44 protein-coding genes and 1 pseudogene (1 of these 45 running past the window's edge) are annotated in these 57671 nt (G+C 71.2%); 31 read left to right on the top strand and 14 right to left on the bottom strand.

Annotation, left to right across the window (positions count from 1 at the left end; all coding sequences use genetic code 11):
- Positions 1-358: the 3' end of a maleylpyruvate isomerase N-terminal domain-containing protein gene (locus ACIOWN_RS27295; RefSeq protein ID WP_401983602.1), read on the top strand. The gene continues 437 nt to the left of window position 1, outside the view; 358 of the gene's 795 nt are visible here — the last part of the coding sequence; its start codon lies beyond the left edge, outside the window; the stop codon is at positions 356-358.
- A 57-nt stretch (positions 359-415) separates the two neighbouring features.
- Here ACIOWN_RS27295 and ACIOWN_RS27290 read toward each other — a convergent pair whose 3' ends face one another.
- The 6 genes from ACIOWN_RS27290 to ACIOWN_RS27265 all read right to left on the bottom strand — a co-directional run bounded on the left by ACIOWN_RS27290 (position 416) and on the right by ACIOWN_RS27265 (position 6482).
- Complete coding sequence (locus tag ACIOWN_RS27290) at positions 416-1162, bottom strand: LAETG motif-containing sortase-dependent surface protein (RefSeq protein WP_401983601.1); 747 nt, start codon at positions 1160-1162, stop codon at positions 416-418.
- 258 nt (positions 1163-1420) lie between these two features.
- Positions 1421-1828, bottom strand: a complete 408-nt coding sequence (locus ACIOWN_RS27285) for a VOC family protein (RefSeq protein WP_362353432.1) — start codon at positions 1826-1828, stop codon at positions 1421-1423.
- A 131-nt stretch (positions 1829-1959) separates the two neighbouring features.
- A complete protein-coding gene (locus ACIOWN_RS27280) occupies positions 1960-3627 on the bottom strand; it encodes a hypothetical protein (RefSeq protein ID WP_401983600.1) in 1668 nt (555 codons plus the stop codon).
- A complete protein-coding gene (locus ACIOWN_RS27275; RefSeq protein ID WP_401983599.1) occupies positions 3609-4352 on the bottom strand; it encodes an ABC transporter ATP-binding protein in 744 nt (247 codons plus the stop codon). Before ACIOWN_RS27275 ends, ACIOWN_RS27280 begins: the two co-directional genes overlap by 19 nt.
- A gap of 256 nt (positions 4353-4608) precedes the next feature.
- On the bottom strand, positions 4609-5988 hold the full coding sequence (locus tag ACIOWN_RS27270; RefSeq protein ID WP_401983597.1) for an aspartate aminotransferase family protein: 1380 nt from the start codon (positions 5986-5988) through the stop codon (positions 4609-4611).
- Positions 5973-6482, bottom strand: coding sequence for an Lrp/AsnC family transcriptional regulator (locus ACIOWN_RS27265; RefSeq protein WP_362353571.1), 510 nt, complete (start codon positions 6480-6482; stop codon positions 5973-5975). The genes ACIOWN_RS27270 and ACIOWN_RS27265 overlap by 16 nt, the downstream gene beginning before the upstream one ends.
- Positions 6483-6663: 181 nt before the next feature.
- Between ACIOWN_RS27265 and ACIOWN_RS27260 the strand changes: the two genes are divergently transcribed.
- Both ACIOWN_RS27260 and ACIOWN_RS27255 read left to right on the top strand, forming a co-directional pair.
- Positions 6664-8112 (top strand): gamma-aminobutyraldehyde dehydrogenase, encoded by a 1449-nt coding sequence (locus ACIOWN_RS27260; RefSeq protein WP_362353425.1) that lies wholly within the window; start codon positions 6664-6666, stop codon positions 8110-8112.
- A gap of 188 nt (positions 8113-8300) precedes the next feature.
- Positions 8301-9491, top strand: coding sequence for an extracellular solute-binding protein (locus tag ACIOWN_RS27255; protein WP_362353423.1), 1191 nt, complete (start codon positions 8301-8303; stop codon positions 9489-9491).
- 146 nt (positions 9492-9637) lie between these two features.
- On the opposite strand, the gene ACIOWN_RS27250 is transcribed toward ACIOWN_RS27255, so the two are convergent.
- Both ACIOWN_RS27250 and ACIOWN_RS27245 read right to left on the bottom strand, forming a co-directional pair.
- Positions 9638-10336 carry a glycerophosphodiester phosphodiesterase gene (locus tag ACIOWN_RS27250; protein ID WP_401983595.1) on the bottom strand — a complete coding sequence of 233 codons (699 nt, stop codon included), beginning with the start codon at positions 10334-10336 and terminating at the stop codon, positions 9638-9640.
- Between the two features lie 29 nt (positions 10337-10365).
- On the bottom strand, positions 10366-11415 hold the full coding sequence (locus tag ACIOWN_RS27245; protein WP_362353569.1) for an adenosine deaminase: 1050 nt from the start codon (positions 11413-11415) through the stop codon (positions 10366-10368).
- 247 nt (positions 11416-11662) lie between these two features.
- Here ACIOWN_RS27245 and ACIOWN_RS27240 point away from each other — a divergent pair, with 247 nt between their 5' ends.
- Positions 11663-12346 (top strand): DUF4190 domain-containing protein, encoded by a 684-nt coding sequence (locus tag ACIOWN_RS27240; RefSeq protein WP_362353419.1) that lies wholly within the window; start codon positions 11663-11665, stop codon positions 12344-12346.
- Positions 12347-12379: 33 nt separating this feature from the next.
- Here ACIOWN_RS27240 and ACIOWN_RS27235 read toward each other — a convergent pair whose 3' ends face one another.
- Positions 12380-12955, bottom strand: a complete 576-nt coding sequence (locus tag ACIOWN_RS27235) for an NADAR family protein (protein ID WP_401983593.1) — start codon at positions 12953-12955, stop codon at positions 12380-12382.
- A 211-nt stretch (positions 12956-13166) separates the two neighbouring features.
- On the opposite strand from ACIOWN_RS27235, the gene ACIOWN_RS27230 reads away from it, so the two are divergent.
- From ACIOWN_RS27230 to ACIOWN_RS27195, 8 genes are all read left to right on the top strand, one after another.
- A complete protein-coding gene (locus tag ACIOWN_RS27230; RefSeq protein WP_401983591.1) occupies positions 13167-14702 on the top strand; it encodes a gamma-aminobutyraldehyde dehydrogenase in 1536 nt (511 codons plus the stop codon).
- Positions 14703-14752: 50 nt separating this feature from the next.
- On the top strand, positions 14753-16000 hold the full coding sequence (locus ACIOWN_RS27225) for a spermidine/putrescine ABC transporter substrate-binding protein (RefSeq protein WP_362353413.1): 1248 nt from the start codon (positions 14753-14755) through the stop codon (positions 15998-16000).
- Positions 16001-16005: 5 nt separating this feature from the next.
- Positions 16006-17160, top strand: a complete 1155-nt coding sequence (locus tag ACIOWN_RS27220; RefSeq protein WP_362353411.1) for an ABC transporter ATP-binding protein — start codon at positions 16006-16008, stop codon at positions 17158-17160.
- The gene (locus tag ACIOWN_RS27215; RefSeq protein ID WP_362353409.1) at positions 17160-18083 is read left to right on the top strand and encodes an ABC transporter permease; all 924 of its coding nucleotides are present in this window, start codon (positions 17160-17162) and stop codon (positions 18081-18083) included. The genes ACIOWN_RS27220 and ACIOWN_RS27215 overlap by 1 nt, the downstream gene beginning before the upstream one ends.
- A complete protein-coding gene (locus ACIOWN_RS27210) occupies positions 18084-18884 on the top strand; it encodes an ABC transporter permease (protein ID WP_362353407.1) in 801 nt (266 codons plus the stop codon). It begins immediately after the preceding gene.
- A gap of 48 nt (positions 18885-18932) precedes the next feature.
- Positions 18933-20360, top strand: a complete 1428-nt coding sequence (locus ACIOWN_RS27205; RefSeq protein WP_362353405.1) for an FAD-dependent oxidoreductase — start codon at positions 18933-18935, stop codon at positions 20358-20360.
- A gap of 210 nt (positions 20361-20570) precedes the next feature.
- Complete coding sequence (locus tag ACIOWN_RS27200) at positions 20571-22430, top strand: glycoside hydrolase family 18 protein (RefSeq protein ID WP_362353403.1); 1860 nt, start codon at positions 20571-20573, stop codon at positions 22428-22430.
- A gap of 118 nt (positions 22431-22548) precedes the next feature.
- Complete coding sequence (locus ACIOWN_RS27195; RefSeq protein ID WP_362353401.1) at positions 22549-23004, top strand: hypothetical protein; 456 nt, start codon at positions 22549-22551, stop codon at positions 23002-23004.
- Here the strand turns inward: ACIOWN_RS27195 and ACIOWN_RS27190 are convergent.
- Together ACIOWN_RS27190 and gabT are read right to left on the bottom strand one after the other, a co-directional pair.
- The gene (locus tag ACIOWN_RS27190) at positions 22928-23593 is read right to left on the bottom strand and encodes a phosphatase PAP2 family protein (protein ID WP_362353399.1); all 666 of its coding nucleotides are present in this window, start codon (positions 23591-23593) and stop codon (positions 22928-22930) included. The two genes, ACIOWN_RS27195 and ACIOWN_RS27190, sit on opposite strands and share 77 nt — an antisense overlap.
- A gap of 438 nt (positions 23594-24031) precedes the next feature.
- The gene (gabT, locus tag ACIOWN_RS27185; protein ID WP_362353397.1) at positions 24032-25366 is read right to left on the bottom strand and encodes a 4-aminobutyrate--2-oxoglutarate transaminase; all 1335 of its coding nucleotides are present in this window, start codon (positions 25364-25366) and stop codon (positions 24032-24034) included.
- A gap of 280 nt (positions 25367-25646) precedes the next feature.
- Between gabT and ACIOWN_RS27180 the strand changes: the two genes are divergently transcribed.
- The 6 genes from ACIOWN_RS27180 (at position 25647) to ACIOWN_RS27155 (ending at position 34894) form a co-directional block, all read left to right on the top strand.
- Positions 25647-28067 (top strand): ATP/GTP-binding protein, encoded by a 2421-nt coding sequence (locus tag ACIOWN_RS27180; protein WP_362353395.1) that lies wholly within the window; start codon positions 25647-25649, stop codon positions 28065-28067.
- A 208-nt stretch (positions 28068-28275) separates the two neighbouring features.
- Positions 28276-29946, top strand: coding sequence for a PucR family transcriptional regulator (locus tag ACIOWN_RS27175; RefSeq protein WP_362353393.1), 1671 nt, complete (start codon positions 28276-28278; stop codon positions 29944-29946).
- Positions 29947-30096: 150 nt separating this feature from the next.
- Positions 30097-31542 carry an aldehyde dehydrogenase family protein gene (locus ACIOWN_RS27170; RefSeq protein WP_362353391.1) on the top strand — a complete coding sequence of 482 codons (1446 nt, stop codon included), beginning with the start codon at positions 30097-30099 and terminating at the stop codon, positions 31540-31542.
- Between the two features lie 182 nt (positions 31543-31724).
- Complete coding sequence (locus ACIOWN_RS27165; protein WP_362353389.1) at positions 31725-32681, top strand: helix-turn-helix domain-containing protein; 957 nt, start codon at positions 31725-31727, stop codon at positions 32679-32681.
- 107 nt (positions 32682-32788) lie between these two features.
- Positions 32789-33787 carry a type I glyceraldehyde-3-phosphate dehydrogenase gene (gap, locus tag ACIOWN_RS27160; protein WP_362353387.1) on the top strand — a complete coding sequence of 333 codons (999 nt, stop codon included), beginning with the start codon at positions 32789-32791 and terminating at the stop codon, positions 33785-33787.
- A 96-nt stretch (positions 33788-33883) separates the two neighbouring features.
- Complete coding sequence (locus ACIOWN_RS27155; RefSeq protein WP_362353567.1) at positions 33884-34894, top strand: NAD(P)H-dependent glycerol-3-phosphate dehydrogenase; 1011 nt, start codon at positions 33884-33886, stop codon at positions 34892-34894.
- Positions 34895-34969: 75 nt separating this feature from the next.
- On the opposite strand, the gene ACIOWN_RS27150 is transcribed toward ACIOWN_RS27155, so the two are convergent.
- Positions 34970-37837, bottom strand: coding sequence for a glycoside hydrolase family 3 C-terminal domain-containing protein (locus ACIOWN_RS27150; protein ID WP_401983588.1), 2868 nt, complete (start codon positions 37835-37837; stop codon positions 34970-34972).
- Between the two features lie 341 nt (positions 37838-38178).
- On the opposite strand from ACIOWN_RS27150, the gene ACIOWN_RS27145 reads away from it, so the two are divergent.
- The 6 genes from ACIOWN_RS27145 to ACIOWN_RS27120 are packed head-to-tail and all read left to right on the top strand — an operon-like array spanning position 38179 to position 46785.
- Positions 38179-39873 (top strand): extracellular solute-binding protein, encoded by a 1695-nt coding sequence (locus ACIOWN_RS27145; protein WP_401983586.1) that lies wholly within the window; start codon positions 38179-38181, stop codon positions 39871-39873.
- A gap of 28 nt (positions 39874-39901) precedes the next feature.
- The gene (locus ACIOWN_RS27140) at positions 39902-40933 is read left to right on the top strand and encodes an ABC transporter permease (protein ID WP_401983585.1); all 1032 of its coding nucleotides are present in this window, start codon (positions 39902-39904) and stop codon (positions 40931-40933) included.
- Entirely contained in the window at positions 40930-41865 is a 936-nt protein-coding gene (locus ACIOWN_RS27135; RefSeq protein ID WP_362353379.1) for a carbohydrate ABC transporter permease, read from the top strand. Before ACIOWN_RS27140 ends, ACIOWN_RS27135 begins: the two co-directional genes overlap by 4 nt.
- 10 nt (positions 41866-41875) lie before the next feature.
- Complete coding sequence (locus ACIOWN_RS27130; protein ID WP_401983583.1) at positions 41876-43837, top strand: beta-galactosidase; 1962 nt, start codon at positions 41876-41878, stop codon at positions 43835-43837.
- The gene (locus ACIOWN_RS27125; protein WP_401983582.1) at positions 43834-46032 is read left to right on the top strand and encodes a glycosyl hydrolase family 95 catalytic domain-containing protein; all 2199 of its coding nucleotides are present in this window, start codon (positions 43834-43836) and stop codon (positions 46030-46032) included. The genes ACIOWN_RS27130 and ACIOWN_RS27125 overlap by 4 nt, the downstream gene beginning before the upstream one ends.
- Before the next feature lie 39 nt (positions 46033-46071).
- Positions 46072-46785 carry a GH12 family glycosyl hydrolase domain-containing protein gene (locus tag ACIOWN_RS27120; protein WP_362353373.1) on the top strand — a complete coding sequence of 238 codons (714 nt, stop codon included), beginning with the start codon at positions 46072-46074 and terminating at the stop codon, positions 46783-46785.
- Positions 46786-46864: 79 nt separating this feature from the next.
- Here the strand turns inward: ACIOWN_RS27120 and ACIOWN_RS27115 are convergent, their stop codons facing one another.
- On the bottom strand, positions 46865-48916 hold the full coding sequence (locus ACIOWN_RS27115; protein ID WP_401983581.1) for a TIM-barrel domain-containing protein: 2052 nt from the start codon (positions 48914-48916) through the stop codon (positions 46865-46867).
- Between the two features lie 103 nt (positions 48917-49019).
- The gene (locus ACIOWN_RS27110; protein ID WP_401983580.1) at positions 49020-50033 is read right to left on the bottom strand and encodes a LacI family DNA-binding transcriptional regulator; all 1014 of its coding nucleotides are present in this window, start codon (positions 50031-50033) and stop codon (positions 49020-49022) included.
- Between the two features lie 348 nt (positions 50034-50381).
- Here ACIOWN_RS27110 and ACIOWN_RS27105 point away from each other — a divergent pair, with 348 nt between their 5' ends.
- The 7 genes and pseudogenes from ACIOWN_RS27105 to ACIOWN_RS27075 all read left to right on the top strand — a co-directional run.
- Complete coding sequence (locus ACIOWN_RS27105) at positions 50382-52322, top strand: acyl-CoA dehydrogenase family protein (RefSeq protein ID WP_401983579.1); 1941 nt, start codon at positions 50382-50384, stop codon at positions 52320-52322.
- A gap of 207 nt (positions 52323-52529) precedes the next feature.
- Complete coding sequence (gene dxr, locus ACIOWN_RS27100) at positions 52530-53792, top strand: 1-deoxy-D-xylulose-5-phosphate reductoisomerase (RefSeq protein WP_401983577.1); 1263 nt, start codon at positions 52530-52532, stop codon at positions 53790-53792.
- 8 nt (positions 53793-53800) lie between these two features.
- Positions 53801-55093, top strand: coding sequence for a site-2 protease family protein (locus ACIOWN_RS27095; protein ID WP_362353565.1), 1293 nt, complete (start codon positions 53801-53803; stop codon positions 55091-55093).
- 185 nt (positions 55094-55278) lie between these two features.
- Positions 55279-56187 (top strand): recombinase family protein, encoded by a 909-nt coding sequence (locus ACIOWN_RS27090; protein ID WP_362353364.1) that lies wholly within the window; start codon positions 55279-55281, stop codon positions 56185-56187.
- Positions 56136-56375: pseudogene (locus ACIOWN_RS27085) on the top strand (recombinase zinc beta ribbon domain-containing protein); the annotation flags it as partial. The gene ACIOWN_RS27090 and the pseudogene ACIOWN_RS27085, both read left to right, overlap by 52 nt.
- Positions 56376-57188, top strand: a complete 813-nt coding sequence (locus ACIOWN_RS27080) for a transposase (protein WP_362353363.1) — start codon at positions 56376-56378, stop codon at positions 57186-57188.
- Positions 57189-57399: 211 nt separating this feature from the next.
- On the top strand, positions 57400-57671 hold a 272-nt coding region (locus ACIOWN_RS27075), incomplete at its 3' end, for a flavodoxin-dependent (E)-4-hydroxy-3-methylbut-2-enyl-diphosphate synthase (RefSeq protein WP_401740193.1).

Below are 57671 nucleotides of genomic sequence, written 5' to 3'. Positions count from 1 at the left end.
CTACGAGGTCGACGCGGACGTGGCCGCCGACGCCGTCGACGAGTGGCTGCAGATCATGCAGTTCATCCAGCGGAGCAAGGCGCGCCCGGGCATCCAGGAGCTGCGCGGTCCGGGCCGCAGCATCCATCTGCACGCCACCGACGCCGATCCCGAGCTGAAGGCCGAGTGGGTCGTCGAGCTCGCCGAGGACGGCGTCGTCTGGCGCCGCGGTCATGAGAAGGCGAACGTCGCCCTGCGCGGGCCGCTCACCTCCGTGCTGCTCGCGTTCTGCCGCCGGCTTCCCCTGGACAGCCCCGGCTTGGAGGTGCTCGGCGAGCGGGAGGTGCTGGAGTTCTGGCTGGAGCGGGCGGCCTTGTGAACGACCGTGGCCCGCCCCCGAACTCGGGGGCGGGCCACGGATGGCGTGCGCGGGGCGTCAGCGGTTGCTGTTCGCTCCACGGCGGCGCATGCCGAAGAACACGGCGCCACCGCCGACGACGACCAGGGCGGCCGCGATGCCGGCGATCATGCCGGTGTTGGAGTCGGCACCGGTCTCGGCGAGGTTGGAGTCACCGACCGCGGGCGACGGAGCGTTGGCCTCGGTGCCCGCGGGAGCGGTGGTGCTCTCCGAGGCGGACGGCGCCGAGGACGCCTCCTGCGACGGGGACTCCTCCGACTCCGGGGCGGACTCCGACGGGGCCGGCGTCGCCGTCTCCGGCTGAGACGGCGTGGTGGAGTCGGTCGGCTCCTCGGACGGCGTCTCGGTCGGCTTCTCGGACTTGCACGCGGTCGCCGGAGCGATCAGGTTCGGCTTGATGTCCTCGTTGACCAGCTTTCCGTCCTTGCCGGCCTTGACGTGGACGCGGTAGGTGGCGTTCGGCTCCCAGTCCTCGGCGAAGGTGATCGTGGTGCCCTCACGGGACCCCTTCACCGTGAGTTCACCGACCTTGTGGTCGTCGGCGCCGTTGTTCTGGAGGAACACGGAGACGACGGCCTCGGTGCGGGAGGGGTCCTTGTCGGTGACGAGGATGACGCTCTTCTCGCCGTCACACTTGGCTTCGGCGGAGAAGTCCTTGATGTCACAGGCGAGTGCGTTACCCGCAGCGCCGAGAGCGAGAGCGGCGGACGCGGAGGCGACACCGATGATGCGCACGGTGCGTGCGGTACGGCGGGATATGGACAAGATAGCCACTTTGCCCTTCACGGGATGCCCAATTGCGGGGGGTTTGCGGGGCGTTGGGGCGACGACGAGGCCGAACCCACAGAAACCCCAGGAGGCTCAGATTTATAAGCGCTCCAGCGGGAGTGTCAATCCGAAAGCCTCCCACCGGCGTTGACTTTACCGCAATATTAACCAGGCAAATGTTTCAACGTGTTGGCAGACGTCGGGGCGGGTGCCGACGCACCCGCCCCGACCTGGTGAGCCTCCGCCCCCGCGGGCTCAGCCCTGCACCGCCGCCGGGTCCATCCACATGACCTCCCAGGTGTGGCCGTCGAGGTCGTCGAAGGCGCGGCCGTACATGAAGCCGTGGTCCTGCGCCTCGCCGCTCACGGTGGCACCGGCCGCGACCGCCTTGTCCACCAGCTCGTCGACCTTCTCGCGGCTCTCGGCGCTCAGACAGATCAGCACCTCGCTGGACCTGGTCGAGTCCGCGATCTCCTTCTTGGTGAAGTTGGCGTAGTGCTGCTTGCTGAGCAGCATCGCGACAATGGTGTCGCTGATGACGACGCAGGCGCAGTCGTCGGTGGAGAACTGGGGGTTGATGGTGTAGCCGAGGTCGGTGAAGAACTTCCTGGACGCGGCCACGTCGTTCGTCGCCAGGTTCACGAAGATCATCTGCTGGTACATGGCGGGTCTCTCCCATCGCGGTTCTGTGCCGTTCGCAGGGGTAGACCCGGGGCCGGCGCGGAACTCATCGGGGCCCCGGGACTTTTTGTGCGTCTTCTCCGGGCCCGGCGGCGAGCCGGTGGGCCGGTGGCTCAGGGGAGCAGCGGCAGTGCGGCGAGGTCGGCGACCACCAGGGTCAGCGGGAGGAACAGGGCCAGCAGGGCGCCGCAGCGCAGGAGGACGGCCGAGCGGAGCATCGTGGCCGGCGCGCCGAGCCGCCGCAGTGCCGCGGTGGTGTCGGCACGGGACTGCCTCGCCTCGACGGCGGCGATCAGGAGGGTGGCCAGGGCGCAGCCGGTGACGAGCACCGTGCCCAGTGCCGTCAGCGGGCCGAACGGCCGGGCGGTGCCGTCGTAGGCCGCGATCATGGCGTACGTCCCCGACGCCACCGCGCAGACCACGCCCAGCGGGCGGCCGACGCGGCCCGCCTCCGCCATCAGGACGCGTCCGGCAAGGAGCCGCAGGGCTCCCGGGCGCGCGGCCTGGAGCACACGGCCGCACAGGTGGGTGAGGCCGGGGCCGGCCAGGGCGAGGCCGAGGGCGGTCATCAGCCAGCCGACGAGCACCGTGGCGGAGTCGGCCGCAAGCCCGCCGGGCAGGGCCGGTCCCGGGGTGGCCGCGGAGTCGGCGGACTGTCCGGCGTACGCCTCCACGGTCAGGCCGGCGGCGAGCACGGCGATGCCCCAGGGGAGCCCGGCGGGCGCCTGTCGCGGGGCCGGTGGCCGGTGGGGACCGGAGCCGTCACGCACACTTTCGCCCCCGCCGCCCCCGAGCGCGCCGGACGCCCCGGCCAGCTCCGCCGCGGCCAGGTCGGCCTCGGTCCGGTCTGTCTCGGCGAGGTGGGTCCCGGTCACGTCCGCGCCGGCCAGGCCGGGCCCGCTCGGGTCGGTCAGGGCGGGTTCGGTTCCGGTCAGGCGGGTCCGGGCCCGGTCGGTCCCCGTCGGATCGGTCCCCGTCGGATCGGCCCCGGTCGGGTCGGGGCCGGTCAGGGCACTGCGGGGCAGGTCACCGACCAGGTCCGTACCCGTCAGGTCCGCCCCGGTCACGTCTTCCCCGGCCGGGGCGTCCCCGGTTCGCACCGTGCTGACGGCCGTGTCCCGGGGCCGGGTCGCGCAGGCCGTCGCCGAGCCGCCCCGGCGCGTGGCGGTGCCGTCGCCGAGCCGGGCGCCGAACCGGCCGTACGCGCCGAACGTCTCCGGCGTGCCGGTGCGGCGGTACGCCCCGAAGCGGCCGTACCGCCGGCCCGAAGGCCCGGGCGCCGAGGGCCGCGCCTCGCGGGGGCGCAGCACCAGCGCGACCGCCACGGAGGCGAGGACGGGGACGACGGCCAGCAGGGTCAGCACCGCCGGCACCGGCAGCGGCTCCCCGGCCGCGAGGAACGCCTGCGCCGCGCCGTCGCCGCGCAGGTACACGAAGACCAGCAGCGCGAGCAGCGAGCCGAGCCCGCAGGCCAGGGCGGTGGTGGCCGCCGAGACGGCCATCAGCCGGCCCTGGCCGAGACCGAGCGCCGAGAGACCGACCCGGGGACGGGTCCCCGGGTCGGTACGGGCCACCGCGACCGCGAGGTACAGCGTCGCGGCCAAAGGCAGCACGCACCAGGACAGCCGCAGTGCGGCCGCGGCCGCGTGCTCCGGGTGGCCGAGCGCGTAGCCGAGGCTGGACAGCAGCAGGAAGCCCGTGCCCGCCGACGCCGCGGCGACCGCCAGGCGGCGCAGCTGGACGCCCGGGCGGGCGACGCGGATCAGACGGAGAGCGAGCACGCGGCCCGGCCTTCCGCGGTGTCGCCGACCGGGGGCAGGTGCACGGTCCTCACGCACCGTCCGTCGAGCACCGCCACCTTCCGGTCGGCGAGGGCCGCGGTCGCGGGGTCGTGCGTGGCGAGCACGACCGTGATGCCGTGCGAGCGCGCCGCGGTGGTGAGCGTGCGCAGCACATGGGCGCGGTCGGCGCGGTGCAGCGGGGCCGTCGGCTCGTCCGCGAACAGCACCGTGGGGAAGGGGGCGAGCGCGCGGGCGATGCAGACGCGCTGGCGTTCGGCCTGGCGCAGCCGGTGCGGGCGCATCCGCGCCAGGTCGCCGACGTCGAGGCGCTCCAGCCACTCCAGGGCGGCCGCCTTGGCCCGCCGCCGGCTGGTGCCGCGCAGCATCAGGGGCAGGGCCGTGTTCTCCCAGACGTTCAGCTCCGGTACGAGCACGGGCGCGGGGTCGACCCAGCCGAACCGGTCCCTGCGCAGCCGTTCACGGGCCAGCGGGCCGAGGCTGTGCAGGGGAACGCTGTTGAACCAGACCTCGCCGCGCCGCACCCGCGTCATGCCGGACAGGCACCGCAGCAGGGTGGTCTTGCCGCTGCCGCTCGGCCCGCTCACGGCGAGGATCTCGCCCTGCGCCACACCGAGGGAGACGCCGCCGAGAGCGGGCGAGCCGTCGTCGTGGGTGTAGTGCAGGGCCCGCGCCCAGAGCACCTCGTTCTCCGGTGGGACGTCCATGGGCGTACACCTCGGTTCTCATCGGGAATGCCGTGCCGTGTCCCCCGTACGGGCGAACGAGTTCGAAGACCTCGGGTCACGGAGCCGGTCCGACGCAGAGTGACGCGTCAACAGCACGCTAGGCAGCCCCTGTCAGGAGCCCGGACAGCACACGGCCCCGGGCCGCCGTTTCTCACTCGAACGGTCGACACCGGGGCCGGTGATGATCAGCTGATCGCAGGTGTGCGGCTTTCGCGTGGCCGTCGGGCCGCCGCGGTCACAGCTTGGTCCACGCCTCCGTCAGGGTCGCGCGCAGGATCTGCTCGATCTCGTCGAAGGTCTCCTGGTTGGAGATCAGCGGCGGGGCGAGCTGGATGACCGGGTCGCCGCGGTCGTCGGCACGGCAGTACAGACCGTTGTCGAACAGCGCCTTGGAGAGGAAGCCGTACAGGACCCGCTCGGTCTCCTCCTCGTTGAAGGACTCCTTGGTGTGCTTGTCCTTCACCAGCTCGATGCCGTAGAAGAAGCCGTTGCCGCGGACGTCGCCGACGATCGGCAGGTCGTGCAGCTTCTGCAGGGTGGAGAGGAAGGCGCCCTCGTTGTCCAGCACGTGCTGGTTGAGGCCCTCGCGCTCGAACAGGTCGAGGTTGGCCAGGCCCACCGCGGCGGAGACCGGGTGGCCGCCGAAGGTGTAGCCGTGCAGGAAGGTGTTGTCGCCCTTGTAGAACGGCTCGGCCAGGCGGTCGGAGACGATGCACGCGCCGATCGGGGAGTAGCCCGAGGTCATGCCCTTGGCACAGGTGATCATGTCCGGGACGTAGCCGAACTTGTCACAGGCGAAGGTGGTGCCCAGGCGGCCGAAGGCGCAGATGACCTCGTCGGAGACGAGCAGCACGTCGTACTGGTCGCAGATCTCGCGCACGCGCTGGAAGTATCCGGGCGGCGGCGGGAAGCAGCCGCCGGCGTTCTGCACCGGCTCCAGGAAGACCGCGGCGACCGTGTCGGGGCCCTCGAAGAGGATCTGCTGCTCGATCTGGTCGGCGGCCCAGCGGCCGAAGGCCTCCGGGTCGTCACCGAAGATCGGGGCGCGGTAGATGTTGGTGTTCGGCACCTTGTGCGCGCCCGGAACCAGCGGCTCGAACGGCGCCTTCAGGCCCGGCAGGCCGGTGATGGACAGGGCGCCCTGCGGTGTGCCGTGGTAGGCGACCGCGCGGGATATGACCTTGTACTTGGTGGGCTTGCCGACCAGCTTGAAGTACTGCTTGGCGAGCTTCCAGGCGGTCTCGACCGCCTCGCCGCCGCCGGTGGTGAAGAAGACCTTGTTCAGGTCGCCCGGGGCGTGGTGCGCCAGACGCTCGGCCAGCTCGACGGCCTTGGGGTGGGCGTAGGACCAGACGGGGAAGAACGCCAGCTCCTGCGCCTGCTTGGACGCGGTCTCGGCCAGCTCCGTGCGGCCGTGACCGGCCTGGACCACGAACAGACCCGCGAGACCGTCGAGGTAGCGCCTGCCCTTGTCGTCGTAGATGTAGGTGCCCTCGCCGCGCACGATCGTCGGCACGGGGGCGTTCTCGTACGAGGACATGCGGGTGAAGTGCATCCACAGGTGATCGTACGCGGTACGGCTGAGGTCCTTGCTCACGGTTATCGGGTTCCCCACATGTAGGTCTGCTTCTTGAGCTTGAGGTAGACGAAGCTCTCGGTGGAGCGCACGCCGGGCAGCGCCCGGATGCGTTTGTTGATGACGTCCAGCAGCTGGTCGTCGTCCTCGCAGACGATCTCGGCGAGGATGTCGAACGAGCCCGCGGTCATCACCACGTACTCGACTTCCGACATGCCGGTCAGAGCGTCGGCCACGGACTCCGCGTCGCCCTCGACGTTGATCCCGACCATCGCCTGCCGGCGGAAGCCCACGGTGAGCGGGTCGGTCACGGCGACGATCTGCATCACGCCCTGGTCGAGCAGCTTCTGGACGCGCTGGCGCACGGCGGCCTCGGACAGGCCGACGGCCTTGCCGATGGCGGCGTACGGACGGCGGCCGTCCTCCTGCAACTGCTCGATGATGGCGAGGGAGACGGCGTCCAGGTTCGGGCTGCTGCCGTTCCTGGACTCGCGGGGATCCCTCTGCTCTGCGCTTCGACTGGGCACGACCATACTCTGCACGACGTATCGACCGTTCCGCAAGGTCGGGGCGATGAAATTCGTTGTTTGCGACACCAAGACGTGCGGATTTCGCAGAACTCGCGCTGGCAGGGGTGTTGAAAACGTGGCACCGCGGACTAGGGTGGGTGCCTCAGCGATGGGACATCTTGAACAGGACCAGGAGGGCCGGGCAGTGAGCACCGAGCTGGGACGGCTGCGCAAGCTCCGTAACTACATCGACGGCGAGTTCCGCGACGCCGCCGACGGACGGACCACCGAGGTGGTCAACCCCGCGACCGGCGACGCGTACGCGACCGCGCCGCTCTCCGGGCAGGCGGACGTCGACGCCGCCATGGCCGCCGCCGCCGCGGCCTTCCCGGGCTGGCGCGACACCACCCCGGCCGAGCGCCAGAAGGCTCTGCTGAAGATCGCGGACGCCTTCGAGGAGCGCGCCGAGGAACTGATCGCGGCCGAGGTGGAGAACACGGGCAAGCCCATCGGGCTGACCCGCTCCGAGGAGATCCCGCCGATGGTCGACCAGATCCGCTTCTTCGCGGGTGCGGCGCGGATGCTCGAGGGCCGCTCGGCCGGCGAGTACATGGAGGGGCTGACCTCGATCGTCCGCCGCGAGCCGATCGGCGTCTGCGCGCAGGTCGCGCCGTGGAACTACCCGATGATGATGGCCGTGTGGAAGTTCGCCCCGGCGCTCGCCGCGGGCAACACGGTGGTCCTGAAGCCGTCGGACACCACCCCGGCCTCCACGGTCCTGATCGCCGACATCATCGGCTCGGTCCTGCCCAAGGGCGTCTTCAACGTCATCTGCGGCGACCGCGACACCGGCCGTCTGATGGTGGAGCACCCGACCCCGGCGATGGCCTCCATCACCGGTTCCGTGCGCGCCGGCATGTCGGTCGCCGAGTCGGCCTCCAAGGACCTCAAGCGCGTCCACCTGGAGCTGGGCGGCAAGGCCCCGGTCGTGGTGTTCGAGGACACCGACATCGACAAGGCCGTCGAGGACATCTCGGTCGCCGGCTTCTTCAACGCCGGCCAGGACTGCACGGCCGCCACCCGCGTCCTCGTGCACGAGTCCATCCACGACGCGTTCGTCTCCGCGCTCGCCAAGGCCGCGGCCGAGACGAAGACCGGGCAGCCGGACGACGAGGACGTCCTGTTCGGCCCGCTCAACAACCCCAACCAGCTCAAGCAGGTGGCGGGCTTCATCGAGCGGCTGCCCGCCCACGCCAAGGTCGAGGCCGGCGGCCACCAGGTCGGCGACAAGGGCTACTTCTACGCCCCGACCGTCGTCTCGGGCCTGAAGCAGGACGACGAGATCATCCAGAGGGAGGTCTTCGGCCCGGTCATCACCGTGCAGTCCTTCTCGGACGAGGACCAGGCCGTGGAGTGGGCCAACGGCGTCGAGTACGCGCTGGCCTCGTCGGTGTGGACCAAGGACCACTCCCGCGCCATGCGGATGTCCAAGAGGCTCGACTTCGGCTGCGTGTGGATCAACACCCACATCCCGCTGGTCGCCGAGATGCCGCACGGCGGCTTCAAGAAGTCCGGCTACGGCAAGGACCTGTCGGCGTACGGCTTCGAGGACTACACGCGCATCAAGCACGTCATGACGTCGCTCGACGCGTGACACGCCGGCCGGGCGGTTCGCCCGCTCGCGGCCCCGGACGGAGGACGGACCGTCCGGGGCCGCGGTGCGTCCGCGGCGGGAAGCCCGAGGTGCGGCCGGGCGTTGATCGACAAGGTGTCGGGTCCCTCCCGGCGTGCTCGACGCTGCGTCGATTGTCCGGCCGCGGACAGGGACGGCATCCTTGGCCGGTGCCCAAGACTCCGAAGACGCCCCCGCTCTCCCGCCGGTCCCTGCTGCGCGCCCTGGGCGGCACGGCCGCGCTCGGTGCGCTCGCCGGCTGCGGGGTGCCCGCCGCCTACGTCCAGCCCGGTGACCGCGCCATCCCGGACGCCTCCGCCAACGACCACCGGCTGATCTGGGCGAACTGGCCGCTCTACATCGACACCGACGACAAGCACCCGAACAGGCGGCCCACCCTTGAGGCCTTCGAGAAGCGCTCGGGCATCGCCGTCGACTACGTCGAGGAGATCAACGACAACGACGAGTTCTTCGGCAAGATCAGCCCGTCGCTGATGAACCATCAGGACCCCGGCCGCGATCTCGTCGTGATCAGCGACTGGCTGTGCGCGCGGTTCGTCCGGCTGGGCTGGGTGCAGGAGATGGACCGTGCCCGTCAGCCGCAGGTGGCCAAGTACCTCGACCCGCTGCTGCGCGACCCCGCCTTCGACCCGGGACGCAAGTTCACGATGCCGTACCAGTCGGGCATCACCGGCATCGCCTACAACCGCCGCAAGCTCGGCCGCGAGATCCGCCAGGTCTCCGACCTGTGGGCGAGCGACCTCAAGGGCCGCGTCACCCTGCTGTCCGGCCTGGACGAGGCGTTCGCCCTGCTGATGCAGGCCAACGGCGTGGACATCACCAAGTGGAGGACCCGCGACTTCGACAAGGTCTGCGACCAGGTGGAGCGGCAGGTCCACAAGGGCCAGATCCGCCGCTTCACCGGCAACGACTACACCAAGGACCTGGTCACCGGGGACGTCCTGGCCTGCCAGGCCTACTCGGGCGACGTGATCCAGCTCCAGGCCGACAACCCCGACATCCGCTTCGTCGTGCCCGAGGAGGGCGCCGAACTGTGGTCGGACTCCTGGATGATCCCCAACCGGGCCGGGCACAAGGCCAACGCGGAACGCCTGATCGACTACTACTACGACCCCGAGGTGGCCGCGGAACTCGCCACCTGGGTCAACTACGTCTGCCCCGTCCCGGCGGCGCAGGGCGTGCTCGCCGACTCCAAGGACAAGGACACCGCCGAACTCGCCGAGAACCCGCTGATCTTCCCCGACGCGACCATGCGCAAGCGCCTCGCCATCGCCCGCGACATGTCCTCCGAGGAACGCGTGGACTTCGCCAAGCGCTGGAACGCCATCGTCGGCCTTTGACTTGCACCTCGGGCTGAAGCCCGGGGCTTCTGCACTGATCCGGAGCGTGCGGCGCCCGGCGGATCGTCGCCGGGGAGGGCAGCCGTCCCCGACGCGACCCGGACCAAGTGACGGACCGCACCGGGGTGCTGTTCGGGGCCGCCCCCCTACGGTGCCGCGGTTCGACCGGTGCGCAGGGTGTGCAGCAGGTCGACGCGGTTGGTCGTGATCGAGTCGACGCCCAGGTCGAGCAGACGGCGCAGGGAGCGGCGGGTGTCGGGGGTCCAGACGGACAGCAGGTGGCCGCCGCGGTGGACGCGGGCGGCGAGGTCCCGGTCCACCAGCGTGAAGCGGTAGTTCAGCCACCGGGGCCGCACCGCGTCCAGCAGCCCGGCCCGCGGCGGCGCGAGGGTCGTCCAGGTCAGCGCGATCTCGGCGGCCGGGTCGGCGGCGCGCACGGCGAGCATGGCCTCGGCGCCCGCGCAGTAGTACACGCGGTCCCGGGCCCCGCACGCGTCGACCACGTCGACGATCCGCCGCACCGCCCGCGGGCGGGCCGGGCCCGGCAGGTCGATCATCACCCGGCCGTCGCCCGTCGCGGTGAGCGCGTCCTCCAGCGTGGGCACCAGACCGTCCGTCACATCGCGCACCTCCGCCGCGGACAGCGCGTGCAGCGGCCGGTCGTGGGCCCACAGCCGCTTCAGCGACTCGTCGTGGAGCAGCACCGGGACACCGTCCCGGGTCAGCCGTACGTCGATCTCGACCGCGTCCGCGCCCTGGTCGAACGCGGAGCGCAGCGAGCCGACGGTGTTCTCACGGAAACGGTAGGGGTCGCCGCGGTGTGCCACGGCGGTCACGGTCTGCATGTGCCCCATTGTGTCCCGCCGGGTCCCGCTCAGGGCGCGAGCCACCGTGCGGTGTAGGCGTCGATCTCGCCAGCGACGCGTGCCTTGCCGGCCGGGTCCATGAAGGAGGCGTGCACCGCGTTCTTGGCCAGCTCGGCCAGACCCCGCTCGTCGAGGTCGAGCAGCCGGCCGGCCACGGCGTACTCGTTGTTGAGGTCCGTGCCGAACATCGGCGGGTCGTCGGAGTTGACGGTGACGAGGACCCCGGCGCGGGCGAACTCCTTGATGGGGTGCTCCTCGATGGTGCGCACCGCCCGGGTGGCGATGTTGGAGGTCGGGCAGACCTCCAGCGGGATGCGGTGCTCGGCGAGGTGGGCGAGCAGCTTCGGGTCCTGGGCGGAGCTGGTGCCGTGGCCGATGCGCTCGGCACGCAGTTCGGTCAGCGCGTCCCACACCGTCTGGGGCCCGGTGGTCTCGCCGGCGTGCGGGACGGAGCGCAGCCCGGCGGCGATCGCCCGGTCGAAGTAGGGCTTGAACTTGGGCCGCGGTACTCCGATCTCGGGCCCGCCGAGCCCGAACGAGACCAGGCCCTCCGGGCGCAGCCGGTCGTCGGTGGCGAGCCGGGCGGTCTCCTCGGCCGACTCCAGTCCGGCCTCGCCGGGGATGTCGAAGCACCAGCGCAGTACGGTCCCGAACTCGGACTCCGCCGCCTTGCGGGCGTCCTCGATCGCGTCCATGAAGGCGCGCTCGTCGATGCCCCGCCGAGTGGAGGAGAACGGCGTGATGGTGAGCTCCGCGTAGCGGACCTGCTGCCGGGCCAGGTCGCGGGCCACCTCGTAGGTCAGCAGCCGGACGTCCTCCGGGGTGCGGATCAGGTCCACGACGGACAGGTACACCTCGATGAAGTGGGCGAAGTCCGTGAAGGTGAAGTAGTCGGTCAGGGCCTCGGGGTCGGTGGGCACCTTGGAGTCGGGGTGGCGGGCGGCCAGCTCGGAGACGATCCGGGGGGAGGCGGAGCCGACGTGGTGCACGTGCAGTTCGGCCTTGGGCAGTCCGGCGATGAAGGCCTGCCGGTCACGTGGCGCCTGCGGGTCGAGCAGCGTGTGCGGGCCACGGGGTGCGTACTGGTCGGTCAAGGGTTCCCTCCCCGGGAAGGGCGCCGCGGGCCCTCGGGCGCGGCGCGGGTGATCGGCTGATCGGTGAGCACCGTCATCGTAGGCGCATGCCTCGCCGTGGCCACCGGCCCGCCTCCCTGAGCGGCGGCGGAGCCGCCCGGTGCCCGGCGGTCCGCCCGCGCCGGCCAGGCCTTAGCATGGCGGGGCGATCGATCGAGGGGGAGACGAGGACATGACGGACGGAACGCAGGCCGGCGGTGGAGCGGGAGCCGAGGATCCATGGGCGCCGCCCGGTAGCAGACCCTCTCTGGAGAAGAACCCGTCGGCCCCGGCGCAGCCTTCCGGGCCGGAGCAGCCGTCCGGCTTCCCCCCGCCCTCCGTGCACGACCAGGAGACGATGATCTCGATGCCGGGGGCCGGTTTTCCGTCACCCGGCTACGGCGCTCCCACCGCGGGCTCCGTACCGCCGCCGCCCGTCGCGCCCACCGGTCCGGGCATGACCACCGGCCCGGTCCCCGGCGGGTACGGCTACCCCGCCTATCCGGCAGCGGGCCAGGGCTGGCCCGGCATGCCGATGCCCCCGCAGAACGGGATGGGCACCGCCGCCATGGTGCTCGGCATCCTGTCCTGCGTGATGTTCTGCGTCTACGGCATCTTCAGCGTGGTGCTCGGGGTCCTCGCCGTGGTCTTCGGCGTCAAGGGCCGCCGTAAGGCCGATCGGGGCGAGGCCAACAACCGCGGCCAGGCCCAGGCCGGCCTGATCACGGGAATCATCGGTATCGTCCTCGGCGTCGTCACGCTCGCCCTGGTGATCCTCGGCGTCGTCTATGTCAACACCGTCGAGGTCTCGGACAGCTCCCCGGACGAGGGTGCCCGCGCCCCCCTGCCGGCCGTGACCGTCCTGACCGACCGCTGACACCGGGGCCGGCCCGCACTCCGCGCGGGCCGGTCAGCTCGCCCGCGTACCGGTACCGGCCCGCAGCCGCTCGCGTGCCTCCATCAGGGCGAAGCCCAGCAGGTTCGGCCCGCGCCAGCGCTCCGGATCGGCCGCCGCCTCGTCGCCCGCGGCCAGTCCGATGCCCCATATCCGGTCCACCGGACTGGCCTCCACCAGCACTCGCTCGCCCGTGGCCAGCAGGAACTCGCGCAGCGCGGGGTGGGCGGCGAACTTGTGGACGCTGCCGTCCACCACGATCCGGAACCGCTCGCGCTCCCATACGCGCTCGTCGAAGCCGCGCACGAGCCGCCCCTCCTTCTTGGCCTCGGCCGGATGCCGCGCGGCCAGCACCCGCCGCTCCGCCTCGGCGTCCCCGAACAGCCGCGCCTTGCCGGCCATCATCCAGTGCTCCGCGGTCGCGTACGGCACCGCGTCCACCGTGAACGGCGACGGCCACCACTGACTCAGACAGCTCGGTCCGACCCGGCCGTCCGGGTGCGGCCGATGTCCCCAGAAGTGCAGGTAGCGCACGCGCCTTCCCGCGCTGACTTCCCTGGTCAGAGCCTGCCAGGAGTCGATGTTCCCCATGCACGCGAGTGTGGCACGCACCACTGACACACCGTCCTGCCTTTTCCGTGCCGACTCGACACCTGGTCGACAGATTCCGTCGCGTAACCAAAAGGCAACAACGGAATCACTTGTTGCGGCCCCTGTCCTCTGCCAGGATCGGCACTCAAATCGAGCTGGAGCTACGCCACCCACCCTCGGAGACCGAGGAGCGACGGCGGAGGAGAGCGACATGTACAACCCGGGCACCGCAACCCCGGACCGATTCCCGGCGCAGGACCGCTTCGCGGACGGCGCGCAGTACATCTCCGGCCGGCTGACCAAGGGCACCTCGGGCAGCAGCCACGCGGTCGTCGACCCTGCCACCGGCGACGAGGTCTTCACCTACGAGCTGGCCGGACCCGAGGACGTCGACGCCGCGGTGGCCGCCGCGCGCGAGGCGTTCCCCGGCTGGGCGGGCGCCACGCCCGGCGACCGCTCGGACGCGCTGCACCGCTTCGCGGCCGTGCTCGCCGACCGGGCGGAGGACTTCGCCCGCGCCGAGTCCCTCCAGTGCGGCAAGCCGCTGAAGCTGACCCGTGAGTTCGACGTGCCGGGCACGATCGACAACGCCGCCTTCTTCGCGGGCGCCGCCCGGCATCTTCAGGGTCAGGCGGCCGGCGAGTTCTCCGGCGACCACACGTCCTACGTCCGCCGTGAGCCCATCGGCGTCGTCGGCTCCATCGCGCCCTGGAACTACCCGCTCCAGATGGCCGCCTGGAAGATCCTCCCGGCGGTCGCCGCGGGCAACACCATCGTGCTCAAGCCCGCCGAGCTGACCCCGCTGACCTCGCTGATGTTCGCCCAGGCCGCCACCGACGCGGGCATCCCGGACGGCGTGATCAACATCGTCACCGGCACCGGCCGGGTGGCGGGCGAGCACCTGATCGGCCACCCGGACGTGGCCATGACGTCTTTCACCGGCTCCACCGCCGTCGGCAAGCGGGTCGCCGAGATCGCCACGGCGACCGTCAAGCGCCTGCACCTGGAGCTCGGCGGCAAGGCGCCCTTCGTGGTCTTCGACGACGCCGACCTGGAGGCCGCCGTCAACGGAGCGGTCGCGGGCGCGCTCATCAACACCGGGCAGGACTGCACGGCCGCCACGCGCGCGTACGTGCAGCGTCCCCTGTACGAGGAGTTCGTCGCGCGGACGGCCGCCCTGATGGAGACCGTCCGGCTGGGCGACCCGTTCGCGGCCGGCACCGACCTCGGCCCGCTGATCTCGCACGTCCAGCGCGACCGTGTCGCCGGTTTCGTCGACCGGGCGCGTGCCTACGCACGCGTGGTCACCGGCGGTGAGGCTCCCCGGGGCGCCCTCGAGGCCGGGGCGTACTATCGCCCCACTCTCGTCGCGGACGCGGCGCAGGACAGCGAGATCGTCCAGTCGGAGATCTTCGGTCCGGTACTGGTCGTACTGCCGTTCGACAGTGATGATGAGGGGATCCGTCTGGCCAACGACACCCCGTACGGTCTGGCGGCCTCGGCGTGGAGCCGGGACGTCTACCGGGCCAACCGCGCGACGCGGGAGATCAAGGCGGGGTGCGTATGGGTCAACGACCACATTCCGATCATCAGCGAGATGCCGCACGGCGGTTATAAGCAGTCCGGCTTCGGCAAGGACATGTCCTCGTACTCGTTCGAGGAATACACGCAGATCAAGCACGTCATGTTCGACAACACGGCGGTGGCCCGCAAGGACTGGCACCGCACGATCTTCGGGGACCGATAGCAACGACCAGGCCACGATTCAGGCCACCTTCCCGAAAGGGCACCACGCGCATGGAGCAGTACGAGCCCGACCGCCTCACCCCGGCCCAGCTGGCCGCCGTGCAGCGCAGCTTCCGCAACGGCAGGGCTTCTTTCAGCCGCCGTTCGCTGCTGCGCGCCTCAGCGGGCGGCGCGCTCACGGTCGGGGGACTCGGGGCGCTGAGCGCCTGCGGGATCCCCCCGGCCGGCCAGGCACAGGGCGGCACCTCCGCCGAGGACCACTCGGCCAAGGAGAAGGCCGTGAACTTCTCCAACTGGCCCGTGTACATCGACGTCGACGAGAGCGGCAAGCAGCACCCCACGCTCGACGAGTTCACCCGGCAGACCGGCATCAAGGTCAAGTACACCGAGGACATCAACGACAACAACGAGTTCTTCGGCAAGATCAAGCCGCAGCTCGCCTCCGGCCAGGACACGGGCCGGGACCTCATGGTTCTCACCGACTGGCTGGCCGCCCGGATGATCCGGCTGGGTTGGGTGGAGAAGCTGGACCCGGCGAACCTGCCGCACGCCTTCGCCAACCTGTCCCAGCAGTTCCGCGGCCCGGACTGGGACCCGGGACGCGCCTATTCCTACCCCTACCAGGGTGTCTCGAACGTCATCGCCTACAACAAGAAGGCGCTCGACGGCATCGAGGTGAAGTCGATCTCCGACATGCTGGACAACCCCAAGCTCAAGGGCCGGGTCGCCTTCCTGTCGGAGATGCGCGACACCATGGGCATGATGCTGATCGACATGGGCAAGGACCCGGCGAAGTTCACCGACGACGACTACGACGCGGCGATCGCCCGCCTGCAGAAGGCCGTCGACAAGGGGCAGATACGCCGCTTCACCGGCAACGACTACACGTCCGACCTGAGCAAGGGCGACGTCGCCGTGTGCCTCGCCTGGGGCGGTGACATCGTCCAGCTCCAGTCGGACAGCGCCGATGTCGACTACATCCTTCCGGAGGCCGGATTCACGGTGGCCAACGACAACCTGATGGTTCCCCGCGGGGCCCGCCACAAGGCCAACGCCGAACGGCTGATCGACTTCTACTACCAGCCGAAGCAGGCCGCCCAGCTCGTCGCATACACAGCCTTCATCAGCCCCGTCGACGGGGCGCGCGAGGAACTGGCCAAGATCGACAAGTCGGCGGCGGACAACCCGCTGATCTTCCCCACCAAGGACATGGTGGCCAGGTCCCACTCCTTCCGCGCCTTGAGCGACAAGGAAGAGGCGGCCTACGAAGCGAAGTTCGCGAAGCTCACAGGGGCGTGACGAGAATGACGACGAAAGACAACAGCGGCGACGTCCGCCTCTCCCAGATCGGCAAGCGCTACGGCGCCTTCACCGCCGTACACCCGCTGGACCTGACCGTGCCGCAGGGGTCATTCTTCGCCCTGCTCGGTGCTTCCGGCTGCGGCAAGACCACCACCCTGCGCATGATCGCGGGTCTGGAGGAGCCCACGCAGGGCACCGTGCACCTCGGCGACCAGGACGTGACGCACCTGCCGCCGTACAAACGCCCGGTGAACACGGTCTTCCAGTCCTACGCCCTCTTCCCGCACCTCGACATCTTCGAGAACGTCGCCTTCGGTCTGCGCCGGCGCGGCATCAAGTCGGTGAAGAAGCAGGTCGAGGAGATGCTCGACCTGGTGCAGCTGGGCGAGCAGGCCCGCAAGAAGCCGCACCAGCTCTCCGGCGGCCAGCAGCAGCGCGTCGCGGTCGCCCGCGCGCTGATCAACCACCCCAAGGTGCTGCTGCTGGACGAGCCGCTCGGCGCCCTGGACCTGAAGCTGCGCCGGCAGATGCAGCTGGAGCTCAAGCGCATCCAGACCGAGGTCGGCATCACCTTCATCCACGTCACGCACGACCAGGAAGAGGCCATGACCATGGCCGACACGGTCGCCGTGATGAACGGCGGACGGGTGGAGCAGCTCGGCTCGCCCACCGACCTCTACGAGAACCCGCAGACGACGTTCGTCGCGAACTTCCTCGGCACCTCCAACCTGATCGAGGCCGAGGTCGACTCCAGCAGCGGCGAGGAGGTCGTCCTGAAGGCGGGCGGCGGCAAGCTGTTCCTGCCCCGGGCGCGATGTTCCGCCCCGGCGGCGACCGGCGGCAAGGTGCTCGTGGGCGTCCGCCCGGAGAAGATCTCGCTGACCCACGCCGACGACGCGGGCGGGATACCCGACGGCCGCAACCGCATCACCGGCCGGATCTCCGAGTCGAGCTTCATCGGCGTCTCCACGCAGTACGTGATCGACAGCCCCGTCTGCCCCGATTTCGAGGTCTACGCCCAGAACATCGACCGCGACGCCCGCCTGGTGCCCGGCGCCGAGGTCGTCCTGCACTGGAACCCGGCCCACACGTTCGGCCTGGACGCGGCTCAGGATATCGACGCCGGCGTCGAGAGTGTCGAGGAGGACGCAGCCTGATGGCCGCCGTCACCGAGGCGCCCTCGCCGCCCGCCGCCCAGCAGACGAGACCGCCGCGCAGGCGGGGCCGCCTCACGCCGTACTGGCTGCTGCTGCCCGGCATCCTGTGGCTGGTCGTCTTCTTCGCGCTGCCGATGATCTACCAGGCGTCCACGTCCGTGCAGACCGGCTCCCTGGAGCACGGCTACGAGGTCACCTGGCACTTCGCGACCTACTGGGACGCGCTGTCCCAGTACTGGCCGCAGTTCGTCCGCTCGGTCCTGTACGCGGCCTCGGCGACGATCCTGTGCCTGCTGCTCGGCTACCCGCTGGCGTATCTCATCGCCTTCCGCGCGGGCCGCTGGCGCAACCTGATCATGATCCTTGTGATCGCGCCGTTCTTCACCAGCTTCCTGATCCGGACCCTGGCCTGGAAGACGATCCTCGCCGACGGCGGCCCGGTCGTGGGCGCCCTCAACGCGCTGCACGTCCTGGATGTCACCAACTGGCTCGGCTGGACCGCGGGCGACCGGGTGCTCGCCACCCCGATGGCGGTGGTGTGCGGTCTGACGTACAACTTCCTGCCGTTCATGATCCTGCCGCTGTACACCTCGCTGGAGCGCATCGACTCGCGGCTGCACGAGGCGGCGGGCGACCTGTACGCCAAGCCGTTCACCACCTTCCGCAAGGTCACCTTCCCGCTGTCGATGCCGGGCGTGGTCTCCGGCACGCTGCTGACCTTCATCCCGGCGGCCGGCGACTACGTCAACGCGGACCTGCTCGGCTCCACCGACACCCGCATGGTCGGCAACGTCATCCAGACGCAGTTCCTGAGGATCCTGGACTATCCGACGGCCGCGGCCCTGTCCTTCATCCTCATGGCCGCGATCCTCGCCATGATCACCATCTACATCCGCAAGTCCGGCACGGAGGATCTGGTTTAAATGGCCTTCGTCAACTGGCTCAAGCGCCACCTCGTCGTCCTCGCCGGACTGCTGACGCTCGGATACCTGCTCCTGCCGAACGTCATCGTCACGGTCTTCTCCTTCAACAAGCCGAAGGGCCGCTTCAACTACCAGTGGCAGGCGTTCTCCATGGACGCCTGGAAGGACCCGTGCGGTGTCGCCGACATGTGCGGATCACTGTCGATCAGCCTCCAGATCGCCGTCTGGGCCACGATCGGCGCCACCGCCCTCGGCACGATGATCGCCTTCGCGCTGGTCCGCTACCGCTTCCGCGCGCGGGGCACCGTGAGCTCGCTGATCTTCCTGCCGATGGCGATGCCCGAGGTGGTCATGGCGGCCTCGCTGCTCACCCTGTTCCTCAACATGGGCGCGCAGCTCGGCTTCTGGACCATCCTGATCTCGCACATCATGTTCTGCCTCAGCTTCGTCGTCGTCGCCGTCAAGGCGCGCGTGATGTCGATGGACCCGAGGCTGGAGCAGGCCGCGCAGGACCTGTACGCCGGACCGGTGCAGACCTTCCTCCGGGTCACCCTGCCGATCGCGGCCCCCGGTATCGCCGCGGGCGCGATGCTCGCCTTCGCGCTGTCGTTCGACGACTTCATCATCACGAACTTCAACGCGGGCTCGACCGTGACCTTCCCGATGTTCGTCTGGGGTTCGGCGCAGCGCGGCACACCCGTCCAGATCAACGTCATCGGTACGGCCATGTTCGTCATCGCCGTGCTGATCGTCCTGGTCTCCATGGCCGTCGCCAACCGCCGGGCCAGGCAGAAGGCCTGACACCCTCCCACCGCACTGACGAAATTGACTCTGTAGGGAGTTGAAATCATGGCCCGTAGCGCCATGAGCCGTGAGAACGACTGGACCACATCCCTCTCCGAGGCCCAGCCGGTCCCGTACTGGCTGGACGACCCCGGCAGGCCCCGCCCGGAACCGGCGCTGACCGGTGCCGAGACCTGCGACCTGCTGGTGGTCGGGGGTGGTTACAGCGGACTGTGGACCGCGCTGATCGCCAAGGAGCGCGACCCCGACACGGACGTGGTGCTGGTGGAGGGCCGCGAGGTGGGCTGGGCCGCCTCCGGTCGCAACGGCGGCTTCTGCGCCGCCTCCCTCACGCACGGACTGGCCAACGGCCTGGCCCGCTGGCCGAAGGAGATCCACAAGCTGGAGGAGCTGGGCGCCCGCAACCTCGACGCCATCGAGGAGACGGTCGCCCGCCACTCCATCGACTGCGAGTTCGAGCGCACCGGCGAACTCGACGTCGCCACCGAGCCGTACCAGGCCAGGGAACTGAAGGACTGGTACGGGCAGATGCAGGAGCACGGCCTGGCCGAGGGACACGAGTTCCTCGACCGTGACGCGGTGCGCGAGCAGGTCGCCTCACCGGCCTTCGAGGCCGGCCTGTGGGACCGCCGGGGCGTCGCCATGGTCCACCCGGCCAAGCTCGCCTGGGGCCTGAAGCAGGCTTGCGTGCGCCTCGGCGTGCGCGTCTACGAGCGCACCCCCGCCCTGACCCTGAGACCGTACGGCGCCGGGATGTCCGTGCGCACGCCCTACGGCCGGATCAGGGCCCGCCGCGTCGCGCTCGGCACCAACGTCTTCCCCAGCCTGGTCAAGCGGGTGCGCTCGTACACCGTCCCGGTCTACGACTACGCCCTGATGACCGAGCCGCTCAGCGCCGAGCGGATGGCGTCGATCGGCTGGAAGAACCGCCAGGGCCTCGGTGACGAGGCGAACCAGTTCCACTACTTCCGGCTGTCGGCCGACAACCGCATCCTGTGGGGCGGCTACGACGCGATCTACCCGTACGGCGGCCGGGTGCGCGCGGAGTACGACGACCGCCCCGAGACCTACGCCAAGCTGGCCGGCCACTTCTTCACCTGCTTCCCGCAGCTCGAGGGTGTCCGCTTCACCCACGCCTGGGGCGGGGCGATCGACACCTGCTCGCGCTTCTCGGCGTTCTTCGGCACCGCCCACCAGGGGAAGGTCGCCTACGCGGCCGGCTACACGGGCCTCGGCGTGGGCGCGACCCGCTTCGGCGCCGAGGTGATGCTCGACCTGCTGGCGGGTGAGCGGACCGAGCGCACCGAGCTGGAGATGGTGCGCAGGAAGCCGCTGCCGTTCCCGCCCGAGCCGTTCGCCTGGACCGGCATCGCGCTCACCAAGTGGTCCCTGGCCCGCGCCGACGAGCACGAGGGCCGGCGCAACCTGTGGCTGCGGACGATGGACCGCCTGGGGCTGGGCTTCGACAGCTGAGACCTGGGGCCTGAGACCCGAGACCCGAGGCTCGAAGCCCGGGCCTAAGGCCTGAGAGGAGACCTCCCTTTCCCTCACGACGCGCGACGCGTCACGGGAGAGGGAGGTCTTCTCATGCCGGCCGATGCCACAGGTCTTGACAACCGAATTGGTCTGGACCAAATTGGGCGCGCTCCACCCTCCCCAATCCCCCCATGTCCGGAGGCAGTTGTGGATCGCGACATACTGAGACCGGCCGGTCCAGCCGGACCGGCCAAGCGCCGACTGCTCACCGCGCTGACGGCCGCCCTTCTCGCCCTGCCCGGCGTCACCGCGCTCACGACGACCGCGCGAGCGGCCGACGCGGACGTCCTGCGCAACGGCGGATTCGAGACGGGCCTCGACGGCTGGACCTGCTCAGGATCTTCCGGGGCCACGGTCAAGTCGCCCGTCCGCAGCGGCAGTTCGGCGCTCCAGGCGACCCCGGCCGGCAGCGACAACGCCCAGTGCGCGCAGACGGTGTCCGTTCAGCCGAACTCCCAGTACACGCTGACCGGTTACGTCCGCGGCTCCTACGTCTACCTGGGCGCGAGCGGCACCGGCACCACCGACGTCTCCACCTGGACCCAGTCCGCCCCCGACTGGCAGCAGCTCACCACCGCCTTCCGCACCGGCGCGCAGACCACCAAGGTCACGGTCTACACCCACGGCTGGTACGGCACGGGCGCCTACCACGCCGACGACCTCTCGCTCACCGGACCGGGCGGGAGCACCGGCCAGCAGCCGCCCGCCGCGCCGTCCGGCCTGAAGACGGGCACCGTCACCTCGACCAGCGTGGCCCTGTCCTGGTCCCCGGTCGCCGACGCCACCGGCTACGCGGTCTACCGCGACGGCACGAAGGACCGGACGGTCACCGGCACGTCCGCCACGATCACCGGCCTGACGCCCTCGACCTCGTACGGCTTCCAGGTCGCGGCGGTGAACTCCGCGGGCGAGTCCGCGAAGTCGGCGACGGTGACGGCGAGGACGGCCGCGGACGCGGGCGGCCCGGGCGGCGGCACGGACGGCCTCCCGGCGCACGCCCTGGTCGGCTATCTGCACGCGAGTTTCGCCAACGGCTCCGGCTACACCCGCATGGCCGACGTCCCCAACAGCTGGGACGTCATCGACCTGGCCTTCGGCGAGCCCACGTCGGTCACCTCGGGCGACATCCGCTTCAACCGCTGCCCGGTCACCGAGTGCCCGAACGTGGAGAGCGACGCAGAGTTCAAGGCGGCCATCAAGGCCAAGCAGTCGGCGGGCAAGAAGGTCCTGATCTCCATCGGCGGCCAGAACGGCCAGGTGCGGCTGACCACGACGGCGGCCAGGGACTCGTTCGTCTCGTCCGTCTCGAAGATCATCGACACCTACGGCCTCGACGGTCTCGACATCGACTTCGAGGGCCACTCCCTGTCCCTCGACGCGAACGACACGGACTTCAGGAACCCGACCACCCCCGTGGTCGTCAACCTGATCTCGGCCCTGAAGACCCTGAAGGCGAAGTACGGCGCCAAGTTCGTCCTGACCATGGCCCCGGAGACCTTCTTCGTGCAGATGGGCCACCAGTACTACGGCACGGGCAAGTGGGGCGGCCAGGACCCGAGGTGCGGCGCCTACCTCCCCGTGATCCACGCCCTGCGCGACGCCCTGACCATGCTCCACGTCCAGGACTACAACTCGGGACCGATCATGGGTCTGGACGGCCAGTACCACTCCATGGGCGGCGCGGACTTCCACATCGCCATGACCGACATGCTGCTGAACGGCTTCCCGGTGGCCGGAGACGCGTCGAACGTCTTCCCGCCGCTGCGCCCCGACCAGGTCGCCATCGGCATGCCGGCGTCCGTCAACGCGGGCAACGGCTACGTCGCCCCGTCCGAGGTCACCAAGGCCCTGGACTGCCTGACCAGGAAGACGAACTGCGGCTCGTACACCACCCACGGCACCTGGCCGGCCCTGCGCGGTCTGATGACGTGGTCGGTCAACTGGGACCGGTTCGGGAACTGGCAGTTCCAGAACACCTTCGACGCCTACTTCGGCCGCGGCCGCTGACCCGTGAGCCGGTTCACTCCAACGAGGGACGGCAACCCGCGTAATGCCTGATGGGCGACCTCCCTCTCTTTCTCGTGGACGCGGCCCGCGTCCACGAGAAAGAGAGGGAGGTCTTCTCATGACCGGGGGGAAAACGGAGGTCGCCTGGCTGGCATCGGTCGCGCCGGACCCGGAGGCCTGCCGCTGGGAGTGGGAACGCAACCCCCGGGGGGTGGCCCTGCTGCCCGCGGGCAAGGCCTGGGACGTCCTGATCCTGCCCGGGGCGCTCGGCCACCCGACACTGGACGTCCTGACCCGCTTCCTCGACCGGCCGGGACCGGTGCTGGCCGGCTTCGGGGACGAGCGCCTGGGCTTCTTCGTGCCGCCCGGCACCGCCGCCTGCTGGCTCGGCACCGGTATCCGCAGCGCCGGGCTCGGCACCTGGATCGTCGTGCCGTACCCGGGACGCGTCACCGGCAGGCTGCGCTGGCTGGTCCCACCGGACGGCTCGGGCACCCTCACCGATCCGGCGCTGCTGGAGCTGGCGATGCACGAGGCGGCCGCGGCCGTGGCCCTCGAGGAGGAAGGCCGCTGATCAGCAGCCACAGCGCGGAGAGCAGCACCACCGCCAGGCACCAGCCGGCCACGACATCCAGCGGCCAGTGGTAGCCCCGCCGCACGAGCCCGAAGGAGGCGCCGGACACGAGCGCGGCGAACAGCGCGACAACGGTCCTGCGGGCGGCGGCCGTGCGCAGCCAGGTCAGAAGCACGAGCGCCGCGGCACCGTAGGCGACGGCGGCGGTGGCCGCGTGCCCCGACGGGAAGTAGCCGGTACCCGGTGGCATGACCGCGGTGCCGGGGCGGGCCGTCCAGGCCTTCAACGGCACGACGAGCGCCGGGAGCAGGGCCATCGGCACCGCTGCCGCGAGGGGCACGAGCCACCAGCGCCCCGCGCCGGCGGCGCGGCCCCGCCAGGCCGCGTGGATCAGCACGGCCAGGAGCACGGGCACCGCGATCCGCACCTCCCCCAGATCGGCGAGGAGCTCGGAGAGGCGGTCCGGGTGCAGCAGGGCGTGACTGGCCTCCCGGTCCGCGTCCAGCAGCGGGCCGCCCGCCATCACCTGCCAGGTGATCAGCGCGAACAGGACGGCCGGGACGGTGAGGAGGAGGACCGCGAACACCACGGTGCACAGCTTCGCAGGCGGGGCCGGGGAGCCCGGACCCGGGCCGGCCGGTCCCGCGCCGGGCCGACCGGTCCCGGACACAGCGAAGGGCCGGCGCAAGGGGGGATGTGCGCCGGCCCTTCGAGGACGGTTCTGCGACCGTCAGGGACCGGAAGGCCGCGCGCCCCGGGGGGTTTGGGGCGGGCGACTGTCCGATCATTGAGGAGAACCGGAACCCGTGGGTTCCGGGTGTGTGCGCGAGGCACGACCAGGTCGAAGCTGGGGAGGCCCCGGCCTGAGGCCGCCCACAGTCCCCTGTGGACGGGTGTATCTCTCATCCGGGAAGAACTTACGGCAGCCGGTGGGCGGGGGACAGCGGGAACGGCGTCCTGCCATCCACCTCGCACACCTTCTTCACACGCTCTGCCGCCGGCCGCGTCAGGCGTGCGTATCCGCCGCTCAGATGCGCGCGAACGCCTGCTCGATGATGTCGAGGCCCTCGTTCAGCAGGTCCTCGCCGATGACGAGCGGGGGCAGGAAACGCAGCACGTTGCCGTAGGTGCCGCAGCTCAGCACCAGCAGGCCCTCGGCGTGGCAGGCCTTGGTGAGCGCGGCCGTCGCCTCCGGGTTCGGCTCCTTGGTGTCACGGTCCTTGACCAGCTCGATCGCGATCATCGCGCCGCGGCCGCGGACGTCGCCGATGATGTCGAACTTGTCCTGCATCGCGGTGAGGCGGGCCTTCATGACCTCCTCGATCCGCTTCGCCCTGGCGTTGAGGTCGAGCTCCTTCATGGTCTCGATCGCGCCGAGCGCGCCCGCGCAGGCCACCGGGTTGCCGCCGTAGGTGCCGCCGAGGCCGCCCGCGTGCGCGGCGTCCATGATCTCGGCGCGGCCCGTGACGGCGGCCAGCGGCAGACCGCCGGCGATGCCCTTGGCGGTGGTGATCAGGTCCGGGACGATGCCCTCGTCCTCGCAGGCGAACCACTGGCCGGTGCGGCAGAAGCCGGCCTGGATCTCGTCGGCGACGAAGACGATGCCGTTGTCGGCGGCGAACTGGCGGATCGCGGGCAGGAAGCCCTTGGCCGGCTCGATGAAGCCGCCCTCGCCGAGCACCGGTTCGATGATGATCGCGGCCACGTTGTCCGAGCCGACCTGCTTGGTGATCTGGTCGATGGCCTGCTTGGCGGCCTCGGGGCCGGCGTTCTCCGGACCGGTCGGCCAGCGGTAGCCGTAGGCCACCGGCACCCGGTAGACCTCGGGCGCGAAGGGGCCGAAGCCGTGCTTGTACGGCATGTTCTTCGCGGTCAGCGCCATGGTGAGGTTGGTGCGGCCGTGGTAGCCGTGGTCGAAGACGACGACGGCCTGGCGCTTGGTGTAGGCGCGGGCGATCTTGACGGCGTTCTCGACGGCCTCGGCGCCCGAGTTGAACAGCGCGGACTTCTTGGCGTGGTCACCCGGCGTGAGCTCGGCCAGCGCCTCGGCGACGGCCACGTAGCCCTCGTACGGCGTGACCATGAAACACGTGTGGGTGAAGTCGGCGAGCTGGGCGGAGGCACGGCGTACGACGGCCTCGGCGGAGGCGCCGACCGAGGTCACCGCGATGCCGGAGCCGAAGTCGATGAGGCGGTTGCCGTCGACGTCCTCGATGATGCCGCCGCCGGCACGCGTGACGAAGACCGGCAGCGTGGAGCCGACGCCCTGCGCGACCACTGCGGTCCGGCGGGCCTGCAGCTCCTGCGACTTCGGGCCGGGGATGGCGGTGACGACGCGGCGCTCCTGCTCAAGTGCGGTCATGGGGGCTCCCTGATGAGATCTTGCGTACGGCGGCGTTTTTCGGACGCTTTTCCTTCTTTTCTCGCAGGCTAGGACGGCGGGGAGTACCTGGGCATGCTCCATGTGGGCGTTGTCGGCGTCCGCGGTTGTCCGCGGTGGACATAGGACGGCCGCGGGCCGCAGACGCGCGGCGCCGGCGCCGTGACCTGCGGCGCGCCGCGCAATCGGTGAACTCCCCATGCGCGGGCGTTAGATTGACTCGCTGACGGTGGACACAGCGGCTGGCCAGGGGGCAAGGGCGATGGACGACGGGACGCAGGACGCCCGGGGTACGCACGCGAACCCCGTGCCACGCCCGGCGACGCCACGGGAGGCTCCCGCGACGCCACCGCGACCGCGCATGCCCCCGGCTGCCGCCCCCGGCGCCCAGGAGCAGCATCCCCGAGGGGGACCCGCACACGGGCAGCGGTCCGCCGTCGCCGAGTGGCTCGACACCCCCCGCCCGGCCGCCGCGCCCGGCGTCTGGCGCTTCGGCCACCGCCCGCCCAAGCCCGCCAGGACACCGGGCCGGCTGCCCTCGATCACGATCGTCGGGCTGCTGATTCCGCTGGTCGTGGCGCTGCTCGTGTGGTCGCTGTGGCGGCAGGGCGCGCTGCCGTACCAGTGGGCGCCGCTGAAGCTGTTCACCCCGGGCGACTGGTGGTGGGGCGGCACCGTGACCCCCAAGGAACCACAGGGCCGCGAGGCGATGGTGGTCTACGACGGCGTGTTCTTCGCCGTGCTCGTCTACGCCGCCGCACGGCTGGGCAGCTGGCCCGACGTCGTACGGCACTTCGTGGGCCGCCGCCCGCAGCCCGCGCGGGCCCTGTCCGCCGCCGCCGGCGCCCTGATCGCGCTCAGCCTGGTCTTCCCCGGTGCCTTCCCGGGCGTCGGCTGGGACCCCGTGCCGGTCGTCGGCCCCCTGTTCTCCCTGATCGTCCTCGTGTCGGGCGGCTACGGCCTGTTCGCCTCCCCGTTGTTCACCGACGCGTTGTACGCGCTCATCACCCTGCTGGTCGTCTGGCCGTTCGCCCGGGTCGGCGGCTGGTGGGCGTACGCCGGGGAGGTCGCCGCGCGCCGCCGGGCGGCCGCGGACCCCGTCGCCCCGCCCGCGGCTGACCTGCCGCGCTCGCAGTGGCCCGGGCCGCGCGAGGCCGGGCAGTACCGGGCGGCCGACCTGCTGGCCGCCGAGGTGGCCGCCGACCGCATGAACGACGTGGACTGCGCCCGGATCGAGCGGGAGTGGGAGGCGGCCCGGCGGGAGGCGCGCGCGGCCGCCTTCGCCGACACCGTGCTGCGGGAGGGCGCCGCCGCCTGGACCCACCCCTCCGGGGAGCGCGACCTGCCGGGCCGCACCGCGCGCCACGACCTGCTGGAAGGCCAGGTGCGCATCGGACGGTGGACGGGGGAGCGGACCCCGCGCGACTACGAGGGCGCCGGGGCCGCCCTCGACACCGGGACGCTCGGCACCTCGCTGCTGCTGGTGGGCCCGCCCGGCTCCGGGAAGACCCGGCACGTCACCGCGCCGGTCACCGAGGCGCTCACCCTCCGGGCGCTGACCGGCGGATGCGCGGTCGTCGCCGTCTGCGCCGCCGGGACCCCGCTCGGCCCGGACTCCGCGTACGACGTGGTGGTCCGGATCGGCGACCCCGCCTCCGTCCACGACCTCGACCCGTACGCCGGGTCCGACGACCCCGACGAGGCCGCCGCCTTCCTCGCCGAGGCCCTGGTCGGCGACCTCGACACCGTCGGCGGGCAGAGCGCCGCCACCGCGCTCGCCCAGTTGCTCGGCCCCTACCGCGCGGCGCACGGGCACTTCCCGCCGCTCCCGGTGCTGCGCGAACTGCTGGAGGGCGACCCGGGCGCGCTGGCGTCCCTGCGGGCGGCGCTGCCGGCGGAAGAGCACGCCGTGCTGCGGCGCGAACTCGACGCCCGGATGCGGCAGGCCGGCTCGGCGGCCGACGCCGGACCGGCCCTCGCGGACCGGCTCGCGCTCCTGGACCGGCCGGTCTTCGCCGAGTTCTTCGGCGCGGCGGGGCCCGGCGGCCGGCCCTTCTCACTGCGCGCGGTGGCCCACCATCCGCTGCGGGTCCGCGTCGACCTGCCCGAACACGGGCACGAGGAGGCGTCCCGGCTGATCACCCGGCTGGTCCTGGCCCAGTTCCACACCGTCGTACGGGACACCCGGCGCCCCCACTTCGCCTGTCTGGTCCTCGACGACGCCACCGGGGCCGTCACCGCCGAGTCGGTGCGCCGCGTCCAGGGGCTGCGCTCCCAGAACGCCGGCGTCGTCCTCGCGCTCCGCTCGGTCGCCGACGTGCCCGAGGCGCTGCACGGCCCGCTGCTCGCGGCCGTCGGCTGCCGTATGGCGCTGGCCGGTGTCACCACCTGGGACGGCAGCCGGTTCGCGCAGGCCTGGGGGACCGAGTGGGTGGAGACCAAGGAGGTGGCCAAGCACACCGTCTTCGCCCACCAGCCGATGACCCGCGCCATCCACGCCCTGCGCAAGCTGGTGACCGGACGGGCCGTGACCACGGACGCCGTGACGACCCGGCAGGTGGAGCGGGAGCGCTGGTCCGCCTCCCAGCTGGCCCACGAGGTCCCGCCCGGACACGCGGTGCTGTCGCTGACCGACGTACGGGGCGAGCACGCGCCGCCGCTGCTGGTGGACCTGCGGGGCTGACCGGACCGGGGCGGAGCGAGGCGGCGGGCGTCCGTACGGACCGTGACGCGTTCACCGTACGGTGAGGCAGAATCGGCATAGGCCGTTCATACGTGACGTCCAAAAGATCACAATGATCATCCGACCTCCATAGAACTTCCGGAGAACGTCCGGAGAAACCGCCGCCGCAGGACCTCCGCCGCCGCACCTCTGCCGACCAGAAGGCCCCATGCCCCCGACGCTCGCCTCGCTCGTCCACCACTCCGCGCTCAAGCTGACCGTGCGCGCGGCCGGGGACCGCCTGGACGTACCCGTCCGCTGGGCACACGTCAGCGAGCTCGCCGACCCCGTGCCGTACATGGAGGGCGGGGAGCTGCTGCTGATCACCGCGCTCAAGCTGGACGCGGAGGATCCCGAGGCCATGCGCCGCTATGTGAAGCGGCTGGCCAAGGCCGGCGTCGTCGGGCTCGGCTTCGCCGTCGGGGTCAACTACGACGAGATCCCCGCGGCGCTCGTCGACGCCGCCGAGGAGGAGGGGCTGCCACTGCTCGAGGTGCCCCGCCGCACCCCGTTCCTCGCCATCAGCAAGGCCGTCTCGGCGGCCATCGCGGCCGACCAGTACCGGGCGGTCACGGCCGGCTTCGCCGCCCAGCGGGAACTGACCAGGCAGGCCCTGAACTCCGGACCGGAGGGACTGCTCGCCGCGCTCGCGGCCCAGGTGGACGGCTGGACGGCGCTCTACGACGCCTCGGGAGCCGTCGTCGCCGCGGCACCCGAATGGGCCGCACGCCGCGCCGAACGGCTCACGGCGGACATCGAACGGCTGCGCGACCGGCCGGCCCCGGCGTCCGCCGTGGTCGGCGGACCCGAGACCGAGGACCGCGTCGAACTCCACTCCATCGGCACCGGACGCCGCCCGCGTGCCGCGCTCGCCGTCGGCACGGCCGCCACCCTCGGCACCGCCGAGCGGTACGCCGTCCACTCCGCCGTGGCCCTGCTGACCCTCACCACGGAACGCTCACGCTCGCTGCACGCCGCCGAGCAGCGGATCGGCGCCGCCGTGCTGCGCATGCTGCTCGCCGGTCAGCCCGACCACGCCCGCGCGGTGGCCGGCGACCTGTACGGCGGCCTCCTGGACGCCCCCTTCCGCGTGATCGTCGCCGAGTCCGCCTCGGCGTCCGCCGCTCGGGCCCACGCCGGCGCACACGCGCGTGTGCGGCCCGCGGCGCTCTCCCAGGCCGCCGTACTGGCCGCCGCCGACCCCGGCGCCGACCCGCTCACCGCGCTGGCCGAGGTCGTCGAGGCGGCCGCCGCCCGGTCGGGGGAGGCGGTCCTGGTGGTCCCCGACGGGGAGCGCCTGGTGGTGCTGGCCGCCGACGGGGGAGCGGCCGTGGCGGTGTGCGGCCAGTACGCGGCGGCACTGGAGGCGGCGCGGGCGGAGGCCGTGCGCGAGCAGTCGGGCGGCGGGGACGAGGACGAACTGGTCGTCGGACTGTCCGGACCGGCCGGGCCCATCGCGGCCGCCGCCGCGTACAAGCAGGCCGAACAGGCGCTCTCGGTGGCACGGCGGCGCGGACGGGTGCTCGTCGAGCACGAACAGCTCGCCTCCGGATCGGTGCTGCCGCTGCTGGCGGACGACGCGGTCCGGGCGTTCGCGGACGGGTTGCTGCGCGCGCTGTACGAGCACGACGCGACCGGACGCGGCGACCTGGTGGCCTCGCTGCGGGCGTGGCTGTCCCGGCACGGCCAGTGGGACGCGGCCGCCGCCGACCTCGGCGTCCACCGGCACACCCTGCGGTACCGGATGCGCAGGGTCGAGGAGATCCTCGGCCGCTCCCTGGACGACCCGGACGTGCGGATGGAGCTGTGGCTGGCACTGAAGGCCACGTCCACGGAGTAGGCACCCCGCTCTCCGGCGCTCGTACGCCAATCCGGCGCACCCCTGCCCCGCACTGCTACGACTCGGACAAACGACCCCGGGCCGCCCCAGCCCTACCGTGGACGACGAAAGCCAAGTACATCTCCTACGCGGAAGGGCCGGGACTCCTTGATGACTTCCACCCACGCCTTCTGGCTCGCCGGCCGCCAGGTCACCGGCGAGGACACCTTCGACGTCACCAACCCGTGGGACGGGCGCCTGGTCGGCAAGGTCGGCGTGCCGACCGACGCCCAGGTCGAGGAGGCCGTGGCCGCCGCGTACGCCGTGCGGGACGAGTTCGCCGCCACCCCGGCGCACGTGCGGGCCGCCGCGCTCGACCACGTCAGCAAGCGGCTGGTCGAGCGCACCGAGGAGATCGCGCAGCTCATCTCCGCCGAGAACGGCAAGCCGATCAAGTGGGCGCGCGGTGAGGTCGGCCGTGCCGTGTCCGTGTTCCGGTTCGCCGCGGAGGAGGCCCGCCGGTTCAACGGCGGCGACGCCCAGCGCCTGGACACCGACGCCGGCGGTCAGGGCCGCCTCGCCTTCACCCGCCGCTTCCCCAAGGGCGTCGTCCTCGGCATCGCGCCGTTCAACTTCCCGCTGAACCTGTGCGCCCACAAGGTCGCCCCGGCCATCGCCGCCGGCGCGCCGATCATCCTCAAGCCCGCCCCGGCCACCCCGCTGTCCGGGCTGATCCTCGGCGAGCTGCTGGCCGAGACCGAGCTGCCCGCCGGCTCCTGGTCGGTCCTCCCGGTCGCCAACGACAAGATGCCGGCCCTCGTCCAGGACGAGCGCCTGCCGGTCATCTCGTTCACCGGTTCCGAGAAGGTCGGCTACGCGATCATGGACTCGGTGCCGCGCAAGCACTGCACCCTGGAGCTCGGCGGCAACGGCGCGGCCGTCGTGCTCGCCGACTGGGCGAGCGACGAGGACCTGGACTGGGCCGCGGCCCGCATCGCGACCTTCTCCAACTACCAGGGCGGCCAGTCCTGCATCTCCGTGCAGCGCGTGATCGCGGACGCCGCGGTCTACGACCGGCTGCTGCCGCGCATCGTCGCCGCCGTCGAGGCCCAGGTCACCGGTGACCCCTCCGACCCGAAGACCGACGTCGGCCCGCTGGTCAGCGAGGACGCCGCCAAGCGCGTGGAGTCCTGGGTGCAGGAGGCCGTCGAGGCCGGCGCCACCCTGCACACCGGCGGCAAGCGCGACGGCGCCTCGTACGCCCCGACCGTCCTCACCGATGTGCCCTCCGAGGTGACGATCTCCTGCGAGGAGGTCTTCGGCCCGGTCCTGAGCGTGCAGAAGGTGAACGGCGAGGCCGAGGCCTTCGCCGCCGTCAACGACTCCAAGTACGGCCTCCAGGCAGGCGTGTTCACCCACGACCTCCAGACCGCCTTCCGCGCCCACCGCGCCCTGGAGGTCGGCGGCGTGGTCGTCGGCGACGCCCCCTCCTACCGCGCCGACCAGATGCCGTACGGCGGCGTCAAGCAGTCCGGCGTGGGCCGCGAGGGCGTCAAGTTCGCGATGGAGGACTACACCTACGAGCGCGTCCTGGTCCTGACGGGCCTCGCCCTGTAGTCCTGACGGCCCACCGACCGACGACGGCCGGAGCCCGCTGTGCGGGGGCTCCGGCCGATGTCGTACCCGCGCGTCCTTCCGCGCGGGCCGCGGCTTCGGTCTCGCCGGCCGTGACGCCGTCCTGTCCTCTGCCCGGTCCGCGCGGTGGGCTCGTCGAGTCACGCCCCACGTAACCTCTTCCTGTGCCAGCCTCCCGACTGCATCGCGTCGCCGTCCTCGTGCTCGAGGGTGCGAAGCCGCTCGATGTCGGAATTCCCGCGCAGGTCTTCACGACCCGCGCGAGCATGCCGTACGAGGTGCGGATGTGCGGGGCGACACCCGGTCTCGTGGCCGGCGGCGACGGCCTCGCGTACTACGTCGCCCACGGCCTCGACGCGCTTGCGTGGGCCGACATCGTCTTCGTCCCCGGCTACCGCCTCCCGGACCGCGACGACCCGCCGCGGGCCGTCGTCGACGCACTGATCGCCGCCCACGACCGGGGCGCGCGGCTCGCCGCCATCTCGACGGGCGCCTTCGCGCTCGCTGCCACGGGCCTCCTCGACGGCAGGCGCGCCACGACGCACTGGCACTACACGCGGGCACTCGTGGCCAGGCATCCGCTCGTCCAGGTCGACGAGAACGTGCTGTTCGTCGACGAGGGCAGCGTGCTCACCTCGGCCGGCGCCGCCTCCGGCATCGACCTGTGCCTGCACATCCTGCGCGGCGACCTCGGAGTGGCCGCGTCCAACCACGCGGCCCGGCGTCTGGTCGCCGCCCCCTACCGCAGCGGAGGCCAGGCCCAGTACGTGCCGCGCAGCGTCCCCGAGCCACTCGGCGAGCGGTTCGCCGACACCCGCGAGTGGGCGCTGCACCGGCTCGGCGAGCCCCTCACCCTCGACATACTGGCGCGGCGGGCCGGGGTCTCGCCGCGCACGTTCTCCCGGCGCTTCGTAGAGGAGACCGGCTACACGCCGATGCAGTGGGTGATGCGCGCCCGCGTCGACCTGGCCCGCGAACTCCTCGAGCGTTCGCAGCGCAGCGTCGAACAGATCGCCGCCGACGTCGGGCTCGGCACCGGCGCGAACCTGCGCCTGCACTTCCAGCGCATTCTCGGCACCACACCGAGCGAGTACCGGCGCACCTTCACCCGGGGCGAGTGACCCGCCCGGCACCGCGTGGCGGGATCCTTTTGAACCATGGCGATCGCGCCACTGTCAGCGGCGCGAGCCGCGGGCGAGGCTGGTGGCGAAGGGAAGGGACATCACTCATGACTCGCATCGCCATCAACGGATTCGGCCGCATCGGACGCAATGTGCTGCGCGCGCTGCTGGAGCGCGACAGCACCCTCGAGATCGTCGCCGTCAACGACCTGACCGAGCCCGCCACTCTCGCGCGGCTGCTCGCCTACGACAGCACGGCCGGCCGGCTCGGGCGCCCGGTGACCGTCGACGGGAACGCCCTCGTCGTCGACGGCCGTCGGATCACGGTGCTGGCCGAGCGCGAACCGGCGCAGTTGCCGTGGGCCGAACTCGGAGTCGACGTCGTCCTGGAGGCCACCGGCCGCTTCACCTCGGCCAAGGCCGCCCGCGCCCACCTCGACGCGGGCGCGAAGAAGGTGCTCGTCAGCGCGCCGTCGGACGGCGCCGACGTCACGCTCGCGTTCGGGGTCAACACCGACGCCTACGACCCGGCCGTGCACACGATCGTCTCGAACGCCTCCTGCACCACCAACGCGCTCGCGCCGCTGGCCGCGGTCCTCGACGAACTCGCCGGTATCGAGCACGGGTTCATGACGACGGTGCACGCCTACACGCAGGAGCAGAACCTGCAGGACGGTCCGCACCGCGACGCCCGTCGGGCCCGGGCCGCCGGCGTCAACATCGTGCCGACCACGACCGGCGCGGCCAAGGCGATCGGTCTGGTGCTGCCGAACCTCGACGGCAAGCTGTCGGGCGACTCGATCCGCGTACCGGTGCCGGTGGGCTCGATCGTCGAACTCAACACGACCGTCGCCCGCGACGTGACACGCGACGACGTGCTCGCGGCGTACCGCGCCGCGGCGGAGGGGCCGCTCGCCGGCATCCTCGAGTACTCGGACGACCCGCTCGTGTCGTCCGACATCACGGGCAATCCCGCCTCGTCGATCTTCGATTCGGCCCTCACCCGCGTCGACGGCCGCCATGTCAAGGTGGTCGCGTGGTACGACAACGAGTGGGGCTTCTCGAACCGCGTGATCGACACACTCGAGTTCCTCACCACCCGCTGACCGGACGCCTCACCCGGCCGAGCCCGGCGCCGTCGATACGATGGCCCGATGCGGCGCCCCGTCGACAGCGCCGCCCCCGGCGAGAGGACCACCCCAGTGAGCCAGCCCCGCGCCCGTGCTGCGGTGTTGTCGGCCGGCTCCTGGGGTACCGCCGTCGCCAAGATCATGGCCGATGCCGGCAGCGACGTGATGGTGCACGCCCGTCGCAGCGAGATCGCCGACGCGATCAACACCTGCCACCGCAACCCCGCCTACTTCCCGGACGTCGACCTGCCCGTCTCCCTGACGGCCACGACCGATCCGGCCGCAGCGCTGGACGGCGCGGACTACCTCGTCTTGTCCATCCCCGCGCAGACGCTGCGGGCCAACCTCGCCGTGTGGGCTCCGGACATCGGGCCCGACACCGTGATCGTGTCGCTGATGAAGGGCATCGAGCGGGACACCGGGCTGCGGGCGAGCCAGGTCATCGCCGAGGTGACCGGTGTGAGCGCGGACCGGGTCGCGGTGCTGTCGGGGCCGAACCTCGCTCGCGAGATCATGGACGGCCGACCCGCCGCCGCGACCGTCGCCTGCCCCGACGAGGACGCCGCGCGCCGCTTCCAGACGGCGTGTCACACCCGCTACTTCCGGCCCTACACCAGTACCGACGTGGTCGGCTGCGAGCTGGGCGGCGCGGTGAAGAACGTCATTGCCCTGGCGGTCGGCACAGCCTCGGGCATGGGCCTGGGCGACAACGCCGTGGCGCTGCTCATCACTCGGGGCCTGGCGGAGATCACCCGACTGGCCACGGCCATGGGCGCCCACCCGGCCACCCTCGCCGGTCTGTCCGGCCTGGGCGACCTGGTGGCCAGCTGTACCTCCCCGCTCGCCCGCAACCGCACCTTCGGCGTCCACCTCGGACACGGCCTCAGCGTCGAGGAGGCGATGGCAGCCACCAGGCAGACCACCGAGGGCGTCAAGTCCGCCGAAGCGGTCCTCGACCTGGCCCGCGCCCATGACGTCGAGATGCCGATCACGGAAGTGATCTCCGCCCTGCTCAACGACAAGGTCACCCTCGACGAGGCCGCGGCCGAGCTGATGCAACGGCCCCCGAAACCCGAGCGCTGACCCTGGGGCGGCGCCGTCCGGGAAGCCGCGAGTGGTGCGGGTAAGGGCGAGGCCGACTCAACCAGTGAAGCCGACTCAACCAGTGAAGCCGAGCCGCGCCAGGCGCAGTGGGCCGTGGAGCCTCAGCCGCAGGTCGTGGACGCCCGCGGCGGTGCCCGGGGCGGTGAGCCTGGTGTAGGCGTACGGGCCCGGCGTGGGAGTGTCCAGAACGACGACAGCGAGTACCGGGCCACCGTCGAGGGACAGTTCGACCGTGCCCTCGCCCGACACCTCCACGCTCACCCCCGTCACGCCGGTGCCGAAGTCGCAGTCCCGGTAGAGGAGTTCGCCCGGCCTGCCGGGAACCGGCGTCACCGCGTCGCCCGTCGTCCTCGTCCGGTCGACGATCTCGATGCCCGACTGCTCGTCGAAGTCGGCTGCGTCCAGGCCTCGTTCCAGGACCCGGCGCGGGGTGCCGGGCTCCCCGTCGAGGGTGAGGGCGGTGCGGAGGCGGATGTCCTGGCTGGAGGCGCCGACGAGGAGGTCGTAGGGGCCCGGCTCCAGGCGCCACCGGCTCTGGGACACGTCCCAGAACTCCAGCCGGGAGAGCGGGACTTCGAAGGTCAGGGCCGCCGTCTCGCCGGGTGCGAGCGTGATCCGGCGGTGGGCGGCCAGCTCGCGGCGCGGGCGGGGGACCGACGGGTTCGCGGCGCGGGTGTAGAGCTGGGCGACCTCGTCCGCGGTGACGCCCCCGGTGTTGGTGACCGTGAAGGACACGCGCACCGTGTCCCCCTCGACCCGGACGGCCAGGTCGCCGTATCCGAACGACGTGTACGACAGCCCGTGTCCGAAGGGGAACAGCGGGGTGCCCTCGTAGTACAGGTACGTCTGGCGGCTGCCGATCACGTCGTAGTCGAGCAGGTCCGGCAGGTCGCAGTCGTCCTCGTACCAGGTCTGCGGGAGCCGGCCGGCGGGGGAGGAGTCACCGGCCAGCACCCGGGCCAGTGCGGTACCCGCAGCCTGGCCGCCATGGGCGGTCCACAGCACCGCCCGCAGGGGCGCGGGGTCGACCGCGTACGGGTACGACGAGACCAGCACCAGCGCCGTGTCCCGGTTCGCGGCGCGGGCCGCGCGCAGCAGCCGCTCCTGGTGCTCCGGCAGGCGCAGGGTCGTACGGTCCTGCGTCTCCCGGCCGCCGATGTGCGGGTCGTTGCCCGCCACCACCAGCACCACGTCGGCCCGGCCGGCCGCGCGGGCCACCGCCTCCTCCCCGCGCTCGGACACGACCAGTTCGAAGACCTCCGCCGCGTCCGGGCCGTCCGCCCCCCTCTCCTCGGCGACCCTCACGCCGTCGGCGGTGACACGGACGTGGCGACCGGTCCCGAGGTGCCGCAGGAGGTGCCCGCCGCCGTGCGGTTCGAGGCGGAACGTCTCCTGCACCACCCAGCCGCCGGGCTGGTCGGTCGAGGCGCGCAGGTAGCCGTCGTCGGCCACCGAGAGGTAGTGGCCGTCCGGTGCGCGCAGGGTCAGGACGCCCTCGCCCCAGTCCATGAGGGCCAGTTCGGTGCCGTCGGGGTCGGTGGTGAGCGGCGGCAGGTCGGTGCGGCCGGCCAGCAGGGCCGGGTCCAGCGCCCCCTCCGTGCCGCGCCCCCGACCTTCGGCCTTCGCGTTCACCGCGCCGGGCGGCACGTGCAGGAAGCGGCCGTCGGCCGTGCGCAGCCGCACCCGGTCCACGCCCTCCGCGAACTCGACGTGCTCGGCGCCGAACCGCTCGTACAGACCCTCCAGGGGTGTGGACCGGCGCAGCAGCGTTCCGCTGTACCAGTCGAGCTTGCACTCGTCGGCGAGCGGGCCGACGACGGCGACGCGGGTGCCGGGGGCCAGGGGCAGCAGCCCGTCGTTGCTCAGCAGCACGACCGCCTGCTCGGCGGCCTCCAGGGCGAGCGCCCGGTACCCGGGGGTGTCGAACGCCCCGGTGCCGGCGTGCGGATCCTCCCCGGGGTCGAACTCGCCGAGCCGGAAGCGCACCGAGAGCTGCCGGCGCACAGCCGTGTCGACGTCGGCCTCGGTCAGCAGGCCCTGCTCCAGGGCGCCCCGCACCCGCGCCACGATCTTCGCCGGATCCGTGCCGTGGTCGGTGAAGCTGTCCACGCCGGCCAGCAGCGCGGCCGCGGTGGCCTCCTCGTGCTTGGCGAAGTAGCGTTCCGAGTCGACCAGGTTGGAGGGCGCGCCCGCGTCCGAGCAGACCAGCAGATCGTCGTCGGCCCAGGTGCGCAGGTGCTCGCGCAGGTAAGGCGAGACGTGGTTGGGGCGGCCGTTGACCAGGTTGTAGGCGGGCATCACACCGGCCACGGCGCCCGCCGCCACCGCGTCACGGAAGGCCCGCAGGTCGTATTCGTGCAGGACGCGCGGGCGCACAGACGAGGACGTGGTGTCCCGGCGGGTCTCGTTGTTGTGGGCCAGCCAGTGCTTGAGGACCGGTGCCGTGCGCCAGTACGTCGGATGGCCGCCGCGCAGGCCGCGGGTGTAGGCGACGGCGATCGCCGACGTCAGCCCCGGATCCTCCGAGTAGCCCTCCTCGTTGCGGCCCCACAGCGGGTGGCGCAGCGGATTCACCACCGGTGCCCAGACGTTGAGGCCGACGCGGTCGTCGCGGGCGCGCATCGCCCGTACCTCGTGGGAGACCGCCTCGCCGATCCGGCGCACCAGGTCGTCGTTCCAGGTCGCGCCGAGCCCGACGGCCTGCGGGAAGACCGTCGCCGGGCCCATCCACGCCACCCCGTGCAGTGCCTCCTGACCGGTGCGGAACGCGGCGATGCCCAGTCGCGCGACGGCGGGCGCGAACTGGTGCAGGAAGGAGACCTTCTCGTCGAGGGTCAGCCGCGCCAGCAGATCGTCGACGCGCTTCGCGAACGGCAGCCGCGCATCGCGGAACGGTGGCGTGTGAGGCGGTCGTACGGTCACGTGGGGGTCCCCTAGCGCTGGAACGGCAAGCCTCTTTCGAAGCGCTTCGATGCTCAGGTGCCTCGGGGGCGGGTGTCAAGACGGTCCGGGGCAACACGTCCGGTTCCTGCCCCCGCACCTCAAGGGGCGTATGCGACCCGTGCCGCGCGCCGCCCCTCGGAGCAATCTTGGATCCGACCCTTGTGCACCTCCAGGTGTTCACCTAACCTCGCAGCAACATCGAAGCGCTTCGACTCAGTTCGACCTCCCCGTATCGATACATCGATGCATCGATATCTCGAGACACCGCAGCCGACGGCCCCACCGCCGGGTGTCCTGGTGCGCCACGAAGGGTTGACGCAATGACGCCGAACGCCGCCCCCGCCTCCGCCGGCCCCAGCCGGAGAAGCTTCCTCGCCTCCACGGCGGTCGCCGCCGCAGCGGTGGCGGGAGGGATGCCGCTGCTCACCGCCTGCGACAGCGGCGACAGCGGCTCGCGCGGTGGCACCACGTCGGGCAAGGACGCCAAGAAGCTGCTGCCGTCCTACGTGGCGAACAACGTCGTCACGCCCGACATCCCCGCCAGGAACGGCTCCGCCGTCGGCTTCACGCGCCCGCTCGACCTCGCCGGCCTCAGGACCTCCGTGCCGAAGAAGCTCGGCAAGGGGGGCAAGGTCAGCGTCATGTCGCCCTTCTGGGGCTCCCCGCCCAAGCAGGACAACGCGTACTACCGGGCGATGAACGACCTCATCGGCGTCGACGTCGTCTGGCAGAACCAGGACGGCAACACCTACGACCAGAAGCTCGGAGCCGTCCTCGCCTCCAGCAGCATCCCGGACGTCGTGGTGGTCCCCGGCTGGAACATGGGCGGCAAGATACCCAGCGCGATCACCGGCAAGTTCGCCGACCTGGGCCCCTACCTGTCCGGGGACGCGGTCAAGGAGTACCCGAACCTCGCGGCGATCCCGACGGACGCCTGGCAGCGTTCCATCTTCGGCGGGAAACTGCGCGGCCTGCCCATGCCGGCCTCCTATGTGACGAACATCGTGCCCCTCTACCGCAAGGACCTGTTCGACAAGGAGGGCTACGAACTCCCCGGCTCGGCGGACGAGTTCCTGGCGCTGGCCAAGGAGATCACCAACGCCCGGGCCAAGCGGTGGGCCTGCGGCGACATGAAGTGGACCGCGTTCAACGCCTTCGGTGTGCTCTCCGGCGGCGAGAAGCCGCTGGGCTGGGACCTCGTCGACGGCAAGCTCGTCAACCGCGTCGAGACCCAGGAGTACCTGGAGGCGCTGGAGTGGACCCGCAAGCTCTTCGCCGCCGGATGCGTCCACCCCGACTTCGAGCTGGGCAAGAGCGCCTCCACCGACCCGGGCCCCAAGTTCGCCGCCGGCGAGTTCCTGATCTACAACAACGACCTCACGCACTGGTACAGCCGGACGGCCGAACAGGCCGTGCAGAACCCGGCCTTCAAGGTCTCCGGCATGGACATATTCGGCCACGACGGCGGCCGGCCCACCCTGTGGGCCACCCAGCCCGCCAACATCTTCGCCTTCGTCAGCAAGAAGGCGTCCGAGTCCGTGATCCGTGACGCGCTGGCCGTCGCCAACGTCACCGCCGCCCCGTACGGCACCAAGGAGTACATGCTCACCAACTACGGCGTCGAGGGCACGCACTACACCGTGAAGGACGGGGTGCCCGTCAAGAACGACAAGGGCAACAACGAGGTCATCAACGCGTACATCATGATCGCGAGTCCCGCTCCGACCCTCGCCCACCCGGACTTCCCGGACGTCACCCGGGCGCAGGTCGAGTGGCAGCAGCGGATGGGCGGCTTCACCAGGAAGTCCGCCTTCTACGGCATGCAGATCACCGAGCCCTCCCGCTGGACCAACCTGTCCAACGACTTCGAACAGCTGGAGGACGACATCGTCCGCGGCCACAAGAAGATCAGCGACATGCAGCAGGCCGTCTCCGACTGGAAGAGCAAGGGCGGCGACGAACTGCGCGACTGGTACAGGAAGATCCTCGACGAGAACGGCTCGGCGGCAGGCTGACCGGGGCGCTGAGGCAAGGAGACCGGCCGTGTCCCACAGCACGGTGCCTCGGAGCGGGACCGGGGCCGACACGACGGCGAGGACCGCGAAGGCGTCCGGCGGCGCCACCGGAACCCGGAAAGCTCACGAGGGGAGGCCGATCCTGCGGATCAGGTTGAGACGCGACCGCGTGCTGCTCCTGATGACGCTCCCGGCCGTCGTCCTCGTCCTGCTCTTCAACTACATACCGATCCTCGGCAACGTCGTCGCCTTCCAGGACTACGACCCCTACATCAGCGACAACGGCGTCGTCTCCATCCTGCACAGCCCCTGGGTGGGCCCGGAGAACTTCCGGGCGATCTTCGCGGACTCGGCGTTCTGGAACGCGGTGCGGAACACCCTGGTGCTGTTCTTCCTCCAGCTCGTGCTGTACTTCCCCGTCCCGATCCTGCTCGCGCTGCTCATCAACAGCGTGGTCAGGCCCCGGGTGCGGGCGGTCGCGCAGGCCGTGCTGTACCTGCCGCACTTCTTCTCCTGGGTGCTGGTCATCGCCGTCTTCCAGCAACTGCTCGGCGGCGCCGGACTGCTCTCCCAACTGCTGCGGCAGCACGGCTACGACGGCCTCGACATCATGACCGACCCCACCACCTTCAAGTTCCTCGTCACGGCGCAGAGCGTGTGGAAGGACGCCGGCTGGGGCATCATCGTCTTCCTCGCCGCGCTCGCCTCGGTGAGCCCCGACCTGTACGAGGCCGCCGCGATGGACGGCGCCGGACGATGGCGCCGCATCTGGCACGTCACGCTGCCCGCGCTGCGCCCGGTCATCGCACTGCTGCTCGTGCTGCGCGTCGGCGACGCCCTCACCGTCGGCTTCGAGCAGATCCTGCTGCAACGCGACGCCGTCGGCCCCGGCGCGGCCGAGGTCCTGGACACCTTCGTGTGGTGGAACGGCGTGCGCAACCAGGACTTCGGCTACGCGGCCGCCGCCGGCCTGATCAAGGGCGTGGTCAGCCTCGGGCTGGTCCTCGCCGCGAACAAGGTCGCCCATCTCATGGGCGAGCAGGGGGTGTACCGGAAGTGACCGCCGTGATCGACAAGCCCGTACGGGAACGCCGCGGGTGGGCGGCACCGGCCCGGCCGGTGTGGGAGGAGAAGCCCACCGGGGCCGGCCTGGCGGGCAAGGGACTGGTTCTGGCCCTGGCCTGTCTGGCGATCCTCTTCCCGCTGTGGATCGTCGTCGTCACCAGCCTGTCCTCGCGCAGGACCATCGACGAGGCGGGCGGTCTGGTCATGGTGCCCCAGGGCATCACCTTCGTCGCCTACCGGGAACTGCTCGGCGGCGGCCAGGTCACCCGCGCCGCGGTCGTCAGCATCCTGGTCACCCTGGTCGGCACCCTCTTCTCGATGACGGTGTCCGTGCTCTGCGCCTACGGCCTGTCCCGCACCGGCTCGCTCGGCCACCGCTGGATCCTGATGACGCTGCTGGCCACGATGTTCTTCAGCGCCGGTCTCATCCCGACCTACCTGCTGGTGCAGACCCTCGGACTGACCGACACCTACCTCGCGCTGATCCTGCCCAGCGCGGTGAGCGTGTTCAACATCCTCGTGCTGCGCGGCTTCTTCATGAACATCTCGCCGGAACTCATCGACAGCGCCCGCATCGACGGCGCCGGCGACCTGCGCATCCTGTGGCAGATCGTGATGCCGCTGTCCCGCGCGGTGCTCGCCGTGATCACGCTCTTCTACGCGGTCGGCTACTGGAGCGCGTGGTTCAACGCCTCCCTCTACCTCAACGACCAGAACATGCTGCCGCTGCAGAACGTCATGATCCAGCTCGTCCAGAAGCAGCAGGCCCCCGTGGGCCTCGCCCAGTCCATCAAGACCGGTCAACTCTCCGGGCTCGCCGTGCAGATGGCGGTCATGGTGATGGCATTGCTGCCCGTGGCCGTGCTGTCGCCGTTCGTCCAGAAGCACTTCAGGAAGGGGATGCTCACGGGGGCCGTCAAGGGATAGGAGCACTGTGATGTACACGATCGCCGACCGCCGCATCCTCTTCGGCGGCGACTACAACCCCGAGCAGTGGCCCGAGAAGACCTGGCACGAGGACGTCCGGCTGATGAAGGACGCCGGGGTCAACTCGGTCACCCTCGGCGTCTTCTCCTGGTCGAAGCTCGAACCCCACCCCGGCGCACGGGAGTTCGGCTGGCTGGACACGGTGATGGATCTCATGGCGGCCAACGGTGTCGGAGTCGTCCTCGCCACCCCCACCTCCTCGCCCCCGCCCTGGATGGGCCGCCTGCACCCCGACACCCTGCCCCGCGACGAGGACGGCCACACCGAGTGGTGGGGCGGCCGGCAGCACTTCTCGCACTCCAGTGCCACCTACCGCCGCCACGCCGCCGCCATCACCGAGGACCTGGCCGCCCGCTACGCGGGCCACCCCGCCCTCACCATGTGGCACATCAACAACGAGTACTGCACCCACGACTACGGCGACGAGGCCGCCGCCGCCTTCCGCCGCTGGCTGCGCACGAAGTACGGCACCCTCGACGCCCTCAACACCGCCTGGGGAACGGCGTTCTGGAGCCAGGGCTACGACAGCTGGGACGGCGTCCTGCCCCCGCGCCGCGCCCACTACCTGAAGAACCCCGCCCAGATCCTGGACTTCCGCCGCTTCACCTCCGACATGCTCCTGGAGTGCTACCGCGCCGAACGCGACATCGTCCGCCGGCACACCCCGCACCTTCCGGTCACCACCAACTTCATGCCCCTGTGGTCCGGTCAGGACGGCTGGCGCTGGGCCGCGGAGGAGGACGTCGTCTCCGTCGACCTCTACCCCGACCCGCGCGACCCCCTCGGCGCCCAGTACGGAGCGCTCGTCCAGGACCTCACCCGCTCCCAGGCCCGCGGCCCCTGGATGCTCATGGAACAGGCGGCCGGCCCGGTCAACTGGCGCGGTGTCAACCACCCCAAGCCGTCGGGGCTCAACCGGCTGTGGTCCCTGCAGGCGGTGGCCCACGGCGCCGACGCCGTCTGCTACTTCCAGTGGCGCCAGTCCCGGCAGGGCGCGGAGAAGTTCCACTCCGCGATGGTCGGCCACGCCGGCGAGCAGGGCCGCACGTTCCAGGAGATCAAGCGCATCGGCGCGGAACTGGACCGGATCGGCGCCGAGGTGTCCGGCACCCACGGCAGCCGCGACATCGCGGTCCTCCACGACTGGCACTCCTGGTGGGCCTGCGAACAGGACGGCCGCCCGTCCACGCACGTCGAGTACCCCGAGGTCCTGCGGGCCTGGCACCGCGCCCTGTGGGAAGCCCACCTCACCACCGATTTCGCCCACCCCGGACACGACCTCACTGCCTACCGGCTCGTCGTCGTCCCCCAGCTCTACTTGCTCACCGACGAGGCGATCGACAACCTCCTGGCGTACGTGGCGAGCGGCGGCACCCTCGTGTGCGGCTTCCTCACCGGGGTCGCCGACGAGGACGACCGCGTTCGCCCCGGCGGCATGGACCCCCGGCTGCGCGAACTGTTCGGCATCCGCACGCTGCACCAGTGGTGGCCGCTGGAGCCGGGGGAGGGCGTCGCGTGCGCGGACGGGCTGCGCGGGACGCTGTGGTCGGAGGAGATCGAGGCCGCCGGCACCGTCGACGAGACGGTCCCGTACCAGGGCGGCGAGCTCGACGGGCTGCCCGCCGTGCTGCGCCGGGGCCGCGCCTGGTACGTCTCCACGCTCCCCGAGCCCGGGGCGCTGCGCGCCCTGCTCACCCGCGTCGCCGCCGGCGCGGGCGTCCGCCCGGTGCTGGACGGACTGTCCGCCGGGGTCGAGGCCGTCCGGCGCGGCGAGCTGCTGTTCCTGCTCAACCACGGACGCGAGCCGGTCACCGTCGACGTGCCGGGCACCCACCGCGACCTGCTCACCGGAGAGGCCGTGACCGGCCGCACGACGCTCGGACGGTACGGAGCGGCGGTGCTGAAGCCGTGAGGGGCGGACCGCGGCACGGAACCTGGGAACCCCTGCCGGCCGCCCGCTGGGAGGACGCCTTCCTCAGCGGCAACGGCCACCACGGCGCCCTGGTGTTCGGCGACCCGGACGACGACCGCGTGATCGTCACCCACCACACCCTCGTCCGCCCCAACGGCGCCGAGCACGCCCGGCCCCCGCTCCTCGCCGGTGAACTGCGAGCCCTCCAGGACCGGTTGCTCGCCGGTGACCGCACCGCCGCCGAGTCCTTCACGGACGGCCGCCCGTTGCAGTGGGTGCAGCCCTTCCACCCGGCCTTCCGGATCCGGCTGAGCCGCCCGCCTCGTGCCCGCCGGGGCTACCGCCGCTCGGTCGACTTCACCAGCGGCGAGGCGACGGCGGTGTGCGGGGACCGGAGCAGCCGCGTCTTCGTCTCCCGCGCCGACGATGTGATCGTCCAGCACGTCACCGCGCCCGGCCCCACGTTCGACATCCGCCTGGACCACCGGCTGCCCGGCGCGCCGCCCGGCCTGCGCGTCGGGGACGGAGCGCTGCTCACCGCCGAGGGCGCCGTACTGAGCCTGCACGCCGGCTACCCCGGCAGCGACCGCGGCTACACCGGCGTGACACTGATCGCCGTCACCGCGGGCACCACGGTCCTCACCCCGCCCGGAGTGCGCGTCACCGGCGCGGACTCGGTGCTGCTGCTCACCCGGGTGCGCCGGCACACCGGTGAGCCGGCGGTGACCGAGGAGGCGGGGGCCCTGCTCGACCTGCTCACCGGACGGACGTACGACGACCTCCTCGACCGCCACCTGCCCGCACACCGCACCGCCTACCACCGTGTCACCCTCGACCTGCACGGCGAGCCCGCCGAACGCTCCCTGCCGGGCTCGGAGTTGCTGAAGCGTCCCGGCAGCGCGGCCCTGGCGGAGCGGCTGTTCGCGGCGGGCCGCTACCACCTGCTCTCTTCCAGCGGCCTGCTCCCGCCCCGGCTCACCGGACTGTGGACCGGCGACTGGGACACGGCCTGGTCCGGCGCGTTCACCACGGACGCCAACCTCAACCTCCAGACCGCCTCCGCCGCCGCGGCCGGTCTCCCCGAGGTCGTCGAGGCCCTGGCCCGGCTCGTCGAGGCACAACTGCCCGACTGGCGGGACAACGCCCGTGCGATCTTCGGCACCCGAGGGGCCGTCGCCCCCGCGCACACCGACGGCGAGTCCGGCCACACCTGCCACTTCAGCCGTGAGTACCCGCTGCACCTGTGGACCGCGGGAGCCGACTGGCTGCTCAAGCCGCTCGTCGACCTCGACGAGACGCGCGGCGCCCAGGACCCCCGCACCGCCGCCGCGCTCGCCGAGACCGCCCGGTTCTACGAGGACTTCCTCACCCGCACCGACGAGCACGGCCACCTCGTGGTCGTCCCCTCCTACTCGCCCGAGAACCGCCCCGCCGACGCGAGCTGGGGCACGCTCAACGCGGCCATGGACCTCTCCGCCGCCCGGCACGCCCTGCGGACGGCCGCCGCCTACCACCCCGGCACCCCCGACGCCGAACGCTGGCAGGCCCTCGCCGACCGCCTCCCGCCGCACCGGGTCAACGCCGACGGCGCCCTCGCCGAATGGGCGTGGCCCGGCCTCGCGGACACCTACGACCACCGCCATCTCAGCCACCTCTACGCCGTCTGGCCGCTGGACGAGATCGACCCCCGCGACACCCCGGACCTGGCCGCCGCCGCCCACCGCGCCCTCGTACTGCGCGGCGCGGAGAACGACTCGGCCCACGGCCACCTCCACCACGCCCTGATCGCGGCCCGCCTCGGCGACGGCGACCGCGCCGCCCGCGCCCTCGCGAACGTGCTGGACGGCGACTACTACCACGCCTCCCTGATGAGCGCCCACTACCCGAACCGGAACGTCTACAACGCCGACGCCGCCCACGCCCTGCCCGCCGTGCTGATCGAGACACTGGTGCGGTCGACCCCGGACCGGCTGGTCCTGCTGCCCGCGCCCCCGCCCGCGTACCCGGAGGGCGAACTGCGCGGCATCCGCACCCGGTTCGGGGCCGAGGTCGACCTGGCGTGGAGCCCTGACGCGGCCACCGCGCTGCTGCGCCCCACTCGCACCCTCCGCATCGACCTGAGGACTCCCTCCGGCGCACGACCGCTCGACCTGGTCGCCGGAGAGGTCCACGCCCTCGACCTGAGGACGTGGTGACCCCCCGCAACTCCCCCCACCCATGGAAGGGACACCACCATGGCAACACGCACACGGAGCGGACTCCGCACGGCGCTGCTCGCGCCCGCCCTCGCCCTCGGCGCCACCGTCGGCCTCGCCTCCGCCCCCGCCCAGGCCGCCGTCTGGAACTCCTGCGACCAGTGGGGCAACACCACGCTGAACGGCTACACGCTCTACAACAACATCTGGGGCTCCGGCACCGGCAGCCAGTGCATCTGGGCCAACTCCGGCACCAACTGGGGCGTATCGGCGAACCACCCCAACACGGGCGGCATCAAGTCCTACCCGAACGCCAAGAAGGTGGTCAACAAGCCGATCACCTCGCTCGCCTCGCTCACCAGCAACTACAACGTCACCGTCCCGTCCGCCGGTGCGTACAACACCTCGTACGACATCTGGGACACCGGCTACAAGTACGAGGTCATGCTCTGGGTCAACAAGACCGGGGCCGTCGGCCCGCTCGGCAGCTCCCAGGGCAGCGTCACCCTCGGCGGCTCGACGTGGACCGTCTACAAGGGCAACAACGGCTCGAACGACGTGTTCTCGTTCATCCGCGGCTCCAACTCCAGCTCCGGCACGGTGAACATCCTGCCCATCCTGAAGTGGATCAAGGACACCAAGGGCTGGTTCGGCAACGTGACCATCGGGGACGTGCAGTTCGGCTACGAGATCACGTCGTCGTCCGGCGGTCTGAACTTCACCACCAACAGCCTCACGGTCAGCAGCAGCTGATCCCGGCGGGCCCATGAGTGTGCGGCCGGTCCCGTATAGGGGAGGGACCGGCCGCACGTACGTCCGCGCCCGCGCCGCGCTACCCGGCGACCGGGAGTTCGGCGCCGTCCCGCAGGAACAGCGGAATGCGGTCCAGCGGCGCGTCGACCGTCACGGCCGTACCGCCCTCGTACTCCCGGCCCGTCCACGCGTCGGTCCACCGCGCGCCCGCCGGGAGATACGCGGTGCGGGCCGTGGCCCCGGCGGTCAGCACCGGCGCGACCAGCAGGTCCGGGCCCAGGAGGTAGGAGTCGTCCGCCGTCCACGCCGTCTGGTCCGCGGGGAACTCCAGGAACAACGGCCGCATCACCGGCAGCCCGTCCTCGTGGGCCTCCCGCATGACCTGCAGCACGTACGGCTTCAGACGCTCGCGCAGCCGCAGGTACTTCTCCAGGACCGGATAGGCCCGCTCTCCGTACGACCAGACCTCGTTGGGGCCGCCGGTCATCTCCGGGCCCAGCGGCATGCCCGGGTCCCGGAAGCCGTGCAGCCGCATCAGCGGGGACAGCGCGCCGAACTGGAACCAGCGCACCAGCAGCTCCCGGTAGGCGGGGTCGTCCGGGTCGCCGCCGTGGAAGCCGCCGATGTCGGTGTTCCACCACGGGATGCCGGACAGCGCGGTGTTCAGACCGGCCGCGATCTGGCGGCGCAGGGTCGCGAAGTCGGTGCCGATGTCACCGGACCACAGGGCGGCGCCGTGGCGCTGGCTGCCCGCCCACGCCGAGCGGTTGAGGGTGATCACCTCGTCCACGCCGGCGGCGCGCAGGCCCTCGTCGAAGGTGCGGGAGTTCTCCGCCGGGTAGAGGTTGCCGACCTCCAGGCCGGGACCCGCCCAGTACCGCAGGTTCTCGGCGAAGCCCGGCTTCAGCTCCGGCTCGCAGGCGTCCAGCCAGAACGCCGTGATGCCGTACGGGTCCAGGTAGTTCTCCTTGATCCTGGACCACACGAAGTCGCGCGCCTCGGGGTTGGTGGCGTCGTAGAAGGCCACCTGGACGGTGGAGGCGACCTGCTTGTCGGGCCAGTCGGCGTGCGCCATCGGGCCGTACTGGGTGCCGATGAAGTAGCCGAGCTGCTCCATCACCGGGTGGTTCTCGCTCAGCGGCGACACCGACGGCCAGACGGACACCACCAGCTTGATGCCGAGGTCCGCCAGCTCGCGCACCATCGCCGCCGGGTCGGGCCACTGAGCGGGGTCGAACCTCCACTCGCCCAGGTGGGTCCAGTGGAAGAAGTCGCAGACGATCGCGTCGATGGGCAGGTTCCGCCGCTTGTACTCGCGGGCCACTTCGAGGAGTTCGTCCTGGGTGCGGTAGCGCAGCTTGCACTGCCAGAAGCCGGCCGCCCACTCGGGCAGCATCGGGGTACGGCCGGTGACCGCGCTGTAGCGGCGCTGGGCGTCGGCCGGGGAGCCCGCGGTGATCCAGTAGTCGATCTGCCGGGCGGAGTCCGCCACCCAGCGGGTGCCGTTCCCGGCCAACTCCACACGGCCGATCGCCGGGTTGTTCCACAGCAGGGTGTAGCCGCGGCTGGAGGTGAGCACGGGGATCGTGACCTCGGCGTTGCGCTGGACCAGGTCGACGACCAGGCCCTTCTGGTCGAGCCGGCCGTGCTGGTGCTGGCCGAGCCCGTACAGCCTCTCGTCGTCGTAGGCGGCGAAACGCTGCTCAAGGCGGTGGTGGCCGTTGCCGACGGCGGTGTAGAGGCGGGGGCCGGGCCACCAGAAGTGGGCGCGTTCCTCCGCCAGCAGTTCCGTGAGGTCGTCGGTGCGCAGGAAGCGGACGAGACCCGAGGCGTCGACGTCGACCGTGAGCGCGCCGACGGTCAGGCGTCCCCGGCCGTCCTCGATCTTGACGGTGCTCTCGGTGGCCGGAGCCTGGGCGAGGAGCGCGCCGGGCAGGTCGTCCAGGACCGGGCCCCCGAGCCGGGCGCGCACCCGGACCGCGTCCGGCCCCCACGGCTCGACGCGTACGGTCTCCTGGCGGCCGCTCCACTCCAGCACGCCGTCCCGGTCGCGGAACGTGCCGACCGTGGGGGAGGACTGGGCGAGGCTGACCGGGCCGTGCGGGGGCTGGTTCTCGGCATGCTGGTTCACGATGCTCCTTGAAGGAGTGCGGACGGGGGAGTCCTGCGAGAAGGCGTGAGAAGGCATGGGGCGCCCTGAGCGGGTCGGGGCCCGAGACGGAGCGGACCTGGGTTCAGGAGCCGGAGGCGACCGGCCCCGAACTCGCCCGGACCGTCAACTCCGGCGCGATGAGCACCACTTCGTCCGCGCCCCGCCCGTCGAGCTTGGCCACCAGGCGCGCGACCGCGTGCCGCCCCATCTCCTGGGCGGGGATGCCGACCGAGGTCAGCCGCACCGAGGCCTGGACGGCGACCTGGTCCGGGCAGATCGCGACCACCGACACGTCCTCGGGGATCGCCCGGCCCTGCTGGCGCAGCAGGGCGAGCAGGGGTTCGACGGCGGACTCGTTCTGCACGACGAAGCCGGTGGTGCCCGGGCGCTCGTCGAGGATCCGGGCCAGGGTCAGAGCCATCGCGTCGTACCCGCCCTCGCACGGGCGGTGCAGCAGGCCCAGACCCAGCTCGCGGGCCCGGGAGCGCAGGCCGTCGAGGGTGCGTTCGGCGAAGCCGGTGTGCCGTTCGTAGACCGCGGGCGCCTCGCCGATGACGGCGATCTCGCGGTGCCCGAGCAGCGCCAGATGCTCCACGCACAGCGCGCCCGTCGCACCCCAGTCCAGGTCCACGCAGGTCAGCCCGGCGGTGTCGGCGGGCAGCCCGATCAGGACGGTCGGCTGGTCAGCCTCCCGCAGCAGCGGCAGCCGTTCGTCGTCCAGCTCGACGTCCATCAGGATCATGGCGTCGGCGAGCCCGCTGCCGGTGACCCGGCGCACGGCGTCGGGGCCCTCCTCACCGGTGAGGAGCAGCACGTCGTAACCGTGGGTACGGGCGGTCGTGGCCACGGCGATGGCGATCTCCATCATCACCGGCACGTACATGTCGGTACGCAGCGGGATCATCAGGGCGATGATGTTCGACCTGCTGCTCGCCAGGGCGCGGGCGCCCGCGTTCGGGTGGTAGCCGAGCTTCCGGATGCTCTCCTCGACCCGCTGCCGGGTGCTCGCGGAGATGGACCGCTTGCCACTGAGGACGTAGCTCACCGTGCTCGCCGAGACTCCGGCGTGCTGGGCGACCTCGGCGAGGGTGACCATCCAGCTCTCCAAGGTGTGTGAAGCGCTTCGACAGTGCGCAGTACCGACATCGGGAGGTAAGGGTGGTTCGACAGTAGCTCCGGCAGGAGTGGGTGTCCATAGGCTGTCGAAGCGCTTCGACTGTTTTCTTTTCCCGCTCCCGGACGGGCCATCCGAACGGAGTACAAGGAGTGGTCGTCACGCCCCGCACACACGATGCTGGGCGGGACAGACCGAAACAGACGGTGGACTGCGAGCGTCCGTGCGCGTGGGGTGGTGGGTCCGCCCGGTATCGGGTACATACGATCCAGTAGCACCGGTCGGTAACGTACCGCACCCTCCATCCCTCTTCGCGGCGAGGTGAGCCTCATGTCCGCACCAACGTCCAACAAGCCCACCGTCACCGAGCGCGAGGCCCGCCAGGTGGCGGAGGCCGCTCGGGAGCAGGACTGGCACAGGCCGAGCTTCGCCAAGGAACTGTTCCTCGGCCGCTTCCGGCTCGATCTCATCCATCCGCACCCGCTGCCCGCGGCCGACGACGTGCAGCGCGGCGAGGAGTTCCTCGCCAAGCTCCGCGACTTCTGCGAGACGAAGATCGACTCGGCCCGCATCGAGCGCGACGCGCGGATCCCGGACGAGGTCGTCACCGGGCTCAAGGAGCTCGGCGCGCTCGGCATGAAGATCGACACCAAGTACGGCGGCCTCGGCCTGACCCAGGTCTACTACAACAAGGCCCTCGCCCTGGCCGGCTCCGCCAGCCCCGCGATCGGCGCGCTGCTCTCCGCACACCAGTCGATCGGCGTGCCGCAGCCGCTGAAACTCTTCGGCACACAGGAGCAGAAGGACACCTTCCTGCCCCGCTGCGCCCGCACGGACATCTCCGCCTTCCTGCTGACCGAGCCGGACGTCGGATCCGACCCCGCGCGCCTGGCGACCACGGCCGTCCCGGACGGGGACGGCTACGTCCTCGACGGGGTCAAGCTGTGGACGACCAACGGAGTCGTGGCCGACCTCCTCGTCGTCATGGCACGCGTGCCGAAGTCCGAGGGCCACCGCGGCGGCATCACCGCGTTCGTCGTCGAGGCCGCCTCCGAGGGCGTCACCGTGGAGAACCGCAACGCCTTCATGGGCCTGCGCGGCATCGAGAACGGCGTCACCCGCTTCCACCGGGTGCGGGTCCCGGCCGCCCACCGCATCGGCGCCGAGGGCCAGGGCCTGAAGATCGCCCTGACCACCCTGAACACCGGCCGCCTCTCCCTGCCCGCGATGTGCGCGGGCGCGGGCAAGTGGTGCCTGAAGATCGCCCGCGAGTGGTCCGCGGTCCGCGAGCAGTGGGGCAAGCCGGTCGCGCTGCACGAGGCGGTCGGCTCGAAGATCTCGTTCATCGCGGCCACCACCTTCGCGCTGGAGGCGGTGCTCGACCTGTCGTCCCAGATGGCCGACGAGAACCGCAACGACATCCGCATCGAGGCCGCCCTGGCCAAGCTCTACGGCTCGGAGATGGCCTGGCGGATGGCCGACGAGCTGGTCCAGATCCGCGGCGGCCGCGGCTACGAGACAGCCGCGTCCCTCGCCGCCCGCGGGGAACGCGCGGTCCCCGCCGAGCAGATGCTGCGCGACCTGCGCATCAACCGCATCTTCGAGGGCTCGACCGAGATCATGCACCTGCTGATCGCGCGAGAGGCGGTCGACGCCCACCTCTCGGTCGCCGGCGACCTCATCGACCCCGACAAGTCCCTGTCGGACAAGGCGAGGGCGGGCGCGAACGCGGGCGTCTTCTACGCCAGGTGGCTGCCCAGGCTGGTCGCGGGCCCGGGCCAGCTCCCGCGCTCGTACGCCGAGTTCCACCCGTCCGGACACGTCGACCTGTCCGGCCACCTGCGGTACGTGGAACGCCACGCCCGCAGGCTCGCCCGCTCCACCTTCTACGCCATGTCCCGCTGGCAGGGCCGGATGGAGACCAAGCAGGGCTTCCTCGGCCGGATCGTCGACATCGGCGCCGAACTGTTCGCGATGAGCGCGGCCTGCGTCCGCGCCGAACTCCTGCGCACCCAGGGCGACCACGGCCGCGAGGCCTACCAGCTCGCCGACGCCTTCTGCCGGCAGTCCCGCATCCGCGTCGCCGAACTCTTCGACCGCCTGTGGACCAACACCGACGACCTCGACCGCAAGGTCGTCAAGGGCGTCCTCGGCGGCGCCTACACCTGGCTGGAGGAAGGCGTCGTCGACCCGTCGGACGACGGCCCGTGGATCGCGGAGGCGACCCCCGGACCGAGCGAGCGGGAGAACGTGCACCGGCCGATCAGGTGACGGCCGGCCGACGGCCGTGACACGCGGCACGGCCACCAGACGGCGACATCCACCGGCCGCCCGGCGGCACCGGCCACCGGGCGGCCGACCGCGTCCCCCGACCCGGCGCGCCGGTGGCGCGTCCGCGGCGCGGCGACCGGCGACTCGCTCCCCCCTTCGAGGGGACGCGCTGTCCGTCCGGGCACCCGGTGCGGCCACAATGGGGGGATGAGCGACAGTCCAGCCCCTCTCGCCGACCCGCACCTCGTCTTCGACCCCGTCGCCGGGGACGGCCCCAAGGACGTGGTGGTGCTCGGGTCAACCGGGTCCATCGGCACCCAGGCCATCGACCTCGTACTGCGCAACCCGGAGCGCTTCCGGGTCACCGGGCTCTCCGCCAACGGCGGACGGGTCGGTCTCCTCGCCGAGCAGGCGTACCGGCTGCGGGCGCGGACCGTCGCCGTGGCCCGCGAGGACGTCGTACCGGCCCTGCGCGAGGCGCTCGCCGCGCAGTACGGGGCGTCCGAGCCCCTCCCCGAGATCCTCGCAGGACCGGAGGCCGCCACCCACCTGGCCGCCTCCGACTGCCACACGGTCCTCAACGGCATCACCGGCTCCATCGGTCTCGCCCCGACCCTCGCCGCCCTGGAGGCGGGCCGCACCCTCGCGCTCGCCAACAAGGAGTCGCTCATCGTCGGCGGCCCGCTGGTCAAGGCGCTCGCCAAGCCCGGTCAGATCATCCCGGTGGACTCCGAGCACGCCGCCCTCTTCCAGGCGCTCGCGGCGGGAACGCGGGCCGATGTGCGCAAGCTCGTCGTCACCGCCTCCGGCGGCCCCTTCCGCGGCCGCACCAAGGCCGAGCTCGCCGACGTCACCGTCGAGGACGCCCTCGCCCACCCCACCTGGGCGATGGGCCCGGTGATCACGGTCAACTCCGCCACCCTGGTCAACAAGGGACTCGAGGTCATCGAGGCACACCTGCTGTACGACATTTCCTTCGACCGCATTGAGGTCGTCGTGCATCCGCAGTCGTATGTCCACTCGATGGTTGAGTTCACCGACGGATCCACCCTCGCCCAGGCGACGCCCCCGGACATGCGCGGGCCCATCGCCATCGGCCTGGGCTGGCCGGAACGCGTTCCCGACGCCGCGCCCACCTTCGACTGGAGCAAGGCGTCGGCCTGGGAGTTCTTCCCGCTCGACACCGAGGCCTTCCCCTCCGTGGGGCTCGCCCGGCACGTGGGCGGGCTCGGCGGCACCGCCCCGGCCGTGTTCAACGCGGCCAACGAGGAGTGCGTCGACGCGTTCCTGCGCGGCGCCCTGCCCTTCAACGGGATCATGGAGACCGTGACACAAGTGGTCGAGGAGCACGGCACACCCCACACGGGAACTACCCTGACGGTGCCGGACGTCCTCGAAGCGGAGACCTGGGCCCGCGCCAGGGCCCGGGAACTGACAGCGCGAACGGCGACAGCGGAGGCGCGTGCATGACGTCCTTGATGATGATCCTCGGCATAGTCGTCTTCGTGGTGGGCCTGCTGGTCTCCATCGCGTGGCACGAGCTGGGGCATCTGTCCACCGCCAAGCTCTTCGGCATCCGCGTGCCGCAGTACATGGTGGGATTCGGCCCGACGCTGTGGTCCCGCAGGAAGGGCGAGACGGAGTACGGCGTCAAGGCCATCCCGTTCGGCGGCTACATCCGCATGATCGGCATGTTCCCGCCGGGCGACGACGGGCGGATCACGGCCCGCTCCACCTCGCCCTGGCGCAGCATGATCGAGGACGCCCGCTCGGCCGCCTTCGAGGAGCTCGGCCCCGGTGACGAGAAGCGCCTGTTCTACACCCGTGCCCCGTGGAAGCGGGTCATCGTGATGTTCGCGGGCCCCTTCATGAACCTGATCCTCGCGGTGGCGCTGTTCCTGACCGTCCTCATGGGCTTCGGCATCTCGCAGCAGACGACCACCGTCAGCTCCGTCTCCCAGTGCGTCATCGCGCAGAGCGAGAACCGGGACAACTGCAAGAAGACCGACGCCCCGGCACCGGCCGCGGCCGCCGGCCTGAAGGCGGGCGACAAGATCGTCTCCTTCAACGGGGTGAGCACCGGCAACTGGAACCAGCTGTCCGACCTGATCCGCGCCAATCCCGGCAAGGAGGTGTCGATCGTCGTCGACCGCAAGGGACAGGACGTCACCCTGCACGCGAAGATCGCCACCAACCAGGTCGCCAAGAAGGACTCACGCGGCCAGATCGTGCAGGGGCAGTACGTCAGCGCCGGCTTCCTCGGCTTCAGCGCCGCCACCGGCATCGTCCGCCAGGACTTCGGCCAGTCCGTGACCTGGATGGGCGACCGGCTCGGTGAGGCCGTCCACTCCATCGCGAGCCTGCCCGGCAAGGTGCCGGCCCTGTGGAACGCGGCCTTCGACGGCGCTCCCCGCCAGCCCGACTCCCCGATGGGCGTGGTCGGCGCGGCCCGCGTCGGCGGCGAGATCTTCACCCTGGACATCCCGCCCACCCAGCAACTGGCCATGGCCCTGATGCTGGTCGCCGGCTTCAACCTCTCCCTGTTCCTGTTCAACATGCTCCCGCTGCTCCCGCTGGACGGCGGGCACATCGCGGGGGCGCTGTGGGAGTCGCTGCGGCGGAACCTGGCGAGGGTGCTGCGCCGGCCGGACCCCGGTCCGTTCGACGTGGCGAAGCTGATGCCGGTGGCCTACGTAGTGGCGGGCGTCTTCGTCTGCTTCACGCTCTTGGTTCTAGTGGCAGACGTGGTCAATCCCGTGCGAATCAGCTAGACAAACGGTCATTTTCTGTCGCGATGACCGTGATGCCGCGCCCTTCACCCATGTAACTCACACGGGTGAAGGGCGCGGTTCTTTCCGTACGACGCAGTCGCGAACCTCGTACGTTCCTGCTGTTCATGGGTGACCCCAGCGGTGCGCCAACACCCTGGGGTCTGGCCGGCCTGAGAGGGGCTGACATGCAGCAAGGTACTGCCGCCCGCGCGGATGACAAAGGCTGGGGGGCGCAAACCGTCGATGTCGCCGCATACATGCGGGTCTCGACCACCGAGCAGAAGGGTAAGTACGGGATTCCGGTCCAGGCGCAAGCCATTCGCGCCTTCGTGGAACAGCGGGACTCGTGGCGTCTGGTTCAATCCCGGGAAGACCTCGGCGAATCGGGATCGACGTATTTCCGCCCGGGTCTGGACGCACTGCTGGAGGACATTTCACTGGGGCGCTTCAAGCACGTCCTGGTACATCGCCTGGACCGGCTGGGGCGGACGGAGGCGGCTATCTGGCGGTGCATCTGGCAGATCGAGGACATTGGGGCGCAGGTGGAGTGCTGTACGGAGCCCCTCGGTGAACCGGGCCTCACCCGCTGGCTCACGGTCGACCGGCTGGCACGAGCAGTCGAGATGGACTATAGGCGTATTATCGTCCGCACTCAGGCGGGACGGCAGATGAAAGCAGTCGATGGTGGATGGCCGGGTGGCCCAGCTCCTTACGGATATCGATTCAGCGGTAGGGGCGTATTCGGGTCGGCTCTCGAAGTGGATCCGGCCGAAGCACGTGTAATGAGGCTCATCGCCGACCTGGTCATCGAAGGTGTGCGTGGTATCACGGACCTGGCGAACGGGTTGAACGACCGCGGCGTCCTCACACGAAACGGCAAAAGCTGGACGCCGTCGAACCTGTTTCGCCGCTTGAAGAGCGGGACATTCCTCGGAGAAGTGGTCTTTCGCCGCATCGACAAGCAGTGGACCGGTAACTGCACCAGGCTGCGCAGTGATGGACGTCCGCTGCACGGCGAGAGTGTGGTGATTCCGCTGCCCCCATTCTCTCGCCAGATCGGATCAGGGCCTTTCAGGATGCGCTGTCCGGACTGACCGGGCGCCGCCGGAAGCCGAACGGGGAGTACCTGCTCAGCGGACTCATCCATGGGTCGTGCGAGTTGCCGTACGTAGGCACTTTCCGCAGCAAGGACGGGGTGCGGACTTACCGCTGTTCGGGATGGAACGCGACGGTCTCCTGTGGCTGCCCCTTCATGCCCGCCGATTACATGGAGGAACGGGTGGTGAGCCAGGTCAACGCCCTACTGGCCTCGATTCCGGCGCACAGCAGGCCCACGGTGCCGGTTTCCTCCAGGGCACAGACGCAGTTGACCAGGCACCTCGAGAGGGTGAGGTCGCTGGAACGGCTCGTTGTGGAGTGTGCTGAGGAACTCGACGGATTGCGAAGCCAAGCGCGGCAGAGCCGCGTCATCGCCGCTGCAATGCGACAGCTCGAAGCGGAGCAAGAGGTCTTCGACCGGATCCTGGCGCACGCGCGGGACTGGATGAGCGAACTTGAGAACCTTGGTGGCAGGGACGCCCGGTTGGCGGCGGTTCTGGGTGCGGCCTTTCCGGATATGTGGTCACTCTCGTTGTCCGAGCAGCGTGACCTGATCGAGTACGTCACGGTTCGCGTGGACATCGTGGACCCGGCGTTTCGGTACCGAGAGGGACAGAGGTGCTTAACGGTCCTGTGGCATGAGCGTACGAGGACGCCTGTTCCGCCCGACCCCACGCGCAGTCAGTGGACCCGTATCGAAGGCTTGCTTCATGACAGGTATCCGGCACACCACTTTCGCTCACCACTGGATTTGCGAGCGGCCCTCATGGGGATGTTCCACCGCCTGCGTACGGGAATCCTCTGGCGTGATCTTCCTGAGCGGTTCGGTGACTTTCGGAAGGTCCGCTGGAGGCAGCGCACGTTGTTGGCGGACGGTGTGTGGGCGGAAATCGTGACACTCCTCAATGAGGAAGGAGAGGGCACACCAGTCCTGAGCTACGAGGCGAGCCCAGCTCTCGCCATCAGCACGAGCCTCGACGCCGAAGTCGTCCGCTGAGCGTCCAGGGCGGTCCGGGTGTCCCGGTCAATCGGGGAGCATGTCCTCCGACGTGGCCACTATGCCCGGACCACCGGCATCGAACGCCATCAGGTGGATCGCTGGGACGCCGTGTGCTTCCGTTCCTGTCCGTGCCGTAATCTCGGATCCTGGGAGCCCCCGCCGCTGAACGGGGCCGGACCTTGATCCACGACTTGGGGTTGCACAGCAGATGACTGCGATTTCTCTCGGCATGCCGTCCGTTCCGACCAAGATCGCCGAGCGCCGCAAGAGCCGGCAGATCCAGGTCGGGTCCGTGGCCGTGGGCGGGGACGCGCCGGTGTCGGTGCAGTCGATGACGACGACGCGTACGTCGGACATCGGTGCGACGTTGCAGCAGATCGCGGAGCTGACGGCGTCGGGGTGCCAGATCGTGCGGGTGGCGTGTCCGACGCAGGACGACGCGGACGCGTTGGCGACGATCGCGCGGAAGTCGCAGATCCC

The organism is Streptomyces sp. NPDC087787, from assembly GCF_044743035.1.
GTDB lineage: Bacteria > Actinomycetota > Actinomycetes > Streptomycetales > Streptomycetaceae > Streptomyces.
This window is presented reverse-complemented; position numbering and strand designations above follow the sequence as displayed.

Coding starts and splice junctions, on each gene's coding strand:
- ACIOWN_RS27285 (WP_362353432.1), bottom strand. CDS start 1,828: ATGTACCAGCAGATGATCTTCGTGAACCTGGCGACGAACGACGTGGCC.
- ACIOWN_RS27275 (WP_401983599.1), bottom strand. CDS start 4,352: ATGGACGTCCCACCGGAGAACGAGGTGCTCTGGGCGCGGGCCCTGCAC.
- ACIOWN_RS27265 (WP_362353571.1), bottom strand. CDS start 6,482: ATGGTCGTGCCCAGTCGAAGCGCAGAGCAGAGGGATCCCCGCGAGTCC.
- ACIOWN_RS27250 (WP_401983595.1), bottom strand. CDS start 10,336: ATGCAGACCGTGACCGCCGTGGCACACCGCGGCGACCCCTACCGTTTC.
- ACIOWN_RS27240 (WP_362353419.1), top strand. CDS start 11,663: ATGACGGACGGAACGCAGGCCGGCGGTGGAGCGGGAGCCGAGGATCCA.
- ACIOWN_RS27235 (WP_401983593.1), bottom strand. CDS start 12,955: ATGGGGAACATCGACTCCTGGCAGGCTCTGACCAGGGAAGTCAGCGCG.
- ACIOWN_RS27230 (WP_401983591.1), top strand. CDS start 13,167: ATGTACAACCCGGGCACCGCAACCCCGGACCGATTCCCGGCGCAGGAC.
- ACIOWN_RS27225 (WP_362353413.1), top strand. CDS start 14,753: ATGGAGCAGTACGAGCCCGACCGCCTCACCCCGGCCCAGCTGGCCGCC.
- ACIOWN_RS27220 (WP_362353411.1), top strand. CDS start 16,006: ATGACGACGAAAGACAACAGCGGCGACGTCCGCCTCTCCCAGATCGGC.
- ACIOWN_RS27215 (WP_362353409.1), top strand. CDS start 17,160: ATGGCCGCCGTCACCGAGGCGCCCTCGCCGCCCGCCGCCCAGCAGACG.
- ACIOWN_RS27210 (WP_362353407.1), top strand. CDS start 18,084: ATGGCCTTCGTCAACTGGCTCAAGCGCCACCTCGTCGTCCTCGCCGGA.
- ACIOWN_RS27205 (WP_362353405.1), top strand. CDS start 18,933: ATGGCCCGTAGCGCCATGAGCCGTGAGAACGACTGGACCACATCCCTC.
- ACIOWN_RS27195 (WP_362353401.1), top strand. CDS start 22,549: ATGACCGGGGGGAAAACGGAGGTCGCCTGGCTGGCATCGGTCGCGCCG.
- gabT (WP_362353397.1), bottom strand. CDS start 25,366: ATGACCGCACTTGAGCAGGAGCGCCGCGTCGTCACCGCCATCCCCGGC.
- ACIOWN_RS27180 (WP_362353395.1), top strand. CDS start 25,647: ATGGACGACGGGACGCAGGACGCCCGGGGTACGCACGCGAACCCCGTG.
- ACIOWN_RS27175 (WP_362353393.1), top strand. CDS start 28,276: ATGCCCCCGACGCTCGCCTCGCTCGTCCACCACTCCGCGCTCAAGCTG.
- ACIOWN_RS27170 (WP_362353391.1), top strand. CDS start 30,097: ATGACTTCCACCCACGCCTTCTGGCTCGCCGGCCGCCAGGTCACCGGC.
- gap (WP_362353387.1), top strand. CDS start 32,789: ATGACTCGCATCGCCATCAACGGATTCGGCCGCATCGGACGCAATGTG.
- ACIOWN_RS27145 (WP_401983586.1), top strand. CDS start 38,179: ATGACGCCGAACGCCGCCCCCGCCTCCGCCGGCCCCAGCCGGAGAAGC.
- ACIOWN_RS27130 (WP_401983583.1), top strand. CDS start 41,876: ATGTACACGATCGCCGACCGCCGCATCCTCTTCGGCGGCGACTACAAC.
- ACIOWN_RS27120 (WP_362353373.1), top strand. CDS start 46,072: ATGGCAACACGCACACGGAGCGGACTCCGCACGGCGCTGCTCGCGCCC.
- ACIOWN_RS27110 (WP_401983580.1), bottom strand. CDS start 50,033: ATGGTCACCCTCGCCGAGGTCGCCCAGCACGCCGGAGTCTCGGCGAGC.
- ACIOWN_RS27105 (WP_401983579.1), top strand. CDS start 50,382: ATGTCCGCACCAACGTCCAACAAGCCCACCGTCACCGAGCGCGAGGCC.
- dxr (WP_401983577.1), top strand. CDS start 52,530: ATGAGCGACAGTCCAGCCCCTCTCGCCGACCCGCACCTCGTCTTCGAC.
- ACIOWN_RS27095 (WP_362353565.1), top strand. CDS start 53,801: ATGATGATCCTCGGCATAGTCGTCTTCGTGGTGGGCCTGCTGGTCTCC.
- ACIOWN_RS27090 (WP_362353364.1), top strand. CDS start 55,279: ATGCAGCAAGGTACTGCCGCCCGCGCGGATGACAAAGGCTGGGGGGCG.